General features: G+C 60.1%; 64 protein-coding genes and 4 pseudogenes (1 of these 68 cut by a window edge). 19 read left to right on the plus strand and 49 right to left on the minus strand.

Annotated elements, in window-relative coordinates; translation table 11 throughout:
* Positions 1–261, minus strand: a pseudogene (locus tag HX855_RS33025) (hypothetical protein); the annotation flags it as partial.
* Positions 262–628: 367 nt separating this feature from the next.
* On the opposite strand from HX855_RS33025, the gene HX855_RS01965 reads away from it, so the two are divergent.
* From HX855_RS01965 to HX855_RS01985, 5 genes are all read left to right on the plus strand, one after another.
* Positions 629–922 carry a hypothetical protein gene (locus HX855_RS01965; protein WP_177085102.1) on the plus strand — a complete coding sequence of 98 codons (294 nt, stop codon included), beginning with the start codon at positions 629–631 and terminating at the stop codon, positions 920–922.
* Positions 923–1,168: 246 nt separating this feature from the next.
* Positions 1,169–3,883 (plus strand): magnesium-translocating P-type ATPase, encoded by a 2,715-nt coding sequence (mgtA, locus tag HX855_RS01970; RefSeq protein WP_177085104.1) that lies wholly within the window; start codon positions 1,169–1,171, stop codon positions 3,881–3,883.
* 229 nt (positions 3,884–4,112) lie between these two features.
* A complete protein-coding gene (locus HX855_RS33750) occupies positions 4,113–4,187 on the plus strand; it encodes a hypothetical protein (protein ID WP_375140054.1) in 75 nt (24 codons plus the stop codon).
* Positions 4,188–4,256: 69 nt separating this feature from the next.
* Positions 4,257–4,604 carry a DUF2493 domain-containing protein gene (locus tag HX855_RS01980; RefSeq protein WP_010171459.1) on the plus strand — a complete coding sequence of 116 codons (348 nt, stop codon included), beginning with the start codon at positions 4,257–4,259 and terminating at the stop codon, positions 4,602–4,604.
* 144 nt (positions 4,605–4,748) lie between these two features.
* Entirely contained in the window at positions 4,749–5,552 is an 804-nt protein-coding gene (locus HX855_RS01985; RefSeq protein ID WP_177085107.1) for a hypothetical protein, read from the plus strand.
* 178 nt (positions 5,553–5,730) lie between these two features.
* On the opposite strand, the gene HX855_RS01990 is transcribed toward HX855_RS01985, so the two are convergent.
* Positions 5,731–6,450, minus strand: coding sequence for a tellurite resistance TerB family protein (locus HX855_RS01990; RefSeq protein ID WP_177085109.1), 720 nt, complete (start codon positions 6,448–6,450; stop codon positions 5,731–5,733).
* A 123-nt stretch (positions 6,451–6,573) separates the two neighbouring features.
* Here HX855_RS01990 and HX855_RS01995 point away from each other — a divergent pair, with 123 nt between their 5' ends.
* Positions 6,574–7,101: a DinB family protein gene (locus HX855_RS01995; protein WP_177085111.1), complete on the plus strand. Its 528-nt coding sequence runs from the start codon at positions 6,574–6,576 to the stop codon at positions 7,099–7,101.
* Position 7,102: 1 nt separating this feature from the next.
* Here HX855_RS01995 and HX855_RS02000 read toward each other — a convergent pair whose 3' ends face one another.
* Complete coding sequence (locus HX855_RS02000) at positions 7,103–7,558, minus strand: GFA family protein (protein WP_177085113.1); 456 nt, start codon at positions 7,556–7,558, stop codon at positions 7,103–7,105.
* A 77-nt stretch (positions 7,559–7,635) separates the two neighbouring features.
* On the minus strand, positions 7,636–8,475 hold the full coding sequence (locus HX855_RS02005) for an SDR family oxidoreductase (protein ID WP_177085115.1): 840 nt from the start codon (positions 8,473–8,475) through the stop codon (positions 7,636–7,638).
* 100 nt (positions 8,476–8,575) lie between these two features.
* On the opposite strand from HX855_RS02005, the gene HX855_RS02010 reads away from it, so the two are divergent.
* On the plus strand, positions 8,576–9,541 hold the full coding sequence (locus HX855_RS02010; protein WP_177085117.1) for an AraC family transcriptional regulator: 966 nt from the start codon (positions 8,576–8,578) through the stop codon (positions 9,539–9,541).
* Positions 9,542–9,640: 99 nt separating this feature from the next.
* Entirely contained in the window at positions 9,641–9,925 is a 285-nt protein-coding gene (locus HX855_RS02015) for a hypothetical protein (RefSeq protein WP_177085118.1), read from the plus strand.
* Between the two features lie 1,354 nt (positions 9,926–11,279).
* On the opposite strand, the gene HX855_RS02020 is transcribed toward HX855_RS02015, so the two are convergent.
* The 9 genes from HX855_RS02020 to deoR all read right to left on the minus strand — a co-directional run bounded on the left by HX855_RS02020 (position 11,280) and on the right by deoR (position 20,379).
* Positions 11,280–11,471, minus strand: a complete 192-nt coding sequence (locus HX855_RS02020; protein WP_177085119.1) for a DUF2188 domain-containing protein — start codon at positions 11,469–11,471, stop codon at positions 11,280–11,282.
* Positions 11,472–11,558: 87 nt separating this feature from the next.
* Entirely contained in the window at positions 11,559–12,242 is a 684-nt protein-coding gene (locus HX855_RS02025; protein WP_177085120.1) for an HAD-IA family hydrolase, read from the minus strand.
* Between the two features lie 10 nt (positions 12,243–12,252).
* The gene (locus HX855_RS02030; protein WP_177085121.1) at positions 12,253–13,281 is read right to left on the minus strand and encodes an ABC transporter permease; all 1,029 of its coding nucleotides are present in this window, start codon (positions 13,279–13,281) and stop codon (positions 12,253–12,255) included.
* The gene (locus HX855_RS02035) at positions 13,278–14,774 is read right to left on the minus strand and encodes a sugar ABC transporter ATP-binding protein (protein WP_177085122.1); all 1,497 of its coding nucleotides are present in this window, start codon (positions 14,772–14,774) and stop codon (positions 13,278–13,280) included. Before HX855_RS02035 ends, HX855_RS02030 begins: the two co-directional genes overlap by 4 nt.
* Positions 14,767–15,753, minus strand: coding sequence for a sugar-binding transcriptional regulator (locus HX855_RS02040; RefSeq protein WP_177085123.1), 987 nt, complete (start codon positions 15,751–15,753; stop codon positions 14,767–14,769). Before HX855_RS02040 ends, HX855_RS02035 begins: the two co-directional genes overlap by 8 nt.
* Positions 15,750–17,270 carry a ribulokinase gene (locus HX855_RS02045; RefSeq protein WP_177085125.1) on the minus strand — a complete coding sequence of 507 codons (1,521 nt, stop codon included), beginning with the start codon at positions 17,268–17,270 and terminating at the stop codon, positions 15,750–15,752. The genes HX855_RS02040 and HX855_RS02045 overlap by 4 nt, the downstream gene beginning before the upstream one ends.
* Before the next feature lie 99 nt (positions 17,271–17,369).
* Positions 17,370–18,386 (minus strand): galactitol-1-phosphate 5-dehydrogenase, encoded by a 1,017-nt coding sequence (locus HX855_RS02050; protein WP_309139797.1) that lies wholly within the window; start codon positions 18,384–18,386, stop codon positions 17,370–17,372.
* 93 nt (positions 18,387–18,479) lie between these two features.
* Positions 18,480–19,454, minus strand: coding sequence for a substrate-binding domain-containing protein (locus HX855_RS02055; RefSeq protein ID WP_177085127.1), 975 nt, complete (start codon positions 19,452–19,454; stop codon positions 18,480–18,482).
* 166 nt (positions 19,455–19,620) lie between these two features.
* Complete coding sequence (gene deoR, locus HX855_RS02060) at positions 19,621–20,379, minus strand: DNA-binding transcriptional repressor DeoR (protein WP_177085129.1); 759 nt, start codon at positions 20,377–20,379, stop codon at positions 19,621–19,623.
* 143 nt (positions 20,380–20,522) lie between these two features.
* On the opposite strand from deoR, the gene deoC reads away from it, so the two are divergent.
* Positions 20,523–21,203 carry a deoxyribose-phosphate aldolase gene (gene deoC / locus HX855_RS02065; RefSeq protein ID WP_177085130.1) on the plus strand — a complete coding sequence of 227 codons (681 nt, stop codon included), beginning with the start codon at positions 20,523–20,525 and terminating at the stop codon, positions 21,201–21,203.
* 147 nt (positions 21,204–21,350) lie between these two features.
* On the opposite strand, the gene HX855_RS02070 is transcribed toward deoC, so the two are convergent.
* The 12 genes from HX855_RS02070 to arr form a co-directional block, all read right to left on the minus strand.
* Positions 21,351–21,773, minus strand: a complete 423-nt coding sequence (locus HX855_RS02070; protein WP_177085132.1) for a hypothetical protein — start codon at positions 21,771–21,773, stop codon at positions 21,351–21,353.
* 126 nt (positions 21,774–21,899) lie between these two features.
* Positions 21,900–22,310, minus strand: coding sequence for a RidA family protein (locus tag HX855_RS02075; protein WP_177085134.1), 411 nt, complete (start codon positions 22,308–22,310; stop codon positions 21,900–21,902).
* A 71-nt stretch (positions 22,311–22,381) separates the two neighbouring features.
* Positions 22,382–23,347, minus strand: a complete 966-nt coding sequence (locus tag HX855_RS02080) for an agmatinase (protein WP_177085136.1) — start codon at positions 23,345–23,347, stop codon at positions 22,382–22,384.
* Between the two features lie 62 nt (positions 23,348–23,409).
* Entirely contained in the window at positions 23,410–24,177 is a 768-nt protein-coding gene (locus HX855_RS02085; RefSeq protein ID WP_305729403.1) for an amino acid ABC transporter ATP-binding protein, read from the minus strand.
* A 12-nt stretch (positions 24,178–24,189) separates the two neighbouring features.
* Positions 24,190–24,834 (minus strand): amino acid ABC transporter permease, encoded by a 645-nt coding sequence (locus tag HX855_RS02090; protein WP_177085138.1) that lies wholly within the window; start codon positions 24,832–24,834, stop codon positions 24,190–24,192.
* Between the two features lie 10 nt (positions 24,835–24,844).
* Positions 24,845–25,501: an amino acid ABC transporter permease gene (locus HX855_RS02095; RefSeq protein ID WP_177085141.1), complete on the minus strand. Its 657-nt coding sequence runs from the start codon at positions 25,499–25,501 to the stop codon at positions 24,845–24,847.
* Positions 25,498–26,883, minus strand: a complete 1,386-nt coding sequence (locus HX855_RS02100; RefSeq protein ID WP_177085143.1) for an MmgE/PrpD family protein — start codon at positions 26,881–26,883, stop codon at positions 25,498–25,500. The genes HX855_RS02095 and HX855_RS02100 overlap by 4 nt, the downstream gene beginning before the upstream one ends.
* A 2-nt stretch (positions 26,884–26,885) precedes the next feature.
* Complete coding sequence (locus HX855_RS02105; protein ID WP_177085145.1) at positions 26,886–27,686, minus strand: transporter substrate-binding domain-containing protein; 801 nt, start codon at positions 27,684–27,686, stop codon at positions 26,886–26,888.
* Between the two features lie 66 nt (positions 27,687–27,752).
* Entirely contained in the window at positions 27,753–28,628 is an 876-nt protein-coding gene (locus HX855_RS02110) for a MurR/RpiR family transcriptional regulator (protein WP_177085147.1), read from the minus strand.
* Positions 28,629–28,918: 290 nt separating this feature from the next.
* Entirely contained in the window at positions 28,919–29,107 is a 189-nt protein-coding gene (locus tag HX855_RS02115) for a DUF1737 domain-containing protein (protein ID WP_177085149.1), read from the minus strand.
* A 126-nt stretch (positions 29,108–29,233) separates the two neighbouring features.
* On the minus strand, positions 29,234–30,145 hold the full coding sequence (locus HX855_RS02120; RefSeq protein ID WP_177085151.1) for a crotonase/enoyl-CoA hydratase family protein: 912 nt from the start codon (positions 30,143–30,145) through the stop codon (positions 29,234–29,236).
* A gap of 183 nt (positions 30,146–30,328) precedes the next feature.
* Entirely contained in the window at positions 30,329–30,745 is a 417-nt protein-coding gene (gene arr / locus HX855_RS02125) for an NAD(+)--rifampin ADP-ribosyltransferase (protein ID WP_177085153.1), read from the minus strand.
* An 89-nt stretch (positions 30,746–30,834) separates the two neighbouring features.
* On the opposite strand from arr, the gene HX855_RS02130 reads away from it, so the two are divergent.
* Entirely contained in the window at positions 30,835–31,293 is a 459-nt protein-coding gene (locus HX855_RS02130) for a GNAT family N-acetyltransferase (RefSeq protein ID WP_177085155.1), read from the plus strand.
* A gap of 78 nt (positions 31,294–31,371) precedes the next feature.
* Positions 31,372–31,665, plus strand: coding sequence for a DUF2388 domain-containing protein (locus tag HX855_RS02135; protein WP_177085157.1), 294 nt, complete (start codon positions 31,372–31,374; stop codon positions 31,663–31,665).
* A gap of 48 nt (positions 31,666–31,713) precedes the next feature.
* On the opposite strand, the gene HX855_RS02140 is transcribed toward HX855_RS02135, so the two are convergent.
* Positions 31,714–32,607, minus strand: coding sequence for a LysR family transcriptional regulator (locus HX855_RS02140; RefSeq protein ID WP_177085667.1), 894 nt, complete (start codon positions 32,605–32,607; stop codon positions 31,714–31,716).
* Between the two features lie 262 nt (positions 32,608–32,869).
* Here HX855_RS02140 and HX855_RS02145 point away from each other — a divergent pair, with 262 nt between their 5' ends.
* A complete protein-coding gene (locus HX855_RS02145) occupies positions 32,870–33,259 on the plus strand; it encodes a hypothetical protein (protein WP_177085159.1) in 390 nt (129 codons plus the stop codon).
* A gap of 209 nt (positions 33,260–33,468) precedes the next feature.
* Here the strand turns inward: HX855_RS02145 and HX855_RS33130 are convergent.
* The 5 genes and pseudogenes from HX855_RS33130 to HX855_RS02165 all read right to left on the minus strand — a co-directional run.
* Positions 33,469–33,570, minus strand: a pseudogene (locus tag HX855_RS33130) (tail assembly protein); the annotation flags it as partial.
* 63 nt (positions 33,571–33,633) lie between these two features.
* Positions 33,634–33,891 carry a hypothetical protein gene (locus HX855_RS02150; protein ID WP_256352979.1) on the minus strand — a complete coding sequence of 86 codons (258 nt, stop codon included), beginning with the start codon at positions 33,889–33,891 and terminating at the stop codon, positions 33,634–33,636.
* Positions 33,892–34,001: 110 nt separating this feature from the next.
* Entirely contained in the window at positions 34,002–34,430 is a 429-nt protein-coding gene (locus HX855_RS02155; RefSeq protein ID WP_178947989.1) for a hypothetical protein, read from the minus strand.
* Positions 34,431–34,531: 101 nt separating this feature from the next.
* Complete coding sequence (locus HX855_RS02160; RefSeq protein WP_177085163.1) at positions 34,532–35,020, minus strand: hypothetical protein; 489 nt, start codon at positions 35,018–35,020, stop codon at positions 34,532–34,534.
* A 69-nt stretch (positions 35,021–35,089) separates the two neighbouring features.
* Complete coding sequence (locus HX855_RS02165; protein ID WP_256352980.1) at positions 35,090–35,338, minus strand: hypothetical protein; 249 nt, start codon at positions 35,336–35,338, stop codon at positions 35,090–35,092.
* Positions 35,339–35,672: 334 nt separating this feature from the next.
* Between HX855_RS02165 and HX855_RS02170 the strand changes: the two genes are divergently transcribed.
* From HX855_RS02170 to HX855_RS02185, 4 genes and pseudogenes are all read left to right on the plus strand, one after another.
* Positions 35,673–36,083 carry an Imm70 family immunity protein gene (locus HX855_RS02170; RefSeq protein WP_177085165.1) on the plus strand — a complete coding sequence of 137 codons (411 nt, stop codon included), beginning with the start codon at positions 35,673–35,675 and terminating at the stop codon, positions 36,081–36,083.
* 552 nt (positions 36,084–36,635) lie between these two features.
* Positions 36,636–37,340, plus strand: a pseudogene (locus HX855_RS02175) (tyrosine-type recombinase/integrase); the annotation flags it as partial.
* 312 nt (positions 37,341–37,652) lie between these two features.
* Positions 37,653–37,862, plus strand: a complete 210-nt coding sequence (locus HX855_RS02180; RefSeq protein ID WP_177044645.1) for a hypothetical protein — start codon at positions 37,653–37,655, stop codon at positions 37,860–37,862.
* Between the two features lie 96 nt (positions 37,863–37,958).
* Entirely contained in the window at positions 37,959–38,183 is a 225-nt protein-coding gene (locus HX855_RS02185; RefSeq protein ID WP_177085167.1) for a hypothetical protein, read from the plus strand.
* Positions 38,184–38,690: 507 nt separating this feature from the next.
* Here the strand turns inward: HX855_RS02185 and HX855_RS02190 are convergent.
* The gene (locus HX855_RS02190; protein ID WP_177085169.1) at positions 38,691–40,886 is read right to left on the minus strand and encodes an autotransporter domain-containing protein; all 2,196 of its coding nucleotides are present in this window, start codon (positions 40,884–40,886) and stop codon (positions 38,691–38,693) included.
* A gap of 39 nt (positions 40,887–40,925) precedes the next feature.
* On the opposite strand from HX855_RS02190, the gene HX855_RS02195 reads away from it, so the two are divergent.
* The gene (locus tag HX855_RS02195; RefSeq protein WP_177085171.1) at positions 40,926–41,135 is read left to right on the plus strand and encodes a hypothetical protein; all 210 of its coding nucleotides are present in this window, start codon (positions 40,926–40,928) and stop codon (positions 41,133–41,135) included.
* Positions 41,136–41,551: 416 nt separating this feature from the next.
* Here the strand turns inward: HX855_RS02195 and HX855_RS02200 are convergent, their stop codons facing one another.
* From HX855_RS02200 to HX855_RS02245, 10 genes are all read right to left on the minus strand, one after another.
* Positions 41,552–41,734, minus strand: a complete 183-nt coding sequence (locus HX855_RS02200) for a hypothetical protein (protein ID WP_177085173.1) — start codon at positions 41,732–41,734, stop codon at positions 41,552–41,554.
* A 1,250-nt stretch (positions 41,735–42,984) separates the two neighbouring features.
* Positions 42,985–43,503 (minus strand): lysis system i-spanin subunit Rz, encoded by a 519-nt coding sequence (locus HX855_RS02205; RefSeq protein ID WP_177085175.1) that lies wholly within the window; start codon positions 43,501–43,503, stop codon positions 42,985–42,987.
* Positions 43,500–43,928 carry a structural protein gene (locus HX855_RS02210; protein ID WP_177085177.1) on the minus strand — a complete coding sequence of 143 codons (429 nt, stop codon included), beginning with the start codon at positions 43,926–43,928 and terminating at the stop codon, positions 43,500–43,502. The genes HX855_RS02205 and HX855_RS02210 overlap by 4 nt, the downstream gene beginning before the upstream one ends.
* Before the next feature lie 167 nt (positions 43,929–44,095).
* Positions 44,096–44,578, minus strand: coding sequence for a phage tail assembly chaperone (locus tag HX855_RS02215; RefSeq protein WP_177085179.1), 483 nt, complete (start codon positions 44,576–44,578; stop codon positions 44,096–44,098).
* On the minus strand, positions 44,578–45,558 hold the full coding sequence (locus HX855_RS02220) for a hypothetical protein (protein WP_177085181.1): 981 nt from the start codon (positions 45,556–45,558) through the stop codon (positions 44,578–44,580). The genes HX855_RS02215 and HX855_RS02220 overlap by 1 nt, the downstream gene beginning before the upstream one ends.
* 8 nt (positions 45,559–45,566) lie before the next feature.
* A complete protein-coding gene (locus HX855_RS02225) occupies positions 45,567–46,163 on the minus strand; it encodes a YmfQ family protein (protein ID WP_177085183.1) in 597 nt (198 codons plus the stop codon).
* A gap of 5 nt (positions 46,164–46,168) precedes the next feature.
* Entirely contained in the window at positions 46,169–47,296 is a 1,128-nt protein-coding gene (locus tag HX855_RS02230; RefSeq protein WP_177085185.1) for a baseplate J/gp47 family protein, read from the minus strand.
* Positions 47,297–47,356: 60 nt separating this feature from the next.
* Positions 47,357–47,800 carry a phage GP46 family protein gene (locus HX855_RS02235; RefSeq protein WP_177085187.1) on the minus strand — a complete coding sequence of 148 codons (444 nt, stop codon included), beginning with the start codon at positions 47,798–47,800 and terminating at the stop codon, positions 47,357–47,359.
* Entirely contained in the window at positions 47,797–48,381 is a 585-nt protein-coding gene (locus HX855_RS02240; RefSeq protein ID WP_177085195.1) for a phage baseplate assembly protein V, read from the minus strand. Before HX855_RS02240 ends, HX855_RS02235 begins: the two co-directional genes overlap by 4 nt.
* Complete coding sequence (locus HX855_RS02245) at positions 48,374–49,477, minus strand: phage baseplate assembly protein (RefSeq protein ID WP_256352981.1); 1,104 nt, start codon at positions 49,475–49,477, stop codon at positions 48,374–48,376. The genes HX855_RS02240 and HX855_RS02245 overlap by 8 nt, the downstream gene beginning before the upstream one ends.
* 39 nt (positions 49,478–49,516) lie before the next feature.
* Here HX855_RS02245 and HX855_RS02250 point away from each other — a divergent pair, with 39 nt between their 5' ends.
* Positions 49,517–50,044 carry a hypothetical protein gene (locus HX855_RS02250; protein ID WP_177085199.1) on the plus strand — a complete coding sequence of 176 codons (528 nt, stop codon included), beginning with the start codon at positions 49,517–49,519 and terminating at the stop codon, positions 50,042–50,044.
* A gap of 12 nt (positions 50,045–50,056) precedes the next feature.
* On the opposite strand, the gene HX855_RS02255 is transcribed toward HX855_RS02250, so the two are convergent.
* From HX855_RS02255 to HX855_RS02265, 3 genes are read right to left on the minus strand one after another with little or no spacing between them, the layout of a single operon-like run.
* The gene (locus HX855_RS02255) at positions 50,057–50,776 is read right to left on the minus strand and encodes a phage antirepressor N-terminal domain-containing protein (RefSeq protein WP_177085201.1); all 720 of its coding nucleotides are present in this window, start codon (positions 50,774–50,776) and stop codon (positions 50,057–50,059) included.
* On the minus strand, positions 50,773–51,804 hold the full coding sequence (locus tag HX855_RS02260; protein WP_256352982.1) for a BRO family protein: 1,032 nt from the start codon (positions 51,802–51,804) through the stop codon (positions 50,773–50,775). Before HX855_RS02260 ends, HX855_RS02255 begins: the two co-directional genes overlap by 4 nt.
* The gene (locus HX855_RS02265; RefSeq protein WP_177085203.1) at positions 51,779–51,955 is read right to left on the minus strand and encodes a hypothetical protein; all 177 of its coding nucleotides are present in this window, start codon (positions 51,953–51,955) and stop codon (positions 51,779–51,781) included. Before HX855_RS02265 ends, HX855_RS02260 begins: the two co-directional genes overlap by 26 nt.
* Before the next feature lie 146 nt (positions 51,956–52,101).
* Between HX855_RS02265 and HX855_RS02270 the strand changes: the two genes are divergently transcribed.
* The gene (locus tag HX855_RS02270; RefSeq protein WP_177085205.1) at positions 52,102–52,560 is read left to right on the plus strand and encodes a helix-turn-helix domain-containing protein; all 459 of its coding nucleotides are present in this window, start codon (positions 52,102–52,104) and stop codon (positions 52,558–52,560) included.
* Positions 52,561–52,685: 125 nt separating this feature from the next.
* Here HX855_RS02270 and HX855_RS02275 read toward each other — a convergent pair whose 3' ends face one another.
* The 4 genes and pseudogenes from HX855_RS02275 to HX855_RS02285 form a co-directional block, all read right to left on the minus strand.
* On the minus strand, positions 52,686–53,774 hold the full coding sequence (locus HX855_RS02275) for a hypothetical protein (protein WP_309139798.1): 1,089 nt from the start codon (positions 53,772–53,774) through the stop codon (positions 52,686–52,688).
* A gap of 9 nt (positions 53,775–53,783) precedes the next feature.
* A pseudogene (locus HX855_RS33715) lies at positions 53,784–53,906 on the minus strand (DNA circularization N-terminal domain-containing protein); the annotation flags it as partial.
* A complete protein-coding gene (locus HX855_RS02280; RefSeq protein WP_177085207.1) occupies positions 53,863–54,096 on the minus strand; it encodes a DUF2635 domain-containing protein in 234 nt (77 codons plus the stop codon). The pseudogene HX855_RS33715 and the gene HX855_RS02280, both read right to left, overlap by 44 nt.
* Positions 54,097–54,098: 2 nt before the next feature.
* A protein-coding gene (locus HX855_RS02285) for a phage tail protein (RefSeq protein ID WP_177085209.1) crosses the window boundary here: on the minus strand, positions 54,099–54,723 show its 3' portion. The gene runs 62 nt beyond the window's last position; the window shows 625 of its 687 coding nt (coding positions 63–687); the start codon falls outside the window, past its right edge; it ends in the stop codon at positions 54,099–54,101.

Raw genomic sequence — 54,723 nt, forward strand, 5'->3', positions numbered from 1 at the left:
GGCTCTTTTCAAAAGTGACCCGCTGTAAGAGCGGAACCAATAGCGGCCGTTACCGCAACAACGGATATGTACACAACCCACCCCGGCGCAGGCACCGGCCAGGTCAAACGCCAACAATCCCAGCACGACCGTGTTCACCCCCCCGCTACCGATCAGCGCAATAATCCGCGCCAGAAACACATGCCGGTAGTTTCTGCTGCCGAGAACGCCGAACATGGGAAGTTGCCCCGTGCGCAAACACATCCGGAGTTGTTGCAGCATTGTTACTCCACGTTATCCACCGGGCACAGATCATTTATCAATAACGGCATGGGACACTAGAACTTCCCCGCGCTTCTGTCTGAACAAACTCTGAACCAGTAACAAATTAAGTCATTAAATGTTGACAGGCCGCAACTGCCTGAGTAGATTGCCCGTGCCTGCAACTCCGGGCCATTTTTTAACCTCACAAAAGAAGCCAATGGACACAGTATCTAGTCGCTGTCCGATCACCGTGAATGCGGCGAATCGGGCGCCAAACCCAGAGAAACATGACGGGACTCGCCTTTCCGGCCGAGTAAGCTGCGCTAGAGCCTGACGCTCCAACGTAACTGCCTCACCGGATGCCAGTCCGGTCCCGAGGTGTGTTATGACCTTTCAACTGATTGCTTTGCCTGATCTGCGTACGCTGGCTACGGCCCTGCGTGCCAAATTGTGCCGCGAGCCCGTAGGCTTTTCGCCTACCCGCAGCGCCTTTGTGACCTCCTCCCCCCGCGTGTGCCCGGCTCCCCTGGCCCACTGGCGTATCTGCCCCACCACCGGCCACCTGGTCCAGCAATGGGACCACGCCGACCCTCAAGACCCACAGAGACGGGACGTTTCCAGCCTGGTCGCGCAAGCGAGCCTGATGCTGAGCCTCTACGTGGACGCTCGCGCGGCGTAAGCCGGCTGGAAACAGCAACTTCCTGATTATTCGTTACTTGATTCGCTGGAGTTCTCTATGGACGAAGCCAGTAGTAGCCCGCTGCGCGCTAGTTAACTAACGCGCTGTTAGCGGGCCCTTGGAAAGTTACTCAACACTTTATTTAAACCGATCGCGAAGTCAGCGACTCGGCATGCTTTCGCTCGCCTGTCATCAGGTAAGTACCGGGTATGTTTTGTCGAAAAATTGGCGACAGGAGTACACACAATGAGCGCAGTAAAAAACCCGAAACTGCACAAGAAAAACGGCACCGACACCGACACCAAGCTGTCGATGCGTGCTGCCCGCGAAGCCCAGAACGGCCTCTCGGCAACCCTCGCCAATGTCCGGGCAACCAAGGATGGCCTGACCGAGCTGGACGCCTCTGCCCGCCTGCAACGTGAAGGCTACAACGAGGTGGCGCACGACAAGCCGCCTCACGCCATCGTGCAATTCCTCCAGGCCCTGAACAACCCGTTCATCTATGTGCTGCTGACCCTGGGTGGCATCAGCTTCGTCACTGATTACTGGCTGCCGCTGCAGGCCGGTGAAGAGGCCGACCTGACCAAGGTCATCATTATCATGACCATGGTCATGCTCAGCAGCCTGCTGCGGTTCTGGCAGGAACACCGCTCGGCCAAGTCCGCCGAAGCCTTGAAGGCCATGGTGCGTACCACCGCCACGGTGCTGCGCCGTGAGCAAGTGGGTTCCAAGCCGACCCTGCGGGAAGTGCCGATGCGCGACCTGGTGGCCGGCGACATCGTGCAGCTGTCTGCCGGCGACATGATCCCGGCCGATATCCGCCTGATCGAGTCCCGCGACCTGTTCATCAGCCAGGCCGTGCTGACCGGCGAAGCCTTGCCGGTGGAGAAGTACGACACCCTCGGCGATGTCACGCAAAAATCCGCCACCTCCACCGCGGCCGACCAGGGCAACCTCCTGGACTTGCCGAACATCTGCTTTATGGGCACCAACGTGGTGAGCGGCCGCGCACAAGCCGTGGTGGTTGCCACCGGCCCGCGCACTTACTTTGGCTCCCTGGCCAAGGCGATTGTCGGCTCCCGGGTGCAAACCGCGTTTGACCGTGGGGTGAACAGTGTCAGCTGGCTGTTGATCCGCTTCATGCTGGTGATGACGCCGATCGTGTTCTTCCTCAACGGTTTCTCCAAAGGTGACTGGAGCGATGCCTTGCTGTTCGCCCTGGCGGTGGCGGTGGGCCTGACCCCGGAAATGCTGCCGATGATCGTCAGCGCCAACCTGGCCAAGGGCGCTACCGCCATGGCCAAGCGCAAAGTGGTGGTCAAACGCCTCAACGCGATCCAGAACTTCGGGTCGATGGACGTGCTGTGCACCGACAAGACCGGCACCCTGACCCAGGACAAGATCATCCTCGAACACCACGTCAACGCCTTTGGCAACCGTGATGACGCGGTGCTGACCCTGGCCTGGCTCAACAGCCATCACCAAAGCGGCATGAAGAACCTGATGGACCAGGCGGTCGTACAGTTCTCGGAACAGAACCCGAAGTTCCAGGTGCCGTTCGCCTACAGCAAGGTCGATGAATTGCCGTTCGACTTTATTCGCCGTCGCCTGTCGATCGTGGTCAAGGATGCGCAAAACGATCACCTGCTGGTGTGCAAGGGCGCGGTCGAGGAGATGCTGAGCATTTCCACCCATGTGATGGAAGGTGACGTGGCCATCGAACTGGATGATCGTCGTCGCAACGAGCTGCTGAGCATTGCCCAGGATTACAACGAAGACGGCTTCCGGGTGCTGGTGCTGGCCACCCGCAACATTCCCCAGGCGCTTGCACGCAAGCAGTACACCACGGCGGATGAACGCAACCTGGTGATCCGCGGCTTCCTGACCTTCCTTGATCCACCCAAGGAAACCGCCGGCCCGGCGATCGCCGCCCTGCGCGAGATTGGTGTGGCGGTCAAAGTGCTCACCGGCGACAACGCCATCGTCACCAGCAAGATCTGCCGTCAGGTTGGCCTGGAGCCCGGCGTGCCGCTGCTGGGCGTGGAAATCGAAGCGATGGACGACGCCACCCTCAAGCTGCAGGTTGAGGAACGCACGGTGTTTGCCAAGCTGACGCCGCTGCAGAAGTCCCGGGTGCTCAAGACCTTGCAGTCCAACGGTCACACCGTGGGGTTCCTCGGCGACGGCATCAACGATGCCCCGGCCCTGCGGGATGCCGACGTGGGTATCTCGGTGGACAGCGCGACGGACATCGCCAAGGAATCCGCCGACATCATCCTGCTGGAAAAGAGCCTGATGGTGCTGGAAGAAGGCGTGCTGAAAGGCCGCGAGACCTTCGGCAATATCATGAAGTACCTGAACATGACCGCCAGTTCCAACTTCGGCAACGTGTTCTCGGTGCTGGTGGCCAGTGCGTTCATCCCGTTCCTGCCGATGCTGTCGATCCACCTGCTGCTGCAAAACCTGATGTACGACATCTCCCAGCTGGCGTTGCCGTGGGACAAGATGGACAAGGAATACCTGGCCAAGCCACGCAAGTGGGACGCGAAAAACATTGGCCGCTTCATGATCTGGATCGGGCCGACCTCGTCGATCTTCGACATGACCACCTTTGCCCTGATGTGGTACGTGTTCTCGGCCAACAGCGTGGAAATGCAGACCCTGTTCCAGTCCGGCTGGTTCATCGAGGGGCTGCTCTCGCAAACCCTGGTGGTGCATATGCTGCGCACCCGCAAGATCCCGTTCTTCCAGAGCAACGCCGCATGGCCGGTGATGATGATGACCTGCATCGTGATCGGGCTGGGCATCTACGTGCCGTTCTCGCCGCTGGGCGCGATGGTGGGCCTGGAGCCGCTGCCACTGGCGTACTTCCCATGGCTGGTGGGCACCCTGGTCGCCTACTGCTGCGTCGCACAACTGATGAAGACAATCTACATCCGCCGCTTCAAGCAGTGGTACTGACCCGCTCTCTGTAGGCGCGAGCTTGCTCGCGAAGGTCGTTAACGATAACGCGGGCATCCTGGCTGAGCGCAGTGCTCTCGGGTTTTTCGCGAGCAAGCTCGCTCCTACAGTAGCTGCAGCCTTTGATGGAGAGAGGCGATGAAAACACTCATGAGCTACCTCGACAACGCCGCACGCGCAGCGCTGGTGTTCGGCCTCGCCCACGCGGCCAAGGCGGTGATGCTGCTGGGTGTGCGGCTATACGCACGCAACGTCCTCAGCGCCGTGGAAATGCGCTTCATGCTGGGCTTTTCCAGCACCTTGAGCAGCACGTGCATCCGCTTACTGCGCCCGCGTCGATAACTGGCAATACGCAATACAAGGAAACATCACCATGCGCGTCTTGATCTGTGCAGGTCGTCATTACGCCGATACAAAAATGTCCCGCCAGGTGCTGGACGCCTACCACCGCCTGCGCCCGGTGCAGGTGTTGATCCATGGCGGCAGCCAGTTCCTGGGCAGCGACGTGGAGGACTGGGCCCGGGAAACCGGGGTGGATGTGGTGCGTTACCCACCCAACTGGCAACGCCATGGCAAGCAGGCCGAGCGTCACCGCAACCAGTTCATGCTCACCGACAGCCGCCCCGACGTGATCATCGCACTGCCCGGTGGCGACGACACCTCGGAACTGGTGAGCCAGGCCAAGGCCTGCGGCATCCATGTGCTGACGGTAGACAGCTGAATCAACCCTTATTGGAGTATCCCGACATGCAAGAAGAACCCAGTTGTAGCGGTACCCCGCTGCACATCATTTTCTATTTGAATCACGGCGCGTCCCTGCCAAATCCGGGCAGGGCACGCCGTTGGCTGTTGATCGAGGTTCACCATGTACAAGAAACACACCCCTGACGGTTTCGCCAAATACCGCAACCGCACCACCCACTTCACCTTCCATCCCCTGCCCGCCTCCAAGCGACGTGCGGTGAGACGCAACCTGATCTTCGTCGGTGTGACGGCGGGTATCGTGCTGGTGCTGAGCCTGATGTCGAATGCCTATGCGGCCGGCGGTTCCTATGTGGTCGACGATGGCGCGATCAACGCCCCGGGCGAATGCAACGTCGACGCCTGGTTCACCGCCAATCGGCACGACGGCGCAACCCACAGTGAAACCCTGGCGCCGGCCTGCACCTCCACCGCCGTTCCCTGGTTGCAGTGGACCGCCGCCGTGTCCCGGGCCAACCATGACGGCGATGGGGAAACCCAGGTGAATCCGCAACTCAAGGCGCAGTTATGGACCCGGGAAGACCTGGGCCTGGAGCTGGCCGCATCGGCTGGCGTGCATTACGCGCTGAACCGCCAGCATTCGTTTGAGGGTGCGGACTTGAATGTGCCGTTTACCTGGCAGCCCATGGAGGCCTTGCGGCTGAATTTCAATGCGGGTTGGAGCCACGCGTATAACGACGGCGACCAAACCCATCGACCGACCTGGGGCACAGGTTTTGAATACAGCGTGATGGACTCCCTGACGCTGATCGCCGAGCGTTACGGCCAGCAAGGTGGCGACCAGGCCTGGCAGGCGGGGCCGAGGGTGCATATCGGCAAGAATGTGGATGTGGACCTGGTGGTGGGGCGCAGTTTGATCGGGGACCGGCATCAATGGCTGACAACCGGGGCAACCTTGCGATTCTAACCCTGCGAAGATGATCAACCTGTGGCGAGGGAGCTTGCTCCCGCTGGGCTGCGAAGCAGCCCTAAAGCCGGCAACCGGTGTCTAGCTGAGACACACTGTCGATTGTTTTGGGTCTGCTGCGCAGCCCAGCGGGAGCAAGCTCCCTCGCCACAGGTTTGATATGGCCGTAAATAACGATTTAAACCTGTCCCTTGGCCTGCTGCTCCAGATGCACCTGCAACGCCGGATCAATCTTCAACTGCCCCGCCAGTTCATCCAGGTAGTCGCGCTCCCCGTCCTGCTGGTCATCCACCAGCATCACACTGACCAGGTACACCTCGGCTGCCACCGCCGGGTCCCCGGAAAACTCGGCGAAATCCGCTGCATTCAGCGGCTTGGCCACCTCGGCATCCAGCCACGCCTGCAATTGCGGGTCATCGGTGTGCTTGCCGATCTCGGTCGAGATCATCTGCTGTTCCCGCTGATCAATCTCGCCATCCGCCTTGGCCGCCGCGATCAATGCGCGCAGCACGGCATGGCTGTGCGCTTCGACTTGCGCACCGGACAACTGGTCAACCGTCTGCAACGCCTGCTGCGGCGCCGAGGCCTGCTGCCGCTGCCAGGCCTGATACGCCTGGAACGCCATCATCCCCAGGGACGCCAGCGCCGCGAAGTTGGTGCCGCCCGTGCGCCCTTGAGGCGCCGCACGGGTTCCACCCAACATGCCGCCCAGGCCACCGAGCAAACCACCCAGGCCGCCACCGCCGGAAGCCGAAGCACCGCCACCGCCTAGCAACCCGCCAAGCAGGCCGCCCAAGCCTCCGAGCCCGCCCTGAGACGCCGGTGCCGCGCCACCCTGCTGCCCCGCCGAGGCCTGGCCAGCTCGCAGTAATTGTTCCAGTAGATCGCCGGTATTCATGGTGTCACCCTCCCAGGGCGCAGAGTTCCAGATCAACAACAATAGCCCCGCTGTGCCAGAACACCATGACCGCCCGGCAGTCACGCTTTATCATGGCCACAAGCCCCCATCGAGGAATCCCCCGTGACCCGCACCGAGCACATAGCCTTGATGGCGACCTATAACCAGTGGATGAACCGCAAGGTGTACGAGGCTGCCGGCGGTTTGAGCGACGAGGAACTGATGGCCGACCGGGGTGCGTTCTTCAGTTCGATCCTGGGCACGCTGAACCACCTCGCCCTGGGAGACCGCGCCTGGCTCAAGCGTTTCGCCGAGCACCCAGCGGGGTTTACCGCGCTGGCGCCGCTAAGCGCATTGGAGCTGCCGCCACGCCTGGACCGGCTGGCCTTCGCCAACCTGCGCGAACTGTCGGCCCACCGCGCCTTGCTCGACCAGCTCATCATCGAGTGGGTGCACGCCATCCGTGAGCCGGACCTGGACCAGCCACTGGCGTACCGCAACATGGCAGGCACGGCCAAGAACAAGAATTTTTATGCGCTGCTGGTGCACTTCTTCAATCACCAGACCCATCACCGCGGCCAGGTGACGACGCTGCTGACCCAGGCCGGGCGCGACGTGGGCGATACCGACCTGCTGGCGCTGATCGACTAATTCAACGGGCGCTGAAGTCGGCGTATGCCTGAATCAGCGCGGGGAAATCCTCCCGCTCCGGAAGCTGCGCAAAGCTGTGCTGCGCCGGGGTCGTCGCCCACGGCAGCTTTTCGCTGGTCCAGGTTTCAATGAACGGCACGTAATCACTGACATCATCCAGCATCGTCGGCCGCAGGTTGATCAAGTCCTCCACGCCATTGGGCCGGGAAAACATCCAGCTCATGCAGTGGGGGCAGCAGTAATGGCGGTCTACGCCGTGCAGCCCGCCGATCACCGGGTTGCCCTGGGTGATGGTAAAGCCGCTGCTGGGGATCAGCGCGCTCAGGGAGAACGCGCTGGACGACATCTTCTGGCAGCCGGTGCAGTGACACGCCATGGTGATCAGCGGTTTTTCGGTCACGGTAAAACGCACCCGATCACAACGGCAGCCGCCTTCCTGGGACTCTTGATGACTCATCTTCCACTCCATTCACATTGTGTGTGTGCCCAGAGAGTAAACGAGCGGGTGCGTCACGAACAGGGATGCCGGATGGGTTAAGGCGCAGAAAAGTCCGTGGAGAAGGCCAGGTCTTTTTGCGCTTCCAATACCGCCAGGCGGTCGCTTAGCTGTTTGTGCATCACGGTGTAGGCGTCCGGCCCCAAGGCAATGCGCTTGGGTGCGGGGTGCTGGTCGACGCTGGCGATCATGATTGCGACCATCTTGGCCGGGTCACCCGAGGAGATCCGGGTACGGTCTTCGATCATCCGCCGGGCGTGGCTTGAGGGAGAGCGGTCGTAGTCTTCCAGGCGGGTCGCCAGTTGGGCGCTGCGGTAGCGAAAATCCGTGCGTGCGCTGCCCGGTTCGATCAGGGTGCAGCCGATGTTGAAACAGGCCACCTCTTCGCCCAGGGCGTCGACAAAGCCTTCAATCCCCCATTTGCTCGCGTGGTACAACGAGCCACCCGGGAACACTGCCTGCCCGCCCATGGTGGAGAGCTGGAGAATGCGCCCGCCGCCTTGGGCCCTCAGGTGCGGCAGCGCGGCGCGCAGCAGCTGGATGGAGCCCAGCAGGTTGGTATCCAGTTGATGATCGATCTGTTCGTCGGTCATCTCTTCTGCGGCGCCGAACAGGCCATAACCGGCGTTGCTGACCACCACGTCAATCGTCCCCAGCGCCTTGAATGCCTGAGCCACCACCGCGCGGATGGCGGGGGTATCGGTGACGTCCAACTGGGCCAGCCACAACGCTGCGCCATGACGGGCCTGCAAATCGGCCATGCTCGCCAAGTCCCGAACCGTGCCCGCAACGCGCTCACCCCGGGCCAATAACTGCTCGGTCATCTCGCGGCCAAAGCCGCTGTTGGCGCCGGTAATCAACCAGGTACGTGCTGTCATGATTTAAGCCTCTGTGGTTTCGTTAGAGTCCCCAGCTTATTCATCACGACTGGACGATGAATGCGCTAGACTCCAAATTTCATCAGCCAGCGTCTAAATCATGTCCGATCCGTTCTCCGAGCTGCTCACCTTTATGCAAGCCCGTTCCGTGATGTCCGGCGGCCTGGTCGCGGGCGGACGCTGGGCCATTGCCTTTCCACCGGCTACCCAGTTGAAGTTCTGGGGCGTATTGCGGGGTACGTGCTGGCTGAAGATGGAGGGCGACAGCACGCCCATTGCGGTCAACGAAGGCGATGTGTTTCTGCTGTCGGCCGAACGGCCTCATGTCATGGCCAGCGACCTGAGTGAAACCCCGGTAGACCTGCAGCAGATTCTCGACAAGCGCGTGGGTGCCCTGGCTTACCACGGCGATGGGGATGAGTTCTTCATGATTGGCGGCAAGGTGGAACTCAGCACCGACTCCGAACACCTGCTGCGTGCCGCCCTTGCGCCGTTTATCCACCTGAGCGCCAAGACCCACGCGTTGGACACGCTGCACTGGTTACTCAACCAACTGGTGCGTGAACGGGACCATGACCGGCCCGGTGCGGCGGTGGCTTCTTCCCAACTGGCGCACCTGATGTTCATTGAAATCCTGCGTTTGCATTTCGAAACCGCGCCGCCGCTGTCGGGCAGTTGGTTGCGCGCCATGACCGACAAACGCCTGGAGCCGGCGCTGCGCCTGATCCATGGCGAGCCTGGCGAAACCAGGCCGCTGGCGGTGCTGGCCAACGCCTGTGCGATGTCACGGGCCAGCTTTGCGGCGTACTTCAAGGACGTTGCGGGCATCTCGCCCATGGCTTACCTCACCCAGTGGCGCATGCGCCTGGCGGCCCGGGCACTGGCTGAGGGCAACAGCTCGCTGATCGAACTCGCACTCTCGCTGGGTTACAACTCCCAGAGCGCGTTCAGCCATGCGTTCAAGCGCGAGATCGGCAGGTCGCCGTTGCATTACCAGCAGGCGCTGAGGGGGGCGACGGGGGCGCAATACCCTCAAACGAACGCCTGGGGCAGCGAACTGTCATAAAAAAGACAGAGCGGTGAAACCAGCCAATGGCTGCCCGCGCTGCCCGCGCGCATCAATAGATTACCGGTGCGACGCATCCCCCAAGAAGGAGACGCCTACATGGTCATTCACTTCAAGGTCGCCGGGCATCTTGCCTGCGGTCATCACGGCAATAACCTCCCTTCCAGCACCGAGCTGAAGCGGGTCAAATGCCGTACCTGCCGTAATACCGAAGCCTACAAGGAAGCCCGCCGCACCCAGCGCAATGCCGCCCGGCGTGCCGCGCGCAGAGCCAAATCCGCACATACCGCCGGTGACTGGCGCAGCGCCTGGACCCAACGCCTGACCGACCTGCCCGGCCGCCAGCGCCTGCCACGCGGATTCAGCGGCCAGCCCTTCGTCTAGATCATACCGTGCTGCCAGTGTGCGGGCGCAGGCGACTCAGCGGGCGCCCGCACACGGCATAGAGAAGTGTGGGAGCCAGTCGACATTGATGGTGCCTGACACACCGCTATCGCGGCCTCGCTGAAGCTGGACGGCTCCCACATTTGGTCTTGGTCGGCTGTCGAATGCAGAGTGCCCGTGGCCAGATTGCCCCAGGCACAAGGCCAACCCGATTGCTGGACGCGCGCGATCTGAAGCCATAGCAGATTCCCTGTGGGAGCTGTCGAGCTTTAGCGAGGCTGCGATGGCGTCGGCACAGTCGACAGTGAGGGTGCCTGACCCACCGCTATCGCGGCCTCGCTAAAGCTCGACGGCTCCCACATTTGGTACTTGTCAGCCGCCAGATTGCAGGGTGCCCGTGGCCAACGGGGTGCTGGCCAGAACGCCAACCCGATTGCCGGAAGAGCGCGGTTTGAAGACATAGCAGATTCCCTGTGGGAGCTGTCGAGCTTTAGCGAGGCTGCGATGGCGTCGGCGCAATCAACATTGGTGTTGCCTGACCCACCGCTATCGCGGCCTCGCTAAAGCTCGACGGCTCCCACATTTGGTCTTGGTCGGCCGTCGAATTGCAGGGTGCCCGTGGCCAGTTGGCCACCAGGCACAAGGCCAAACCGGTTGCTGGACGCGCGCGGTCTGAAGGCATAGTAGGTTTCCTGTGGGAGCTGTCGAGCTTTAGCGAGGCTGCGATGGCGTCGGCACAGTCGACATTGATGTTGCCTGACACACCGNNTGGTCGGCTGTCGAATTGCAGAGTGCCCGTGGCCAGATTGCCCCAGCCACAAGGCCAAACCGGTTGCTGGACGCGCTCGGTCTGAAGGCATAGCAGATTCCCTGTGGGAGCTGTCGAGCTTTAGCGAGGCTGCGATGGCGTCGGCACAGTCGACATTGATGTTGCCTGACCCACCGCTATCGCGGCCTCGCTAAAGCTCGACGGCTCCCACATTTGGTCTTGGTCGGCCGTCGAATTGCAGGGTGCCCATGGCCAGTTTGGCCGCCAGCCACAAGGCCAAACCGATTGCTGGAAGCGCGCGGTCTGAAGGCATAGCAGATTCCCTGTGGGAGCTGTCGAGCTTTAGCGAGGCTGCGATGGCGTCGGCACAATCAACATCGGTGTTGCCTGACCCACCGCTTTCGCGGCCTCGCTAAAGCTCGACGGCTCCCACATTTGGTCTTGGTCGGCCGTCGAATTGCAGGGTGCCTGCGGCCAGATTGCCCCAGCCACAAGGCCAAACCGATTGCCGGAAGCGCGCGGTCCGAAGCCATAGCAGCTCCCACCTTTGTTTTTCATCGGAGGATCGACCGGGGCTGTCAGGGTTCACGCTTCATTGGCTACCGGCCTCGACCGAGCCTTGTATCCCGGCAGTGCAGCGGCGTACGCCAGTGCCTGCTCACGGGAGCCGAAGGAGGCCAGCCGATCAGCCTTGGTGCAGACCCGCCACGGGCCGCTGTTGACTTGCACGATGTCATAGCCGTTCAGATGCAGCTTGTTCAGCATGGGAGTGCTCATAGTCACCTCTCTCTCCAGAGATAATCCAGGTGTTTACCCGCTCTACCATACACCCGCAGCCAGTGAGGTAACCTACCGAACGTCGAGTCAGCGGTAGGCCGGCAGCCCCCATCCCGCCAGGTCAAACGCCTCCAGGCTGAGCAGTCGACCGTCTGCATGCCGAAACTTCTCCCGGGGCATCGCCGGGTCCGGGATGGCCAGGGCGTGCATCCCCGCCGCCTTCGCTGCCGTGATGCCGAACGGCGAATCCTCGAACACCAGGCAGTCGGCAGGCGCCACCCCCAGCCGCTCGGCGGCCACCAGGAAGATGTCGGGCGCCGGCTTGGCAGCGCCCACCTGCGGGTCATCCGCGGTGACGATGGCGTCGAACAGGGCGAACCAGTCCCGGTGCAAGGTGGTTTTGAGCTCGAAATAGTGCCGCGACGAACTGGTACCCACCGCAATCGGAATCCCATGGGCCGACAAATGCCGCACCAGCACCTGGGCCCCGGCCATGGCCGCCGCTTGGGGAAAGCGCGCATTCATCAGCGGCGTGCGTTCCTGCAAGAACGCCTCCGGGCTCATCGGCAAGCCCACGGCCTGCACGATGTAGCTGGCCAGCTCATAAGCCCCCAGGCCGATGGTGTTCTGCTTCATGCTCCAGTCAAACGTGAGGCCGTAGCGGTCGGCGATCAACTGGGTGACTTCGGTATAGATGCCCTCGGTGTCGAGCAGCAGGCCGTCCATGTCGAAGATCACCGCCTTGATCGGCGCGGGTAGCTTCCCATTCATCAAGACCTCCTCAAGTACGCCCGGCGTAATGGTCGATCAACCGGTTGAGCAAAATCGCCAGCACGATGATCACCCCGGTGATCGCCATCTGATAGAACGAGCCCAGCCCCAGCAGGTTGAAGATATTGCGCAGCACCTGCAGCAGCATCACCGCCACCGCCGTCCCCACCACACTGCCGCGCCCGCCAAACAGGCTGGTGCCGCCCAGCACCACGGCGGCAATCGCATCCAGTTCCAGGCCTTGGGCAGCGGTGGGTTGGCCGACGTGCAGGCGTGAGGTCATCAATAACCCGGCGAACGCCGCCAGGCCGCCGCAGATGGCGAACACCGCAATCGTTACCGCACGCACCGGCACCCCCGACAGCCGCGCCGCCTCCAGGTTGCCGCCGGTGGCCAGCACGTACTCGCCAAACACCGTGTAGCGCAGCACCAGCCAGGCAATAACGGTGATCACGATAAAGATCAGCCCGAGCACCGGAAACGCAATGCCGGCGCTGGGCAGGATGTCGATCATGGCCGAACCGAACGACGTGAACCCGGCCGGCAGCCCGCCAATCGGCGCACCGTCGGAGGCCAGAAACGTCGCACCGCGCAATGAGACCAGCCCGGCCAGGGTGATGATAAAACTCGGCACCTTGCCAAACACCGTCAGGCTGCCCATCACCGTGCCAATCGCCAGGCCCACCAGCAAGGTAGCCGGCACCGCCAGCCAACCACTGACCTGCTGTTGCAGCAGCACCGCCACCAGAATCCCGCCGAAGGCACACACACTGCCCACCGACAGGTCGATATTCGCCGTGAGGATGACGAAGGTCATGCCGATGGCGACGATCCCGACAATAGCGCCCTGCTGGAACAGGTTGGCGATGTTGCCGAAGGTCAGGAAGTCGTCCGACAGGAACGTCGCCACCCCCACGGCAAACAGGAAAATGAACACGAAGTTGTAGCGCATCACCCATTCCAGCACCGCACTGCGGCGACGGCTGGCGAGGGCGACGGGCTTATCGAAAACCGGGTTTGGATTGCTCGCAATAGTCATGGTTCTACACTCGTTTTACCGATAAGGATGGCCTGGTCGATCTGGTCGCGGCTGGCAATCAAGGGGTCGAAACACAGCGCATTGCGCCCCTCGTGCATCACCCAGATACGGTCGCAATTGACATACAACTCATCCAGCTCGCTGCTGGCCACCAGCACCGCCGCGCCTTCCTGCGCGAGGCTGCGGGCCAGGGCGTAGAGGTCGGCCTTGGCGCCCACATCCAGGCCGCGGCTGGGTTCGTCCAGCAACAACAGGCGCGCGCCGTCGATCACCCACTTGGCCATGACCACTTTCTGTTGATTGCCACCGGAGAGCTGGCGCACCGGTTGCTCCAGGTTGTCGAGCTTGGTCTGCAAGCGTTGCAGCACCGGGCCGGCGCGGTCCTTGGCCTGGCGATGGGAAAACCAGCTCAAGTGCCGGGTGTGTACCAGGCAGGCGTTGCGGTAGATCGGCGCGTCCAGCAGCAGGCCTTCGGTCTTGCGGTTTTCCGGCACCAACCCGACGCCTTGGCGAATGGCCTGGCGCGAGGTCTGCGGGTGATAAGGCTGGCCGAACAGCTCGACATCGCTGTCGTTGCGGCCCACGCCAAACAAGGCTTTCAGTAATGTGCTGCGCCCGGCTCCGTTAAGCCCGGCAAGCCCGACAATTTCGCCCTGACGCACCTCCAGCCCTTGCACGTCCAGGCCCTGCTCACCCTGCAAGCGGCGAATGTTCAGCGCCAGGTTGTCCCGGGGCGCCTGGCGCGGGCTGCGTTCCAGCAGGTCGCGGTGTTCGCCGACCACAGCGGCGATCAGCGCCTGGTCATCAATCTGCGCCAGGTCATGGGTTTGCAGGGTTCGCCCGGCCCGCAGCACCGTGACCCGGTCGCCGATCTCGCGGATTTCATTCAGCCGGTGGCTGACATACAGCACCGCCACCCCGTCCGCCGTGATCTCGCGAATCACCTGGAACACCCGCTTGAGCTCAGTCTCGTTCAGCGCCGCCGACGGCTCATCCATCACCACCAGCCGGGCTTCGCAGGTCAGTGCCCGGGCAATGGCCGCCAATTGCTGGTTGGCAATCGACAGGCTGCCCACCCGGTCGGTACTCGAAAAATTCGCCCCCACCCGCAGCAGCGCGGCCTTGGCCAACGCACTGCGCTTGCCTCGGGAAATAATCCCGAAGCGCTGGGGCGTGTAGCCGAGCATCAGGTTCTCTTCGACGGTCATCTGCGGGATCAGGTCGAGTTCCTGATAGATCATCGCGATCCCGGCCTGACGCGCCTGTTGCGGGTTCTTCAACTCCACGCGCTGCCCGGCCACCGACATCTCGCCGCCGTCCGGGCGATGGGCGCCGGCGACGATTTTCAGCAAGGTACTTTTGCCCGCACCGTTGGCCCCCAGCAGGCAATGCACCTCACCGGGGCGAACGTCGAGGGACGCGTCGGTCAGCGCCACCACATTGGGTGGGAAACGCTTGCTGACATGACGGATATCCAGGGCCAATTCACTCATGATCCTGCTCCAGCAAATAGCGGGCGGTGGCCGCGTCGGTGGCCAGCACATTGACGTAGCCGGCCTTGACGCTGGCGTGGACGATGCGGTGCTTCTGCGGGCCGACGCACACGGCGATGGACCAGGCCTTGTCCCGCAACGCGGCCAACGGCAGGCCCAGGGTGCGGGCGTCGAGTTCGGGCATCACCGGTTCGCCGTCCATGCCGATAAAACGGCCCATGATGTCGCCGACAGCACCCAGGCGTTCCAGCGCTTCCAGCAATGGACGGTCGATGTAGCCCGACTCCATCAACACCGAATGATCGGACAACTCCCCCAGGCTGAAACACGCCACCGGCGCCTGTTGCCCGAGGTGCAATACCTGGGCAATCACCGGGTCTTGCTCCAGCGCTTCGCGAGTGTGGGCATGCCCGAGAATCGCCGGCACCGGCAACAACGTGGCCTGGCCACGGGCGGCCTGGGCGAAGCGTTCCGCCACGTTATGGCTGGGCTCGCCCATGGAGCGGGTATTGATCGCGCCGTTCAGCAGCACCACGTTGACGCCCTCGTTCCAGCGCGGCACCAGCCACTGGGCCATTTTGGTCAGGGTGCGGCCCCACGACACGCCGATCAGCGCCGGCATCGGCTGCAAATTGCACAGGTAGCGAGCAGCGGCCTGGGTCACCACGTTCAACGCAGTGTCGGCATCCTCCACATCCAGCACCAGCGCTTCACGCAGGCCGAAGCGCCGTTGCAACGCCACTTCGAGCTGCGGCAGGCGGGCCGAGCGGGCGACGATATCGATGCGCACCACCCCGCAATCCCGCGCTTCGCGCAGCAGGCGGCTGACTTGCCAGCGGGTCAGGCCGGTTTCCCGGGAGATATCGCTTTGGGTCTTTTCCAGGTCGTAATACAGCTTGGCCACCTGGACCATCAGGTCATCGCGCTGGGAATCCGCCGTCAACCGCGTGGCAAACGCTTCTTCTGAATGGGCACTCATGCGGCCGGCCTTACGCCGAGCGTGCGGTTCGCCGGCGGTTTGCAACTGATAGGGGCGACGCTGTCGGTGGCGGCGCGGTAACGGCCCAGCAGCTCGATGTATTGCTCGTGGGCGTAAGGGTCGGGTTCGATCAGCCGGCCGATGGTGGTGAAGTCGGTGGCCGCTTCCTGCAAGGTGCCGAATTCGCCCAGGGCGCAGGCGGCAGCGGCGGCGGTGCCGATCAGGGTGAGGTTGTCGTGGGGCACCATTTCGAACGGCACGCCGGTGGCATCCACCGTGGCCTGCAGCCACAACGGGTTCTTCTGAAAGCCGCCGGCGGCGACCACGCGAGTGATCTCGATGCCTTCGGAGCGCCAGGTATGAAAGATGTTTGCCGAGCCCAGGGCTATCGCTTCCACCGAGGCGCGGTACAGGTCATGCCGGTCATGGTTCAGCGACAGGCCCATGATCGCCCCGCGCATGTCCGGCGAGCGGTACGGCGTGCGGTTGCCCATCCAGTAGTCGAGCACCAGCAAGCCGGTGGAGCCTGGTTTCAGTTCCGCAGCCTGGCGGATCAGGCGCTGATGCCCGGCATCGTCGAGGCCGAACATCTTTTGCGCCAGCCAGTTGAGGATCGAACCGGCGGAGACTTGCCCGCCTTCCATCAACCATTGACCGTCGAGCAAAGCACCGGGGTACGGCCCCCAGATGCCCGGCACGTCAATGCGCTGCGGGGTGTGCATCAGTTGCACCACCGACGTACCGCCGATGAATAACAGCTCGCCGGCGCCGGTGGTACCGGCACTGAGCATTGCCATGTGGGCATCGATGCCCCCCTGGGCCACCAGGGTGTCGCGGTTCAGGCCCAAATGGCTGGCGGCATCGGCGCTCAACGGGCCGATCCGCCCGCCCACCTTGATCACGTCCTGAGGAAGTTTTTGCGCCAGTTCCGGCACCCCCAGCTCCGCATACAGCTCCACCGGGAAACGCTGCTGCAGGGTGTCGTAGTTCCACTTGCAGCTGGCATTCAATTGAGAGGCCACCCAGCGCCCGGTCAGCTGAAAATTGATCCAGTCCACCGCTTCGCAGATGCGCTCGGCACGCTGGTACACCTGGGGCTCGTGCTCGGCCAGCCACATGGCCTTGGGCACCAGCCATTCCACCGCGTCACCGCCCTGGTTCATCATCGGGTGGCTGATATGCGCCGTGCGCGCCGACTCGGCAGCGGCGCGGCAATCCATCCATAACAGTGCCGGGGCCAGGGGTTGGCCGTCTGCCTGGGCGACCACCACCGTGGAGGCCGTGGTGGCGACGCACACTGCCGCCACCTGCGGGTGCCCGGCCTGGGCCATCAACTGCCGGCAGGCCTTGCCCAATGCCGACCACCAGTCCGCCGGCGCCTGCTCGGCCCAGCCCAATTGCGGGTATTGCGTGGCATACGACGCCTCGGCGACGTGCACCAGTTTGTGGCTGTGCAGGTCATACAGCCCGGCCCGCACCCCACCTGTTCCGAAATCCAGTCCCAACAACAAGGTCATCGGTAGTCCTCCTGCGTCTTGTCACGACGACGCTTTTTGTTTTAAGCCCGGCAACGCTCGGCGCTGTCGGGCTTGGCGACACACAGCAAACAGCCTGGCTCAGGGACGGAAAATCACCTTGGCCGCCACTTCGCTGCGATCGGCATAGCGCTTGAACATCGCCGGCAATTCATCCAGCGGCAAATCGTGGGTAATCATGAACTGCCACTGCAGTTCACCGGAAGCCAGCTTGTCGATGGAAGCCGTCCATTCGTCACCCGGGAAAGGTGCCGAGAACGAGTTCCAGGCGCCGTGCAGGGAAACTTCCTGGCGCAGGAAGTGCGAAAACGTCGCGGTGGTCAGGGCCACTTCACTGGTGGGAATACCGATAAACACCACGTGGCCGCCGGCCTTGGTCAGTTGCACGGCCTGGTTGATGGAGCTGGGGTGGCCTGCGGCTTCAATCACCAGTTGGCAACGCGGCAGCTCGGCATCTGCCGCACCGCTGAGCAGGGTGTGGGTGGCGCCGGCTTCCCGGGCCATGGCGAGTTTTTCTTCGGCGATGTCGATGGCGACGATGTCCTTGGCGCCCATGATCCGCAGCCATTGAATCGCAAACAGGCCAATCGGCCCGCAACCCACCACCGCCCCGCTCTGCCCGGCCTTGAAGTCGGCTTTCCAGATCGCATGCAGGGCAATCGCCGCCGGGTCCACCAGGGACGCGGCAATCGGGTCCATGCCTTGGGGCACCTTGATCAGGTTGCTCAGGGGCACATTGACGTACTCGGCATACGCGCCATCGCGGCGGCTGCCGAAGTAATCGTAGCGCTCCGAACGGGACGGAAAGCCACGGGCGTATTGGTCGCTGGTGACATCGGGAATCATCGGCGGCACGGTCACCAGTTCGCCAATGGCATAGCCTTCGACACCGCTGCCGATCTCTTCGATAAACCCGGCAAATTCATGGCCGCAAATCAGCGGCATCACATGGGCGCCCTTGCTCAGCATCCGCGGGATATCCGAGCCGCACACGCCGCAGGCCGCAACCCGGACCAGCGCATGGCCGGCCTTGACCGCCGGTTTTGGAACCTCTTCGACCCGGATATCGCCCGGTTGGTACATGACGGCAGCTTTCACAGTGAATTCCTCTGTTGAGTGACGAGTGCGTTCGAACAGGCACCTCCCACAAGAGGTGCCAGTAAAAATCCATAGGGTGACGGCGCAGAACCGTTAGAGCGCGCCGGGGCGGTATTCGCCGAAGGTCGCGTCATGCTTGACCTCGGCCACATTGGCCTTGGTCACCACCTGGGTGCCGGCGTCGATAAAGTTCGGCACCGATTTGCCGGCGGCCAGGGCCCGGGCCGCCTCAATGGCAACCTCGCCCAGATAGCGCGGGTCGTTGAGGGCGGTGGCCACGTATTGATCACCGCTCTGGATGGCATTCAAGGCTTCGGACAAACCGTCGATCCCGGCCACCAGCACGTCTTTCTTACCGCTTTCGGTGAGCACTTGCAGCGCGCCCATGGCCATGTCGTCGTTATGCGCGATCACCGCCTTGAGGTCGGGGTGGGCTTGCAGCAGATCCTGCATCGCGGTCACTGCGTTGGCGCGCATGTATTCGCTGTAGGGGCCGTCGATGATCTTGAAGTCGGTACCGGCCAGGGCGGTGTGGAAGCCCTTGCGGCGTTCTTTCATCACGGTGCCGCCGGCGTCGCCCTGGATCTCGATGATCTTGCCCTGGGTCACGCCGCGCTGCTTGAGGGCGGCGAGCAAGGCTTTGCCGGACAGCTCGCCCATCTCGGCGTTGTTGCGGCCGATGGTGGTGGCCACCGGCGCGTTGATGGCGCGGTCAACGGCAATCACCGGCACCTTGGCGCGCTTGGCGGCTTCGAGGGCGGCGCCCACGGCGTCGGGGTTCACGGCATTGATGATGAGGATGTCGACCTTGCGGGTCAGCAGGTCCTGGATGTCGTTGTTCTGTTTGCTGATATCACCGTTGGCGTCGAGGAAGATCAACTCGTCGCCGCCTTTGGCCGCTGCGGCCTTGGCGCCATCGCGCAGTTGTACATAGAAGGGAGATTGCAGGGTGACCTGGCTGAAACCGATCTTCAGATCCTTGGCCTGGGCGTTCAGCGCCAGCGCCGAGGCCGCGACAGCCAGTGCAAGGGCCAGCACATGAACAGGTTTACGGGCTATCTGGAGCATGGTGATTCCTATTTTTATTGTTGTCAGGACTCGGGCATGGCCTTCAGGGAGGCCACACACACAAATGTGAACCGCGATCACATTTGAAAAACTATGCCTTGCACCGGAGGGTGTCAAGGCTAATTTGTTAAATTCCAAACAAATGAAATAAAAATCACATCAGTGCTCAGATCAGCAGAATCGCCCCGCTGTCCTGGATCACCTGCTGCTGTGCCGCCTCCAGGCCAGGATCGCTGATCACCCGCTGGAAGTCCGACAGCTCGGCGAAGTGCGCGGCACGCACCTCGTCGAATTTGCTGTGGTCGGCCACCAGCACACAGGTTTGTGCCCGCGCCATGACCCGGCGTTTGACCTCTACCTCGTTGAGGTTGTAGCAGGTCACACCGTGGGCCGCGCTGACCCCGGCCGCGGAAATAAACGCCCACGCCACGCGGATGCCATCAAGGATGCCCGCCTCGGCATGGCTTTCGAAAACCATGTTGCGCCGGTGAAAGGTGCCGCCGCAAAGGATGATGGTGCAGTGGGGCTTTTGCTGGAGCTTGAGCAATACGTTGAGGGAATTGCACAGCGCGGTGAACTCCAGGTCATCCGGCAACGCCTCGATAATGAACGGCGTGGTGGTGCCGCAATCGATAAACACCGTGTCACCCGGCCGCACCAGGCTCGCGGCCAGCGCGCCAATCTGGCGCTTCTCGGCGACGTGGCGCTGGTCCTGTTCGGCCACCTGGTAATCAGGCTCCGGCGGCCCGCTGCGGGTGACGTGGCCGCCCAGCAAGCGCAGGCCCTGGGGGCTGTCTGCCAGGTCCCGGCGCAGGGTCATTTCCGATACGCCAAGCAACGCGGCCATGTCCCGCAAGTGAATCGCCGACTCGCCCTGCAAGGCCTTGTGCATGGCCCGAAATCTTTCGCTTTTCTTTGAATCCACTGCGTTCCAACCCTCGTTGACTGCGCGCCCTTGATCAGGGCGGTCACAAATTCCATTTACAATGTTATTTATTTCACATTTAATGCATCCAACTTAACACAAACCGGCTTTTCCCAGCACCTCATCCTGACAGGACACTTGCCATGCCGACTGACCCGTTGCCGCTCGCGGCCTATATCGATCACACCCTGCTGGCCGCCGATGCTTCCCGGGCGAGCATTCGCCAACTGTGCGCCGAGGCGCGCGAGCATGGCTTCAAGTCCGTGTGCGTCAACAGTGCCAACGTGCCCCTGGCCGCCGAGTGCCTGCGCGACGCCACCCCGCTGGTGTGTGCCGTGGTGGGTTTCCCCCTGGGTGCGGGCTTGAGTGCAGCCAAGGCGTATGAAGCAAAGCTGGCGATCGAGGCCGGTGCCGGCGAGATCGACATGGTGCTGAACATCGGCTGGCTGAAGGACGGCCTGCTGGATCAGGTTCGCGACGATATTGCCCAGGTACTGGCGGCCTGCGGCGCGGTGCCGCTGAAAGTCATCCTCGAAACCGGCTTGCTGGATGATCAACAGAAAACCGACGCCTGCACCGTCTGCCGCGAGCTGAACGTGGCATTCGTCAAGACCTCCACCGGCTTTGGCCATGGCGGCGCGACGTTGGCGGATGTGCGCCTGATGCGTGGCGTGGTGGGTGGGCAGATCGGCGTGAAGGCTTCAGGCGGCGTGCGCGACCTGGCGACAGCCCAGGCCATGATCGAAGCCGGCGCCACCCGGTTGGGCAGCAGTTCCGGGATCGCCATCGTCAGCGGTGCAAAGGCGGCTGCGGGCGCTTACTGAAATGAGTGCAGTGGGCGCCCTTTCACGACTCTTTCACAGTCGGGCGCTTATGGTCACCTCAGCTCCTGGTGAAAACCTTTAAGCCCGCGCTCCCCATCGCGGGCTTTTCTTTGCCTGGGATTTGCCCCTGGCGAGCGATGCTGCGTCTCAGGCGGTGGTGCTGACCATTGAGCCGCTACTGCTTCCACCCTCGGACGTGAGGGCCTGCAACAACGCGGCGGTAGCCGACTGCAAGGCCGCCGCCGTCGACGCGATCTGCGCCTGTGCCGCTGTCACCGCGGCTGCCTTGGCATCCGCGCTTTGGTGGCTGGCCTGGGCTTTTTGCATGTTTTGCTGCTGCTCTTGAAGCTGCTTTTGCAACTCCGCAATTTGCTTCTTCAGTGCCTTGACGGCATCGGAGTCCTGGGAAGTCGAGGTCGCCTGGCCCGCCCCTGCGGCAGGTGAACTTTTAGCATCGGTGCCCGGGCTGACACTGGCGGTTCCAGAGGCTTCAGTCTTGGTGCTATCAGCCGCAGGGGTGGTGCTTGGGCTGACGGGGACTGAAGCGGCACTGCTCACGTTAGTTATCATGCTGAATGTCCAATTCCGGTATTGATCTGAATACATCGGCGCTTGCGCGAATTACTTTAACGCGTTAACCGCAGTAATGCCCGGGCTGGCGGTGATCATCCCGAAAGTGGTTGGCCATGTCCCTGCTCAGCCGGGAATCACCGCAATCACGTCGATTTCCATCAACCATTGCGGCTGGCCCAACGCAGACACCACCAACCCGGTGGAGATCGGGAACACGCCCTTGAGCCATTGACCGACGACCTGGTACACCTCTTCCCGGTAGCGCGGGTCGATCAGGTAAATGGTGATTTTCACAATGTCCTGCAACTGGCTGCCCGCTTCCTCCAGCAGTTGCTTGACGTTTTTCATCGCCTGTTCGGCCTGCGCCCGGGCATCGCCCAGGCCGATCAGGTTGCCGTCGAAGTCGGTGCCCAACTGGCCCCTGACGTACACCGTATTGCCGGCGCGAACGGCCTGGCAGAGGTCGTTGTCCAGCGACTGATTGGGGTAAGTGTCCTTGGTGTTGAACATCCGGATACGCGTATGAGTGGGCATGAATGACCTGGCTTTATCGACACGAAAAATGATTGAGAGACGCCGTTTCCGGACCCGGAAACGGCTCGGTATCACAGCGGCGGCGCGTCGAAATAATCCGCGCGCACGGCGGCGCCGATCAGGTTGACGATCAACCGGCCGGCCGTGATGCAACTGATGTTATTGACGTCTGTCGTCGGGGTGATCTCGACGATGTCCATGCCCACCACCTTGCCTTTGTTGACCAATCCATGAATCAGCTTGCGCATTTGCACGTAGGTGATGCCCCCCAGTGCAGGGCCGGCGACCCCCGGCATGATCGACGGGTCGAGGCCATCGGCATCAATGGTCAGGTAGTAGTTGCCGTTGTCGGGAATGCGGTCGAGCACCGATTGCATGCCGTTGTCATGCACCTCATAAGCGGTGATCAGGTGCGCGCCGTAGTCCACCGCGGCCTGGAAATCTGTCTGCCGGCCACTGCCCTGGGCCCGCAGGCCAATCTGGAAGATTTCGCTGATGTGTTCCATCTCGGAGGCACGGCGGATCGGGCTCGACAGGCCGTCGCGCACGCCGTTGATTTCATCCCGCCAATCCAGGTGCGCGTCGATGTGGATAAGGGTGATCGGCCCCCGCCCTTCATAGGCCCGCAGGATCGGGATCGGGATGCTGTGATCGCCCCCCAGCACAATCGGCATGGCGCCCGCGCCGAGGATCTTGCGTACCGCCTGCTCGGCCCGCAGGCCATGGCTGCTGAGGTCGCTGGGGTCGGCGGGCACGTTGCCGCAGTCGACGACTTTCAACGCACGGTTGTCGTAGATCGGGCCGCCCACGTCGAAGTCGTAATGGTGCAACGCGCGGCAGATACGGTCGCTCATGGCGCGGATGGCATCCGGCGCCCGGCTTTGGTCATTGGTGATGTGCTCGGCCACGTAGGCCTTGCCGAAGGGCATGCCGATAATCGCGACGTGAGCATCAAGCTGGTCGAGGTCGGTACAGATCGGCGACCACAGGAAGCTCTGGTGTTTTTTCGAGGGCGGTACAGTCAATGGGAAATCCATGGGTGTCTCCTGAACGGGCAGTGGGAAGGCAGGACAAACGCGTGAAATCTCGGGCCGGGTGATCAACCTTCCATGGACAGGAAGCGTCGCAACTCAGCGGTTTTCGGGGCGGTGAACAGGGTCTCGGGGTCGCCGGCTTCATGAACCAGGCCTTGATGCATAAAAATCACCCGGTCGCTGACCCGCCGCGCAAAGGCCATTTCGTGGGTGACCATGATCAGCGTCATGCCCTCCCCGGCCAGCCCTTCGACGACGTTCAGCACCTCGCCCACCAGCTCAGGGTCGAGGGCCGAGGTGATCTCGTCGCAGAGCAATACGTGGGGGTTCATCGCCAGGGAACGGGCGATCGCCACGCGCTGTTGCTGGCCACCGGAAAGCTGGTCGGGGAAGGCTTCAAAACGGTCCCCCAGCCCCACCCGATCGAGCAATTTGCGCGCCTGCTGTTCGGCCCCGGCACGGGAGGCTTTCTGCACCAGGCGCGGGGCGAGCATCACGTTCTGCCCGGCAGTCAGGTGCGGGAACAGATTGAACCCCTGGAAGATCATCCCGACGTTCTGGCGCAGCTCGCGCATGGCTTGGCGGTCGTCGTGGCGGATCGGTTGGCCATCGACCACCACGCTGCCTTCCTGGAAGGCTTCAAGGCCGTTCAGGCAACGCAGCAGCGTGCTTTTGCCCGAGCCGCTCTTGCCGATGATGCAAACCACTTCCTTGCGGGCGATCTGCAGGTCGACGCCCTTGAGCACTTCGTTGCTGCCAAAGCGTTTGCGCAGGCCGCGGATATCCACCAAGGCAAACTCGGCCCTGGGGTCATGGGTGTGGGACGGATTCATATCGGCAAGCCCCTATCGGCGAAGTTTCTGTTCAAGTACGCGGCTGTACCACGACAGCGGAAAGCACAGCGCGAAGTACATCAGCGCGACCGAGCCATAGATAAGAAAGGGTTGGAACGTGGCATTGGTGATGATCTGGCCGGCGCGGGTCATTTCGACAAACCCGATGACCGAGGTCAGCGCCGTCGCCTTGACCACCTGCACCATGAAGCCGACGGTGGGCGCAATGCCGGCGCGCATCGCCTGGGGCAGAATCACGTAGCGCATCTGCTCGCTGAAGCTCAGCGCCAGGCTGGCGGAGGCTTCCCATTGGCCGAGGTGCACGGACTCGACGCTGCCCCGCCAGATCTCGGTGAGGTAGGCGCTGGCGTACAGGGTCAGGCACACCGACGCGGCCACCAACGGCGTGGTTCTGACACCGAACATGGCCAGGCCGAAATACACCAGGAACAATTGCAACAGCAGCGGCGTGCCCTGGAACAACTGCACGTACAGCATCACCAGCCCGCGCACCAGGCGGTTGCCGGTCAGGCGCATGACCACCAGCAGCGCCCCAACCAAGCCCCCGCCGATAAACGCGATCAGCGACAGGCCAATGGTCCAGCGCATGGCCAATAACAGGTTGCGGGCGATATCCCAGGCGGTGAATTCGAACATGGGTTTTCCCTCAGCGACCGAAGATAAAACGCGGGCCGACCCAGTTCAGCAGGCGGCGCAAGGCGATGGCCAGCAGCAGGTACAAGCCCGCCACCACGATGTAGGTTTCGAAATTACGGAACGAGTTGCTGGCGATCTGGTTGGCGGCGTAGGTCAGCTCTTCGGTGGAGATCTGGCTGCACACGGCCGAGCCGAGCATGATGATGACCATTTGGCCCACCAGTGCCGGCCACACCCGCTTGAGCGCCGGTGGCAGGATCACCCTGGAAAAAATCTGCCAGCGGTCCAGCGCCAGGCTTTGCGCCGCTTCGATTTGCCCATCGGGCGTGGCCTCGATGCCCGAGCGGGCAATTTCGCTGACATAGGCCGCCAGGTTGATCACGTTGGCCAGGATCGCGGCGGCCAGTGCCGTCATTTTCAGCCCCAGGGCCGGCAGCCCGAAGAAGATGAAGAACAACTGAATGATGAACGGGGTATTGCGGATCAGCTCGACGTACAGCCCCACGGTCCAGCGCGCCCAGCCGGGGCCTTTGCTGCGCACCACGCCGCAGGCGATACCCAGGGCCGTGCCGAACACCGCGGACAACAGCGTGAGGCACACCGTCAACAGCAACCCGTTGAGCAACAGCGGCCATTGGGTCAGTACCACAGAAAAATCCAGTGTCATGAGTCGCTCTGCTCCAGCGCATGTGAGTCAGGCAGAAGGTGGCGTACCCGGGGGATACGCTCCAGCTGTTCCAGGTGTTCAAGCAGTGCCTGGGCTTGCGCGGCGGGCATTGCCAGGGTGGCGCAGGCCATGAACTTGTCCCGCAGTTGCGCCTGGGACAGCGGGTTGGCCGCCGAGCCGAGGGGCCTTGCGCAGAACCGTTCGACGCAGCTGCCGTCAGTGCGCACCACCTTGACCCATGCGCCTTCAGGGGCTTGTTCCATCAGTGCGGTGTTCCAGCGTTCGCTACTGTGCATGCGCACCCGCTGCATCAGGCGCTGCATGTCCGGGCGGTTGATGGTTTGCGGCGTCAGCGCGGCGAGGGTGATGTCTCCCAGCAGGCACGTGCCGGCCATGGCGAAGGGCATGCTGAATTGCGCTTGCTGGCGCTGGGTGGGCAAGGCGTGGGTCAGGTTCTGGATCACGATGGGCGGGACGTCGCAGAGGATGTCGGCAATCTCCGTGACCGCGACCGCGCCGCTCTCGAGCATGTCCTTTAACGCATCCACCGCGGCATGGGATGACAGGCACAGCGGGAGGCGTTTTATGTCGACGCCCGGGTCCAGCAGGCTCCAGTGAACACCGGGCAGTGGCAGCGCCTTGAGCACGCCCGCGTTGAACATCGCCGCCAGGCCATTGGCATGTTCGACGAGGTCCACCGGCCCGCGACTGCCCTGCTCCGCCAGCAACGCGGCCATTACGCCGGCCTCGCTGGTACGCCCGGCCATCAGGGCCTTGGCGTCGGTGCCGAAACCGGCTTTCATGGCGGCCGTGGTGCACAGGGCAATCCCCAGCGCCGAGGCGGTACGTTCGGCATCGAGCCCGAGGGCGTGGCACGCCGCGGCGCAGGCGCCCACCACACCGAGCAACCCGGTGGTCCACCAGCGGCGCTCATAGAGCTGCCCCGTCAACGCCTTGGCCAGCGCGTATTCACACTCCGCCCCCACCACAAACGCCGTCAACAGCGCCGCGCCATCCAGGTCGCGCATCTGCGCCACGGCCAGGGCCGCCGGCAGGATCACCACCGAACCATGGACCACGCCCGGGTAGCAGTTGTCGTCAAAATCCAGCGCGTGCCCGGCCGTCGCGTTGACGAAGGCCGCTGCCGGCGCGCTGAGGCGTTGGACATGCCCCGGCAACCCTGAATGACCGGCGGCGCTGACGGCGAGGCTGATGGTTCGCGCCTGGGTCGCCACATCACTGTGACTGCCCGCCAGCGTGACCCCCAGGGTATCGATCAGGCAGCGCTTGGCCGCGTGCCGCACCGCAGGCGGCACTTGCGCAAGGCGCACGGTCGAGCTCCAGCGCGAGAGCGCAACGAGGGTTGGGGTAAGGTCGCTCATGGTTACTCTGGAAGCTCACCGGCCGGGGCGCCCAGCCATTTTTGTGAAATCGCGTCCAGCGTCCCGTCCGCCTTGGCCGCCCGAATGATCTCGTTGACCTTGGCCCGCAGCTCAGGCTGATCCTTGTTCATGCCGATGTAGTTCGGCGAGTTGGACAGCACCACCTTGAGGGCGATATCCAGGTTCGGGTTTTTCTGCTTGAGGGAGGCCGCGACGGTGGTGCCGATGGCAACCATTTGGGTCTGGCCCGACATGAACGCGGAAATGGTGCTGTTGTTGTCCTCGAAACGCTTGGCCACGGCCAGTGGCGCGGTGTCGGTCAGCTCACGGTCCTGCATCGAGCCGCGGGTCACCGACACTGACTTGCCGGCCATGTCGGCCAGGGATTTGACCGGTAACCCCGTGGCCCCAAACACCGCGTCGAAGAACGGCGAATAGGCGATGCTGTAGTCGATTACCTTCTCGCGCTCGGGGGTCTTGCCGAGGGACGAGATCGTGAAGTCGGCCTTGCCTGACTGGATGTAGGCCACCCGGTTCGGCGCCGTCACCGGCACCAGCTCAAGCTTCACCCCCAGCTTGTTCGCCATCAGGTTGGCCACGTCGATGTCCAGGCCCTGGGGCATCATGTCGGGGCCCACGTAACCGTACGGCGGGTAGTCCACCGGCACGGCCACCCGCAGCTCTTTGCTGTCAAGAATGTGCTTGAGCGCATCCCCGGCCTGCACAAACGGGCTGGAAAACACAGCGCAGAGGGCGGTCACGAGGAGGGTTGTCTTAAACGGCTGGCGCGGGTTCAGGTTCATGCGGGTGCTCCAAGGATTAAACGGCTCAGGATTCGAAAACAGCGGCAGGTTAAGGCGATCGACCGTTCACCCAAGGTCCCACCACTCGCCGAGGCTCAGCAGCTGTTCTTCGGTGTGGGTGACCGAGGCTTCGGTGTTCTGGCTGGAGCTGGCCGACATCAACGCCACCAGGATTTCGCTGACCAACATGGCCGGGACGATGGTGTCGTAGAAGGACGGGGTCTGGTTTTTCACAATGATGGTTGCCGCCGCCAACCGCGCGGTGGGCGACGTGACGCTGTCGGTGATGGCGATGACGCGCACACCCTGCTGGTGCAGGTAATTGGTCAAGGTGATCAGGCGCCGGGAATAGCGCGGCAGGCTGCACACCAGTGCGACATCCTTCGGGCTGGTCTGGTTGATGATCGACATCACGCCGCTCTCGCCGGCGCCTTCCACCAGGCGCACGTTCTTTGCGAAATACGAGGCCACGTGGGAGAACTGAAACGCCACGCCGAACGACGAGCGCATGCCCAGACAATAGACCTGGCGGGCCCCCGCCAGCAGCGCCACCGCGCGGGAAATCGATTCGAGGTTGTCCTGGCTGCACATCAGCTGGATCTGTTCGATGGCGTTGTTGGCCATGTCCTCAATCACCCGGTGCGCGCCGACGCGTTGCTTGAGTTCCACCAGGTCGTGGGCCCGGGAACCATAAGCACTGTTATGCCCGCGCAATGAATCGATGAACACTTCCCGCAGCTCGTCATAGCCGGCCATGCCCACGCGCTTGGCCAGGCGGGTCATGGTCGAAGGCGGCACATTGGCCAGGCGTGCCAGATCACGCATGGACATCACCGCGACTTCGTGCGGGTTATCCAGGATGAAACTGGCTGCCGCACGTTCCTGCCGGGGGAACGTATCGAACTGCTGTTTCAGGTGGGCGCAAAGACGGTCACGGTCCATCGGCATAACCACGAATGAAGGCGGAAGATGCAGGTGAATTTGCAACAGCTGTGCCATAAAAAAATCGACTGATTCAAATGAACCAGTATTCGCCGGGCGTGTTTCGGCACAGATGGCACGGGCTCAGTCGGCTGCCACCCGAATTCGATTGGGCTGATTCATTCTTTGATTCGCTTGGATCAGCGGGCGGCGGATGGAGGGGCTGTGACGACCGTGCAATTGACGGCAGGTGCGGGGGTTTACGCGTTCAGATGGTGCGGCGCACCGGCGTGGTGCGGTGCGCCGGCGGGTTATTTGCCAGGGTTCCAAAGCACTGCCTGCGCCACCACCACGTATTCGCCGTTGAAGGTGGCCGCTGGCGAACCGTAAAGTTCGTAACCCAACGCAAGGGCTTCAGATACCCGGTGACAGAAGGACGCGTCGTCCTTGCCGGTGAGAATGCGATAGCGGGGCAAGCCTTCGGGAGGGGAGTTTTGCATGGGAGTACCTGCTGGAAAGGTTTCAGTCGATGATGACATGAGTACCCCGCGCCTTCCTATGGGCGCGGTTGTCCTTCATCTGCTGCAGCCGTTCAGGCGACCTTACCGGGCGCTGCCGATGCCGGTCTAATTGCCTTGATAGACCGCTGGGCGCCCTTCAGCTTCGGCCTTGCGCCCTTCCTGAAAGTCCTTTGATTTATAGAGCGTGGCCCGTTGTGCATCCAACCCGGACAGCGCATCGGTTTGCACCGGGTCGATAACCCGATGGGCAGATACCAGCGTTGCCTTGATCCCTAAAGGTCCATTGGCGGCGATTTTGTTCGCCAGTTCGATCGCTTTGTCGAGGGCTGACTGTGGATCGGGAATCTCCTGGACCGTGCCCATGCGATAGGCCTCACGGGCGGTCCAATGATCCCCCGTCAGCATGTAGCGCATTGCGTTGCCCCAACCGGCTTCTCGCACGAATCGTACGGTCGAGCCACCGCCCGGGAAACGGCCATGGGTATTTTCGTCCTGGCCGAAGTTGGTGTTGTTCGCTGCGACGCGGATGTCGGCGACCAGAAACAGCTCATGCGCCATATTCCACGTGTCGCCGTGGACCGCGACGATCAGCGGTTTGCTGAGGCCCGGCATTTTCTTGCCGAGGGGGTCAATCAGCCCGTCACCGAGGGTAGCTCCGCCGGAAGCGGCAACGGCCTTGAAGCCCTCAACGTCCAGGCCTTGGGAGAAGTTGTCGCCGTGTCCGAACAACACAGCGGCACGCAGGGACGGATCATGGTCGTAATCGTAATAGGCCTTGGCGAGGGCCAGGTACGCTTCCGGATCAAGCCGGTTCTGAATATAGGGCCGGTTGATACCAATCAATACAATCTGGCCGCGACGCTCGACAGTGATCTTGTGGGCTGAACTTGTCGGAATATCGACCATGGTGACTTCGTTCGGGCGTGATGCGGTTTTGTCGTCAGATTGCGCAAGCACCGCCCCTGCGAACAGGGAAAGTGCTGAGAACAGGATGACCTTCCGGAATACTCTGTGCATCGATATGTCCTTCTGTAAATCTGGCTGTGCGAACTGGTTGGCGTCGAAGCAGGCAGATTAAAGAAGGCGGTGAGCCACCTGTAGGCGGCAGCCTGGACTAACTTTTATTCTGGATTGGAATACGGGGCGCCCCACTGTTCTTGCCCCTATACGCAAAAGGCGGTTGCCCGCCCTTCGGTTCCCTCAGTCGATGATCACATCGAGGCCCTGCGCCTTCATACGGGCGAGGTTGTCTTTCATCTGTTGCAAGCGCTCAGGCGAATGCCCTTCCCACTTCGTCACTTCGGCCACGACCCGCAACGGATCGGTGGAACGGTAAGACAGCGTGGGGTTGCCGGGAAACTTCTTATCCGTCACGTTGGGGTCATCCATGATGGGGCCCGTGGGTTCCACGACATAAATCCGTTCCCGCTCACTGCCCAGCGCCAGCTCAGCCCCCCAGATGGCGGCATCCAGCGTCCCCGTGAAATACACCCAGGACAGCGGTGTACCGGCGGTGAAGTTGGACGGGTAGCCGACGCGGATCATCTCGCCCGGCTCCAGCTGGGCGCGGGTACCGTGAAAGTACTGACGGGTAAACATGCCAGCCGTGTTTGACATGGGTTCGCTGCTCCGTGGATAAAGGTGATGTTGAATGGGCACGTCGTTGCCCGAGTGACTCTTTTACCACGACACCCAAGGAAAACGTTGTGACGAACCTGACCCTGCGACGTGCCACTGTCGACGACTTGCCTTCCATTGTTTCGCTGCTGGCAAATGACGCCTTAGGTGCGACTCGAGAGGATAGTCGCCTTCCATTGCAGAGCGCCTACCTACGAGCGTTCGAGGCCATCGACGCAGACCCCAACCAGTTTCTGGTTGTCGCCGTGGCAGATGAAGAGGTGGTTGGCACACTGCAACTGTCTTTCATACCCAATATCTCTCACCTGGGCTCATGGAGAGCTCAAATCGAGGCCGTACGCATGCACGAGCGCATGCGTGGAAGCGGATTGGGTCGGCGTCTCTTCGAATGGTCGTTTGAACAAGCACGCCGGCGCGACTGCGTGCTGATCCAGCTGACCTGTGATCGTACCCGGCCGGATGCGCACCGGTTTTATGAGTCGTTGGGATTCTTGCCGAGCCATACCGGCTTCAAGATGAAACTGTGACCCCCCTACTCTGCCAGAGTGGCGCCCCCTGATCGCAATGGAAGCATCGACTGATGGAAGACGCTGGCAATCGCCTTTATGGCGTTGATTGGCACTCAGGCCATTGCAGCCGAAAACAACAACCCGTTCCAGGGGGCACTGATGATCACCACCATCGTTCCGGCGGTGATTATCTCGGGGGCCACTGCGGCCACCTCAAGCATTCCTGACCTTTTCAAGTCAGCCAAGCGCGATGCCTTGGCCTTCATCGGTTCTGACGGGGAGATCCGCGGTGCAGAGTTTGAGCAAGCCTCGCGGCACTACCGATCGGCCTATGGCTCGCCGCTCATGTCTGACATGCAGCTCGCCCAGGTGATCGCAGCAACCGACTAGTCGAGCGCCTGGGGTCATCGAATAGAGAGCATCGCCGGCCTCTGTCGGTTAATTGCTCTCGTTTTCCAGCAACCGCTCAACATAGTCGACAAACGCGCGGGCCTTGGCGCTCGCCATGCGTCCGTTCGGGAAAATCGCCCATAGGTCCATTGGCGGCAACTCCCAATCTTGCAGCACCGCCACCACCTCGCCGCTCGCCAATTCAGGTCCGAAGACCCAGTGCGATGAGACCGTCAGGCTGCGGTTTGACAATACCGTTGCGCGCACGCCTTCGGCAGCATTCACCCGAACCCGACCGTTCAGGGTAACGGGCTGCTCAGTGGTGCCTTTCTTGAATACCCATGAAGCCCCACCTTCGCCGATCACATAAATCACCGCCTCGTGATTGACCAGGTCTGCGGGCGACTCGGGTATGCCGTACCGTTCGAAATAAGCCGGCGTCGCGACAACCCGTCGCTGGCACTTGGCGATCTTTCTGGCCGTGAAGCCCGAATCACTGAGGGTGCCCATCCGCAACGCGACATCGGTGCCTTCTTCAATGAGGTTCATTGACCGGTCATCGAGCCGCACATCCACATCAAGCAAAGGGTGCATGTCCAGGAAGCCACCCAAGTGGGGAAGAATGTACAGCCTGGCAAACGTCACCGTCGTAGAGACGCGCAAGGTTCCCGCCAACCCGGCCGCCGCTCCGCGCGTGGCGAGCTCGGCATTGTTTGAACTCTCGATGATCTTTTTGGCGTGCTCAAAGAACAGAGCGCCCGCCTCGGTGGCCGACAACCCGCGCGTCGAGCGGCTGAGCAGGCGAACACCCAGGTGTTCTTCAAGCTGAGAGATGTGCTTTGAAACAGCAGGCTGCCCGACGCTCAAACGCCTGGCCGCTGCCGAAAAAGAACCTGTCTCCAACACAGAGACAAAGGTTTCCATCGCCGCCAGCCGATCCATATTATTCCTCTTCGGAATGGTGCAAATGATTTCGATCAGTCTGCCGGTAATGGTGGGGGCGTGCAAAAAATTTCTGTTGGTTACCTGCTCGTCAAATTCATCATCTGGGCCTGTCACCAATGCCTGGCGAACACCTTTAAGCCTGCCCCCCGTCGCGGGCTTTTCTTTGCCTGGGAATTGAGCGTGTGAGGCCAGTCCGAAAGTAGTGTCAATACGCCATAATTGGTAAAGTTCGCTCTCAACTCCAGGGGGAAGCCGGTAAGTGGACATCGAGAAGTGGAAAAAAACTGCACGACTGATTGCAATCCTGTGTTGGGGTGTTTTTTTCAGTGCTATCGCACAGGCATCCAACGAGGAGGACATCCATTGTGCCGCCTACTACGAGGTGCTTTCGATATCTGGCAGCCAGCCAGATGTAAGCGAACAACAATCCTCGCTAGCCTCCTATGCCTTTGTGAGGCATATCGGAGATACGCCAGAAAACAGGCGTGTGATTTGGGAAAAAGTGGATGAGTTTCGAGCCGAAATATCAGGAGAAATGACCCCAGAGAAAATTGCGAAATTCAGAACAAAATATGACGCTCAATGCCGTGAGTCGCTGAAGATAGTCTGGTGTGAAGCCTATAAAACTGCGGGCGCTTGTGTGTTGTAGCGCTGGTCTTCTGGTTTCTGCGCTTTCGCGAACTGCTCACCGACAGGGAACCAGATGGAGGTCAGAGTGTTGACGAATACAGGTGACCCAACGAATGGAGAGAGTCATGAAAACGAAGCACTGGGGATGATGAGTTTGATCCGACTGCCTTTGACTGCGATTGGACTAATCAATGGTTGAAGAAGCAGGTGAAGGGCTGATCAGCAATTAGGGGCCCGGCGGACGCTTACGAAAGACCGGCCAAACTGCCGGAGCTGGCCATAGAGCAGAATCGTTGTCATAGGTTGATAATTGTTAGCAAGTGCCGCCATATGCTTTTTCTCCGGGCAATAAAAAGGCCCGCCGAAGCGAGCCTTAAACAGTTTGGTGCGCCGCTACAGGCAGCCTTGCAGCGCGGTAAGCCTTTTATTGGCGATCCAGTTACCGACCACCACATAGTATTTCGCCTCGGAGCCTGAGCCCTTAGGCTGGATATCAACGAAGTACTGGGAGCCCTCGGTGAACACCGTATATCCGGTGTCGCGCCCTGGCTGAAGGGTGGCCCCCGGCGTGCCGCCGAAGATTGGCTGGTTCTGCCATTCGTAATGAACGCATTTGGCCAGCGCGGCGTCGGACTTCTGCGAAGTCAGCACTCTGTACGGTCCTTCCTGGCGAGCCTTATTCATCGTCGGCGCCATGCACCCCGCCAGCGGAGCCAACAAAGAGGTAAAGACCGCAATCAGGCTTGATCTTCGTAATAAAATTAGAGCTGTCTTTTATTTCTTACCTTCACGCATAACGAAAACCACTTTTCTTTAAATTCGCTTACTGCGATTTTTTGGTCTTCTGCGGTACGGAATGCCGATGTGCTGTACGCATCTTTGGTGATCACTGCCCCTAGCTCAGCAAGGTCGGGTTCTCCTCCTGCGATGACCTTCATCATTTCGGCCATGGGCATTTCGTCCTGACGATTCTTCATGATTGATCCGGCCATTTCAGAAAGAGTTTTACAGTAGCTGAGAGTCTCATCGGATGGCGTCGCCGCCAAAGCCACATGAGTGGACAGTGTCAGCACAGCCAATGTCATCCCTGCCATCAAAATCCGCATATCGTTTCCTCTCCATTTTGGCGGGACTTTAGCATCTGGAAAAAGACGCACAAAGCCAAACGCCGACCGGGGTTCCAAGGCCATGCTGTGCTGAGGGCTCATTGGCTGAACGAACACCCAGGTTCTTGCAAAGCAACTCATCTGCCCCATTAGACGGATCGTCTCGTATGGCACCTGGGAAGTAACTATGTTGTGGGTTGTAGCCACCAATCATTTGGTAATTGCCTGATGACTGACAGGTTGGAGATTACGACCCAGACGCAACCGCTCGATAGCACGCGAACGCGGTGATCGTTGTATTCAAAGATGTTGTTATCGTGCGCAACTCTCGCTTCCCCGAGTTCCTGTCTGAAAAGAGCGGAGTATTCCCATGCGAGCTGAGCGATCTTTCCGCGATCCTCTTGGTAGAGTATTTCGGTGAGGTCTTTCGGTTCACGTCCGATGAACAGCCGTATCTCCTCAATGAAATCACCGACGATAATGGCGTTTCCAGTCATATGCTTCTTCCCGGAAAAGCTGAAGTAGCCTTGCCGAGAGGCAACCTTACGAAGGCCAACCTTGGCCGCCGCGTCCTTGAACTCTCCGGCCCTCCAGAGTTCCGGGGACTGGATAATCTGGCTGTAGAGTTGCCAGATATCCTCTGGGGTTGGGACGTCCCGTCCAAAAATCTGCATGTCGTTCCCTCTTTGGTTTGGCGGGACTGTAGCCCAGCCTAAGCTGCTGGACCAAACAGACCTAGCTGATCAGCGCTGATCGATTTCAATCTTTTGTGTGGGATCCGGGCTGTATTTTTGGCGTTTCAATTGCGGATCATCCTTGACCAGGCAAAAGAAATAAATCTCTGCCTCACCGCAGCCGCCGTGGAATGCGCACTCACTTGCCTGCATGTGATCAAGCAGGATTTCTCGGCCTTGGGATTCGCAGAATATGTTCGCTTCTTTGAGCGCCTGTGTTTCGGTGCCGTCGGTTTTGCTGAACTGCAGCATCGCCATTCGAAACCTCGACTGAACAACTAACGCCACGACAGCCTGTCATTAACTGCCCGGTTACCTGCGTGCCGAATCGCAGGCCGCATCGGGGTGTGAACTGAGTACCGCCAGCCAGTGCAAGAGCAAAGGCAGACAAAGGTCATGCAGTTCACACTCCGATGCGGACGAGACCACGATCTCTGAAAGCCTCTGATACGCCAAATCCCTGGATTCAAATCCAGAGGAACCCGCTATTCTCAGTTTCCGGCGGCTTAATGCAGCCACGAGCAGTAATTTCAGGGGAAATTCGCTCGATACTAATCACATAGGCGGCAACGCCACTTTGGGAAGAGTGCAAATGACAGTCGAAGTAACGGTAGGGTCAATCACGGAAGAGTTTGGTGCTCCGTCGTTCGTGCATTCTTTTTTCTCAACGATCAGCGTGCATTGTGAACCTAACGGTTGGGGCTCCCGTCTGCCACATCTGATGAATGAACTCTACCAGGGGCGCCTTCCTCATATGAATGCCTTGCCTGCACTGGCCGAACTAAGGCTGGCGAAAGCCACGCTGGACGACTTACCCCCCTCTTCTGTCGTCTGGGACATCGAGAATCGTCAGTCCATACCACCCTGGGGCAATGACATCTCTGCGCACATCACGAGCCTTGGCAACTACTTTGTGTCGAGCATCGGACTCGATGTCTTCCAGGTACTCGAATGTGTGCTAGCCGCCTCCGCCGAAGAGCATCAGGATGTCGTTCTACAATGACGGGTACATTCGGGTACTCGCCGAGAATGTCTCTCCAAGGCTTCACTGTCGATAGGCACAGACTACAGTTTTCGCTGCATCTGAAACCAACGGAAGCATCGAACAAATTCCCCAGCAATTAGCCTCATCGCACCCCGTATCAAAGCAAGGCAGTGCCTCAGACACAAATATCTTCATAGCCCACTACCTCAGAACTCTATCGTGCGTTTTGAACAAGCGTCATCGGCCGCTCGGTTCAGAGCCAGTCCTTTGAACTGTCCGCCCTGTCTATTAGCCCACCCCCACCTCTACCCGTCAGCACTCCTCCCCGGCGCCCATCGGTAACCAGCGGGAGGAATGAGTGTTGACGAATACAGGTGAATTACCCAAAGGCAAAGCCGGGGCGAACTAAATGCGCCGCATAGCCCGCACCCAGCAACGCAAACGACAAACCTGGCTCGCACTGCCGGCCAGCGGAGTAAAAGAGGTAGGCCATGGCTGCCGAACAGAAGGAACGCGCAGCCAAGCTTGCCGAGAAGCGGCAGGAACTGGGCGAGCAGGAAATGCGGCACACCGTCTGCCCCGCTGGAAGCTATTGAGCCCCAGCACGTTGCCCAATACTTGAGACATCTAGGAAAGACCGCACCTGTTCGTGCAAATCGCGAGAAAGCGTTGCTCAGCTCGATCTGGAACCAGCGGCTACACGTCCTTGGCCAATCCCTGCGCCGGTGTCAAAGGCAATAAGGAAAGCGGACGTGACATCTACGTCGAAGATGAAATGCTCGCGATGGTGTATTTGCACGCAGACCAGCCGCTAAACGACGCGCTTGATCTGTTCTACCTGACAGGTCAGCGTATCGCTGAAACCCTCAAAATGGATGAGCGCGATATCAGGGAAGATCGCCTGGCTGTGCAGCAAGGACAAACCAAAGCCAGCGACGAATTGAGATCGCTGGGGAGTTGAAGGTTGTTATCGACCGAATACTGGCCAGGAAAGACAGTCATAAAATCCGGTCCAGCAAACTCATCGTTATGGACAACGGGCAGCCCATGACCAGCAGTATGTTACGGGGGAGATTTGATGCTGCGAGAGAAGCTGCCGGCGTTAAAAAGACAGACTTTCAAATGAGGGACCTGCGCGCAAAGGCTGGTACCGATAAGGCGGAATCAAGCGGGGATATTCTGCAAGCCAGAAATCAGCTTGGGCACACAACCGTGGTGATGACAGAGAACTACATCCGCAAATGCATCGGCAAAAAAGTTACGCCGACGAAGTGAATTGCGGAAAGGAGAAGAATATTGCTGAAAAAAAACAAAGAGCCAGCCAAGTCCTAAAACCCCGCAAACTCTTGAATATGATGGTGCCCGAAGCCGGAATCTAATTAAGGTAAAAAATGCCAGCTTTTATTGGTCGTTTATCCGAATCGTCCGACCAAATGTACTACTCGCTGTACTATTTTCTCGCCGCTGGGGTTATCTGCTCTAGACCGCAACCGGTATTTTACCACCTCCCCGGCGTCCTGCCGACCGAACACAAGCTACCTAAAGAACATCGACTGCTAAGCTGTTCACTCCACCAGAGGAACGCCGATGCCCAACTCAGACCTGCTCCCTTCCCTGCTCTCCAAGCTGTACGAAAACCAGTTGGCCCTTGAGGCTTCCATCATGGAGCTATCGAATTGGGTCGAGCAGCGTGGCTCCGCTGATGTGGCTGAAAACGTGCGCGGTGCGCTGCACACCATCGACGAAAACGAAGAGTTCATCAAGCTGACCCTGGCCGTGCTCATGGCGCCCGACTGACCTTAGGGGGAACCCCGCAGTGCACCGCAATATTGAGCTCTTCTCTATTTTCCGACCATACTCACTATTCGACGGGCAAATACCTAAGGCATCTCCATGTCCCTCACCAAACCCAACCAGCAGCTGCGCCGTGACCTCAAGGCGATCGCCTCAAACCTTGACCAGTCCTGTGTCGACCTCGGAAAACTTGCGGAAAAGCTCAGCAATGCCGACGCCATTGCGTTGATGGGATTGGTGGGAACGCTATATGAGGAAGCGGACAGGCTGGTGGGTTACGCGGATGAGGTGAAGATCGGTCGAATAAAGCGGGCTGCGGAATAACACGGATGGCTGAGTGGCGATCGCGACTTCATTTCGAGATCGGCCTTCAACCTGCCCGCAGCGTCGGGCTTCTTGCTTCTTCCAGCGCTTAATGCACTGCCTTCAGTTTCGCCCGCGATCGGACTCGATTCTTTCTCTCCGGATTTACCAATGAAGCATCGAGACTGCCATCTTCCCCGTGCGCCGTCGGAACAAGCGTAAGCCCTGAGACCGCGACCGTTAGACCTGGCAGCGCAGCACCGTCCGCCTGCTTAACGTTGGCGCCGCTTGCCAGGAAATGAATATTCAGCCCCCAAGAGCCGGTGTGGATATTCTGATCACGCAATAGCGCTGTGATCAGATCCTTAATCGAAAATGACCGCTCCTTCGTTGGCATAAACCCCTCTCATCTACAATGCTGTTATCTGAATATGGGTAGTCGAGTTGGTAACCAGCCCGTGATGCTGCAAATCCAAAGACCCGCACGGCAGCACTGCCACCGCGCGGTAGAACATAAAGCTACCAGCCTCAAAATCGCCAATTGGTGTTGACGTTGCCCGAGTTCTGCCGGTAGCCCGCACCAAACTGGCCGCTGTAGCTGATGCCCACCGTGGTGTTTTTGCTCACGGTGACATCCGCACCCAGTTCCGTGACGCCCGCATTGCGTGCGATGGGGGCGCCCGCGACGGTAAACGGCTGGCTGCCCTCGAACGCCATCGTCGTCTCGGGCGTTACATCACCGAAGGCATGGCGCACGCCCACAGTGCCGTGCAGGTGGGCTTGCAGTTGCAGGGCGGTGAAGGCCATCTGTGCGTGCAGGCCCAGCGTGGTGGTGGTCACATCGTTGGTGTTGCGTTCGCCGTCCAGTGCAGCAAAACCACCCGATTCCGAGAAGCCGCGCAGGCGTTGGTCGCTGAACGCAGCGCCGGCAAACGGTTCGATCGTGGCGCGGGCGTTCAACGGCAATGCGTAGCCCAACTCGGTAAACACTTGGCCGGTGCTGGCGCCGGAGGTCGACTTCAACGTCTGGTCCAGCCCGGCCCCGCTGACGTCACGCCGACTGCGGATATCGCTCCAGGTATAGGCCGCGCCGGCCGTCACCTTGATCTTGCCGGGACCGGCGTCAAACGCCTTGCCGCCGTAAGCGGTGGCGCTGTAGCTATCAATATCGAATTTGGATGCGCGATCACTGACCGTGCTGTGGCTGTCGGTATAACCCAGCGCACCACCCAACTGCCAACCGTTGGCGATTGGCCGGTCCGCGCCGACGAACACGCCTCCGTCCGACTGCTCGACCTTGGCCGCGTTGCTGTTGCCGCCCAACGTATGCCAGTTGCCGAATAACTGGGCCCAGACCGGTTCCGCATTGGGCGCCTCGTTCGCCTCCAGATGGGCCCGCAGATGAGCCATGGGCAGGCTGATGACATTGTCCGTGACGCCCTGCAGCACGGAGGCCGTGCTGGCGTGCGACTCGCCCGACAAGGCGTTGAACGCCGCCTGCGGTGCACCGTTGGGCAGGTTCAGGATGTGGTTATAAAGCGCACTGTCCACCGGCAGGCTTTGCAGCGCGTTGGCCACGGCGCGCTGGTTGCGGGTGACGGCGGCGTCGGCAAAGTTTTCCTTCATTTGCAGGCGCAGCATCACGTCATGGGCGTCATAGAACAACGCAGGCGTGAGGAAGGCCAGGTTGCTCGATACCGAATCAAAAGTGCCGTTCAACTGGTCGGCTGTCAGGATGGTGTAGGTGCTGGACCCGGCGTAATTGCCGTTCTCGCCGATATGCACCACCGAGCCTGCCAGGTTGGCCGTACCGGTGACGTTTACCAGGCTGCTGGTGGTGCTGCCGGGCGGGATCTGCACCTGATAGGTCGAGCCGGGCGCGAAGGTCAGGTTGCCATTTACGTTCAGGGTGCCCACAGGCGTGGCGCTGTTGCCGGGCGCCAGAATCGCGCCGCTGGCCAGGGTGGTCGTACCGACCGTGCCGGTGCCGGCCAGGGTCGCGCCGTTTTCCACCGTCAAGCTGCCGCCCAGCTTGCCGTCGACCTCCAGGGTGCCGTTGGCCACATCGCTCGTGCCCGTGAATGCGCTGCTGTCGCCGGTCAGGCTCAGCGTACCGCTACCGATCTGGCTCAGTGCGCCAGCGCCCGAGATCACGCCGCCGAATGCGTAGGGGTTGCTGCGATCAAACGCCAGTGTGGTGCCGGCGCTGGTTTGAACGTCGCCCAGGAGGCTGCCGGTCGTTTCACCATCACCTATTTGCACAGTGCCCTGGGTAATGGAAGTGCCACCGGTGTAGGTGTTCTCGCCGGTCAAAATGAGGCTGCCGTCTCCCGCCTTGATCAATCCGCCCTGCCCCGACATCACACCCGATAGTGTCAGGTCGGCGCCGGCGGTTTCCAGGGTTCCGCCGTTGGAGGTCAGCGCGACATTTCGGGCGGTGGTGAACGTGGCGGTGTTCTGTAAAGTGCCGCCGTCCAGCGTCAATACGCCGGAGGCGTCACCCAACGCGCCGTCGCTTGAGACCGACAGCGTGCCGCCTGATACTGTCCAGGGCGTCACTGCGGTCGTGGTCCCCGCCAGCGTCCAGGTGCTGGCACCTGCTTTCTGGAAATTGCTGAATCCCGTATACGCGGTAGTGTTACTACCGAGCGCCGCCCCGATGCGGGACACGTCGAAGCTCGCCGTTGGACTGGAGTCGCCGCCCAGAACCAATTGGTTGGACAATCCAGTCGCTACCACATCCCCATTAAAGCTATAGCCTTGATGAAGTTCCAGGACATTGTTATTGCCACTAAAGTCGATTGCGTTGGCAAGACCGGTAAAGCCGTTTCCACCATTGATGGCACCGCTGCTGACGATGATATTGCCGCCGCCTGCGGCAACGATGCCAGAGCCGCCAACTCCTGCAGAAAGGCTAGCGTTCTGGTCCCCACCTGCAGCGCCCCCGCTGCCCGTGCCGCCCTTGCCCGCTAGGAACGCCCCCCCAGTGGTCGTTGTTACTGCTACCTGTCCTCCTGCGCCCCCGGAAATGAGCCCGCCGTTATCGACGGTCACCTGGACGCCGCCGGAAATGATGTTGACCCCAGCGCCCCCTGTACCACCACCGTTACTGTCAGCCGCGCCGCCGAGGACCTGTCCAGCGACCTCCAGTTGACCGTCGGCACGGCTGAAAACGACGCCAGCCCCACCTCCCCCATTGTACACGTCGGGGGTGCCGGGACTGCCGCCATTACCGCCTGTGACGACTCCAGTCGTTACGTTCACGATACCACTGGAGGTTACCCAAACACCGCTACCGCCGCCTCCGGTGCCTCCAACGACGCCTACGGCTTTAGCTATGCCCTCGCCGGCGACGCCGCCAGCGCCGCCAGTCACGGCACTCCCAATCGTCAAGGTTGAATTCGTTGGTGTATAGACAATGCCGGCGCCACCGCCACCGCCACCGGCGGTGCCGCTACCGAGTGCTCCACGACCGCTGCCACCAGCACCGCCGGTGACGGCGACGTTGACGGTGCCACTGCCTGACAGAACGGCACCGTCGCCACCGCCACCGCTACCACCAGTAGTGCCATCGCCCCCCTTGCCGCCAGTCACCGCACCTATCAGACTGGCTGGCGAGGTTGAGATAGTGCCTATACCGCCGCCGGCACCGCCAAAGATGGGGGAAGTTCCCCCGGCTCCGCCACCGGCTGTGCCACCGGCACCGTTACCGCCCGTGTAAGCGGGGATATTTGCGGCGCTGTTAGTGGTCGTGCCGGTGCTATCATCATAGCCGGCGCCTGCGGTGCCACCGGCGGTACTAAGAGCGGTTGAAGTGTTCCCTCCCGCAGCGCCACCGGCATAACTGCTACCGGGGAAGGCCAGCATCAGGCTCACCACAAGCAGAGAAAGAAGGATGCCGTGTGGCAAAACTGTTCGTATGGGCGATACGTCTGCCTGAAGTGCAGGAACGAAGGACAACGGACGGGCTCGCATGGACGATTCCTTTTTGTTGGCAAAAATAAACCTCGTCAGGCTTTCGGCAGACTGTTACAGCCGCCGGAGCACTGATCTGGGACACAACTTCTTTACTCGGGAAGAACGGAATTGCCTGTTCTAGAAGCCGCCCACGCACATTGAGATCACGACGTTGTTCACAACGTCAGATCCTCAAGCAGGAGAATTCGTAAAGGAATCATGAGTACAGGCCCCGCTTCCGTCGCCACGATGTTCCTGCTTTTATGGGGAAATTAGGAGGTCCACCTTCCTGCGTACGGCAGGGAAATTTCCGAAAATGCCGCGAAAGCCGTTCTTGGCCTGAGACGCTCCTCGATCTTCATGGGCGGCAGTCCGGCCGTATCGGCAGGAACACCCACCATGTTGACGAAGCCGTTACGGAAATCGATCACGTGGGGAGGGTCGGATCATTGAATTTAATTCTGATCAATAGCCCTGACGTGCCCGTGGCACTCCCGAAGCAAGATCACGGCACCGCCTGGAATAATTTTCGGATATTCTGCGTAGAATTTTCGTGACACATGCCGCCTTGCGATTTTGCGCAAGCTGAAAAATTAGGCGAGCTTCCACGAAGCAAGGTTGACAAAGCCCGGAATCCGCCCTGATCCACATTTCCCACATGAATTGAAGTCATGCTAATTTTTCTGATCTGAAATTAAGGATGGTGATGGGCATAGATATGGCGAATTCAGGGCATCCTTACTCAGCTATAGAGTAGATGACTATTGACACTGCAAAGACCCAGGCAGAAATAAACAACACTGCCAGCCCCAACTGGTAATAGTCCATCGCCCTCTCCTTGCGCCTCTCCAAACCCATTCAAAGCTTAGCGCAATATTTCCCTGACATATGCCTGGCACGCCCGCAGAGCGATCACGGCGTTATCCCCGTCGTCGGAGATGGCGATAATTCGTTGAGCATGCGCTGGGTCAAGTTGGGCTCTACGGGCTGCATGAACCACGCCGACGGCGCCGGGGGCGGAAGGCACGTCGCAGCCACTGGCTGAATCCGTGGCGTCGAGAAGGACTGACAGCCGCAGATCAGAAGTGGCAAGGCGATCACGCAGAGTTGCTTGGCTACGTTGAGCATTGGAAAGCTCCAGGGAGTGTTGTTGGTCGGAGGCGGCCAATTGCTGCTCGGTGGCCAGTCGTTTGTCCTGCTCGGCGCGGGCCTGGGCGGCGGCGGCATTGGTGATCGCAGTCAGGTCGTCCTGGTGCAGTTCGTCCTGCTTGGCGAGTTGCTTGCCGAAGCGCCAGTCCTGCACCTCCCAGGTCACGGCGGCGGCGCCGGCCATCAGCACGAGGGTCAGCAACACCAGCGCGGCCAGCTTATGGACGGCCGTCATACCCGAGCCCGCCGCAGGCCTTCTGCGAGCACGGCATCCGGGTAGGCGTAGTCGGCGTTCTCCTGCGCGATGATGCTGGTAATCAGAACGCCCAGCACAACAGGGTCGGTGATGCTCGGGATCTGATCATCCGGCCCCAGGCCACAGCGCTGGGCCACGGTGGCGATGTATGCAGCAGTATCATTCTCGTTCCCGGGCGCATACGGGGTGATGATGGCGCGCACCGTGGTCCGAGCGTACTTGTTGAAGTAGACCTGCAGCAGCTTGCCCAAGGCGCGAATACCATTCTCGGCGCAGTCGAAGCGACAGAAGCGCGACTCAATAGCAGGGTCGTACGGGAGCTGGCCCTGCCAGTTGTTGGCCTGGCTAAAGTCGATGTTGCCAGGATTGCAATTTCGGATACCGCGGGGAATTGGAACGGTCATTGGGCAAACTCCAGTCGTAAAAAAACCGGCACTGGGCCGGCGTTCGGGAGGATCGGCAGCAACTGCTGCTCAGTGATTGACATGGGTTTCTCCGGACATAAAAAAACCGCTCAAGGCGGCTACTGGATGAGGCACTGTTGTTGTCACTGCTAAGTAGGCGGTGCGGTTCACGCGGATGAGGTAGGAGCTTCCTCGGCGGCGGCCAGCCAGCCCGGAGCGGCCGGCTTGGTAGCGTCGGCAGGGAAATCAGTCACGGCTGGCCAGTCGCGCAAAGCCTGGCGATAAACCAATAGCGCCGAAAACTGGTCAGCGGTCAGCGTGGTGGCCGCGCCGGCCTCCACTTGGTCGCGATGTCGATCGACAAGCCACTGACTCACCGAAATTTCACCGTCTCGCCAGGCGCGCGCCGTGGCCGCTAGCTGCTCATCGCTGGGGACCGGGTCGGCATAGTCGGTGACGCTGGCCCCGGCCGCGATGTCGGCCAGGACCTGTTGATACACCTCAGGCGTGTCTTGCTCGGTGACATGGAACGGGTAGCCGTTGAGCGTGACGGTGTAGCTGTTGTCCTTCCGGCGCTGAATGTCCCCGACCTGGGCGGCTGGTGCCACCGGCTCGACGTATTCGGTTACCGCGTCTTCCTGCTTATCCATTACTGAATTCTCCAGGCAAAGCCTTGACTGTTGGAACTGCCCACCGCCATGCCTCCGGCAACAACACCCGCCGCGGCACCCAGGGCGGCGCCGCTCCCGTTGTAGTTCGTCACGTAGTACGCCCAAGTGCCGCCAGCGGGCACCACCGGACTACTGCCAGACAGCTGCACCCAGATACCGCTGGCAGGCTTGAGGAAGGTTGCCGCCGAGTGGCACAACGAACCGTTTGACGTGACGTCGCCCGCGTCGACTTTGGCGTAGTTGCCGCTAGCGTCGCGCACCGCTACGCCTGAAGTCCCCCCGACATGCACCAGGGAGGTCGCCGTGACCGTCGTTTCAAACTTGATGCCCGACACCGCGCCAGCCCCGACGGTAGGGTTGGTGATGCGCACCCCGGCCGTAGAAACGCTTTGCCCGGCGGTGTTGATCACCACAAATCCATCGATCTGGCCGCCGCTGGTGTCCAGTTTCGTCGCCAGGGCCGTATTGATTTGCGTCGCGGTGTAGGTGTCAGAAATACCGTAACCGGCGAGGGTCGTTGCCTCGTCCGCCTTCTTCTCGAGATAGGCGTCCACTTGTGAAGCTGTATAGGCATCTGTAATGCCATAACCGGCCAAAGTAGTTGCCTTGTCCGCCTTATTCTCGAGATAGGCGTCTACTTGTGAGTTTGTATAGGCATCTGTAATGCCATATCCGAAAATCGTTGTCGGCTTATTTCCAATACTCCCCCAGGATGAGTTCGACCCGGCGATTTTGGAGATTGCAAGAGCCAGTTGATTGTATTGCCCCTTCTCAGGCGTTATGCCGGCCGAGGACAAGACATTCAACGTCTCCATCATCAGCGTATTCATGAATTCGGCGGTCAAGATCGTCGCCGAAGCCCCGGTGGCCGGATTGCCGTCGGTGAAGTATCCAGGTGGCCCGGCTGGAGTAGGAGCCGGAATAGCCGACACGGCCGTTGAGTTATCGATCTGAAACATCTATGACCTCACGAATAATGGAACTGCAAAATGGTGTGCGCGGGCTTGGCCTGCGACAGCTCACACTCGAGCACTGCGTTACCCCACGAAGTGAGGGGTTCACCAGCGGCTGCCTGGCCGACCCGAAAGTGGTTGATGGTGTTGAGCTGGCTGTTGATGGCCCAGGCAAAGAACCAATCCTCACCACCCAATTGCTGCCCGCAGACGCTTTGCCCGCAACGAAACGGGGCGTATTGCGTAACGGTCACGGTGTAGCCAAGGCCCTGGGCGAACGACTGGAAGAACTGAGCGGACTGTCCACCGCTGCTGGAAAATCGCGCAACCACCTGGTTCCGGCGCCCCTGAAAGGTCGGAGACATCCCGGCACAAGGATCGGGAAGCCCAAGCGTGGCTTCCCACTCGGGTAAAAAGTTGATGGTCGATGCGGGGAACAGGTCTTCAAGCAAATTCAACGCTGAGTCGCTTATCCGTGTGAACGTCGGCGCAAAACATGACACGGCCTGCGCCTGGACACTGCTTAAGTCTTTCGGCCAAACGCGCCCGCGGGGCAACAGGCCAAGCAGCGCAGATGTGAAGTCGGCGTCGGTGAATGATGGTTTGGACATGGCAATCAGCCGTAAGTAATGGTGCCAAGCGTTGGCAGGTGGCCGAGGGTGTTGGGGATGTTTGCCACAGGGGACGTGATTACAAACCCTTGTGTCCCCGCGATCGCTGAAATGGCTGCGCCCACATCCGAGATGTCGACAGATGAGCCATCGGCCAGCGGTGCGCCTTGGTCGAACAGAACTCCCGAAACTGCGGCTGCTACAGCGGCCCGGATTGCTGTTGATGCGCCAGTGAGCCCGGTGATCGTAAAAGCGATCGGCGCAGCAATCGGCGCGCAGTGGTAGACCATGGCGGTCACCGGCTGCTGGATGTAGACGCTGTTCGCGATGATTAACTGATCGCCGGCGGCAAGATTTCCAGAAGTGGCTCGGTTGTCGCTCGAGGAGATGCCGTTTGTGCCTTGGGGAAAGCCACCATAAGCCGCGTTGGCGTCATCAAGCATCGAATACACCACCACGGTGCCGGCACCAAACCCGTTGGGCATGCACCATGCGCGAGTGACGCCTGAGACGCTCTCGGCCCAGGTCACATAGTCGCTGTGAGATCCGCCATTGGGAGTGCTCTGGTAAGCCGCCAGCATGCGCCCGAAGAATGCCTCGTCTTCCTCCTGATCTGCGCCGCCGGTGATAACGGCGGTAACCGCACCGGTGGATTGCACGCCGGTGACGGAAGTGCCCAAGGTCATCAGGCCGCCCACAGGGGTATTCCCTGCCTCTCCCGCCAAGTCCGCCACCACCGCCACCACCAGGGTTCCCCCAGGGCTGACAGTCGCTGACGCCTGCGTCGTGAACGTCTCAGAATCGCTTCGCACCACCTGAGTGCCTGCAGAAACTATAACCCCGGGCGTACCTGGGAACGTAACGGCACCCGCCGCAACCGTCGGCGGTTTCGGGTAGACATTTTTCATGGCTCCCCAGGCATAGAGGTACTCGCCAGAGGCTGTATAGGGCACGCCCTGTTTAGCAATCCAGTCGAGGTAGCCATAGTTGAGATAAGCCAGCCCGGCGACAGCCTTGCCGGTGATCTGCAGGTTGGAAAAACGCAGCAGCCCATCGGCCGTCGGCAGGCCTGAGGTGATATCGGCGGCAACATTAGCGCGCAGATCAGTGAGCGTGGGTCTGGTATACGGCATCGGCGGGAAACTCCAGGCAAAAAAATACCCGCTCAGGGCGGGTCGGCGGCCAGCAACAAATCAAACCTGGCTCCACGCCCAGTTGAATTGGAGTGGAACCACAGAACCGTCCTGACGCGTGATGGTGATAAGGCTGTTTAACTGGCTGCTACTCGCGATGGCGGTGGCCACGCTTACCCCCAGAGCCACTTGATCATCAATGAGCCACTTCAGTGCTTCCTCGATGTAAATCTTTGCGGTGTTGACCACGGCGGGAGTGAGTTTTGATCGATCCAGCAGCCACAGCCTGGAGCCAATCAGGACGTCCTCACCAGCATCCCCCCACCAGCCACGGAGGTCATTTCCGCCATCCGGAGGAACGTCGTCGTCATTGGCCTGGCGGTCGGTGAATAAACTGATCAACACAGCACTGGTCAGGTCATCACCGCTCGCCAGCGCGCCCCCACTGATCGACCAATCGCCATTGCCCGTACTCGAGATCCAGGTGGTGCTGATGTCGGTCATTGTTGAGGGCTCGGCGTGACGGTGCCAGGACCGTTGGTGTGCTGATTGAACAGCGCCCGATCGGCAGCCATGCTGCGCACGCCATCGCTGACCTGGCCGGCAACCTGAAGGTCGCCGCTGCACTTGACCAGCGGGGTCACAAAATTGATTTCATCCGCGGCGTTAATTGTGACCTGGGTGGCGTTGTTGATCGTGACCGGAGAGTTCTTGGCCTCGATGACAATCCCTCCATCCTGGGTCAGGTAAACCGACTTACCCGCCAGGTCGTAGAGCATGGACTCGCCAGCCAAAAGGTTGACCGGCCGACTCGCCTGGTGACCGGTGGCCACGACAACGCCCTTGGAACGGTCGCCGCCCAAAAACACCACGAGCACGTCGGAACCGTCGGGTGGCACGGAGGTAAAGCCAAACTCAGCGATACGCGGGGTATCGTCCCGCGTTTCTGAGTCGTTGAGCTTCACCTGCAGCAGCTGTGCCGTCTTGCCGTCATTGGCAAAGGACACCCTCGCCCACCCAGCCAGAAGCTGAATACGGCGCTGGAGCCCTTGAAGCACGCTCGGTGTATCAACTCTGCTACCCATAATGCCCCTGTGGAACGTCACCCCAGAGCGGGGTTAGGTTGAGTGGTTGCGGCGTAAAGGCGGCGGGCGCCATCAACGTGAGCTCGGCAGTTGTGCCGGAGTCGTCATTCCGCAGAAAGGTGACCTCGCTAATCAACAGCACTGCCGAAGGAAGCTTCAGCCGCGGAAGCGAAACCGGCACCAAAGTATTCGGCTCCCACAAAGAGCCCGATAAGTCTCGCCAACTATCTACAACCACCTTAACGACCCTAGATCTTCCAAATCTGCGGGCCGACTCCCACACCGCGCGTTTCTCGGCGATATCGAGTCCCATACTTCCGCTCTCGGCAATAATCACCATTCGTCGATGACGTTTGACGTTTATGTCTGCCGCAGAATACTTAAGATTCCCAGCGGCTCCGACATCCATAAACAAATCAGTAGACTGCAAATACACGTCATACGCTGAGTAGTTCAGGTCAGCTGAATAATCTATATAGGCTCGCTGAACATTCATTCCTTCAGCAATACCGCTATCCAGTTGGCGAGTTCCAACTTGGGATAAAAACAAGCTGCCATCAGGTAAATCATAGGCCAGCACTGCCGAAAATCTGGACATACGCTCGATGATATCGAACGGACTTTCTCCAAGCATAATGTTGGTCTGCGGGATGATAGGCAGCAAGAACGATGAAACGTTGGTTGCTACAGCTATCCCTTCCGGAGCTCCGTCAGGCCTTGTTGGCCCGTACACAGCAGCGAGCTTCTGTGCGACCTCCAGGACAGTCGCATTGCTAATTTGACCGCCAGCCCACTCCGCGGCGCAGTCAACGAGATCCGAGCATTTCGAGCGGCCGTTGATTTGGATGGAGTGATCACTTGGCCCGATAGAGGGCACGTAGTGGTCGATATAACCCGTGACCACAGGTTCATCGCCAAGGCTTACCAGACAAACACTGCCTGGTTCAAGGAGGATATTATCCAGCTCGCCCGGGTAGAACTCCGTCATACCAATACTGAAGTCACTAGGAAGCCTTTCAATGCCGCGCGTCACACGTACGTCGGTCCATCCGCTGATGGTCAAATCACCTGAGGTTATGGTTAGATCGTCAGACATCAACAAGCACCTCGAAGCATAAGTAAATGGAGCATTTTCTTGAAAACCTGCCTTTTAGCTGCACTCCTGATGTCCGCGTCATACTCAGGTTTTTCAGCTGCTGACGACCTTTATATGGAAAGAAAGGGCGCGCCAGCTGTGACTACCTGTAATAACGCTGATGCATTAGCTACCGTAGCAGAGATAAGACAAAACAATATGACCTCTAGGGTTGATGAACTTAGAGAAATAGAGCTCACATCTAAGTGCTACACCGGAATGATGGGTGATGCTTCGTACACAATCCTAGACATCCAAAAAATCACAAAAAACGGTAAAACCTACAATATTACACACATATCCAGAACCACCATGAAAAGTGACCGTTACATTCTCTCCGAAGACTTGACCCCTTACGTGGACCCAACAAAATTTACGCTCGATACAAGTTGCAACCCAAACTCAATCGGCGGCCAGGTCAATCGAATGGAGGCCGACAAAGACGGTCGGCTCTACCTTAAAAAGTATATGGTCACTTCCAAATGCGTTAATGGTAAGAACACAGCAGTCTGGAAACCCCTGAATTGATCCAGAGGTAACTCACAGCATCTTCCGCAATCGCTCAACTGCGGCCTGGTTGTAGTGGAACGTTTCCACCTGCTTGCTGCTGTACCGAGACTTGTCCAAGCGAAACTCGCCGTATTGCTCGGTCTTCATCTCATTCTGATTTGCCAGCTTTCCGATCCGGTTGGCCGAAACCCCAAGCAGAGCACCGACCTCTCCGGCCAGCATCAGGTGCTCTTCGACCTTTGGTAGCGGAATCAGGCGCTGACCGAAAGCGAGCTCGCTGATGTGACTCAGTAAGGCTTGCTTGCTGGTGTCCCCCAAATTTGGAAGGTGGGCCAGGGCAAGCTTGCCAAACTCTACCGCTGAATCATTGGCCGGCGGTGGCATGGCCCTCGGATTTACGGCGTGCCCGTCGTTCCAGTATTGCCAGAGGGCGTCGTCGCACTCGTCCTGGAACTCTTCAATCTTTTTCCGAGACTCGGGATTCTTCATTCTGGCCGGCTCTAAGGTGCCCAACCATCCAGGGAGCTTCCTCAGCGGGATGCAGATTGACTCCTGCTCACCTCCCGCTGAAGGGGTTGCTATGACAGCAACACCATATCGGCGTTTCGAGGCATTCAGCTTTCTGGACTGATAGGACCAGTCAATACCCATGCCCTCGACCATCGGCCGCATCGGCACATATGGCTGCCCTTCATGATCGACAAGCTGGAGGTTCACCCCATGAAACGGAACGGTCATCAGGGCGTTCATGCTGCACCTTCCATGCTCACCGAGTAACGATGAGGCTCTTCAGCAGCCCGAGTGATTCCATGGATTCTTGCCAACAGATCCCCCACCTTGTTGCGGAGCGTGCGCACCTCCCACCATGCGCCTTCAACCTCATATCCGGCACGAGACAGTTCAGAAAGAATCAATTCGCATGGAGAGCTGAAGGCTTCGCGCAGGTCGCTCAGGCTGACGTCCAGCCATGCATTACCACCACCTAGAGGCTTCAGCATGCCTTCCCTTCGGGCAGCCAACGACTCGACTGGGAAATGGATATTTAGGTGGCGATCCGGCTTCTGCTTCGGCAACCATTCGCCCTCCAAGGCGTATGCAGCGATGAAGTTGCAGGCCTGCTCGAACTGACCTGCCGGAATCAGCTCGGTGCGTGGAACATTGAAGCGCGTGTGCAGGCGGCTGTGCATGGTCAGTGCGAAGCTCTGATATTTGTCCAGCGGAATCACTTTCGCTTTATCGCGGATCAGCCCCTTGATGACGTTCAGCTCGCTCATGCCGATCAGCTCATCCATAAGAGTGGACATCTTGCCGAGGTCCTCATAGCGACCATGCTTGCGGATCGCTGGAAGGACTTCAGCGGTCACCCACTTTTTGAAACGCTTGGCTTCGGCCTTGCGGCTTTTGAAGATCAGCGCATAAAGCCCTGACTCATTCACGATCAGCATTTCCTGCGCGCCGTAGGGGGTATTGACAGTGGCAATACCCTTCTCGTCTTCGTCCAGGCCGTCAGTTTCACGGTCCGCACGACCGTTCACGGCGAGAGATACGTTGGCGATTGCGAGAGATGCGCAGAGGTCTGCGGCTACGAACCACGGCTGATCATCAATCAGCAACGTGCGCACCTGCTGTTTGCCGAAATTGAACGGGATGACATTCGAAACGGTTGTGCTAATATCGCTCATGGCGATTTCTTCTCCGAAGTTGATCTCGTTTCCAGAAGCCTCAGTGTTCCCGCACTGGGGTTTCTTCGTTTTAGGCGCTTGCCTTTTCTCCAGCATCCTCTATCTCCTTCAGCTTCTTCAGCTTATAAAGCACCTCGCCAGTGAACGAGCGCACTGCCTGCTGCGCACCAGACTCCAGCCACTCCAACACTTCTGTGGGAAATTTTATCCCTCGAACCTTACCTTCTTGCCCCTTTGGTCTAGCCATTTATACCGCTCCACGTGCCTGACTTTAAAAAAGCATACAACTCAATATAAATCATGTAAACGCATTTTTAAGCAATATTTGAAAATTACTGCTGCGCACCTCATTATTCTTTCGCAATTCCTCCAGCACATCCGTGAGTCGCACACATGAGCTTTGCCTCCAACCTCCAGTTCCATCGTATGAAATCGGGCATGAATCAAAATCAGCTCGCAGAAGCTGTGGGGATAACGGCATCTCAAATTTCACGTTATGAAAATGGACTCGCTCATCCAAGAGTCGCCATGGCTCACAAGATTTCCGAAGCGCTTGGAGTTCCATTTGAGTTACTAACAGCTCATATAGATCTCGGCGGAAAGCCGAAGAACAGAAAAAATACGGGCCGCACTAAGCTTGAAGTGAAAGTGAGGAACGACGGAGACGTATCCACCCATCTGTCGCTGATGGATGAGGCCAGTCTGAGTCAGGCGATACAGGAGTTTCTTGATGACTACGTCCAAGAGGTGCTCGAGGATGAACCCCGTCTGCAGGAAGCCATTCGTACCTACAGGCTTGCTGAGGTCAAACTCCTGTTTGTCGGCAACCCAGAGGATGGCCCCGACAACTGATCCCAGATAGGGCTCGTGCCCGATAATTTAGGGTCCTTTGAATTCCCGGCCCGCCAGGCTTTTTCGTGCCTGCGTAAATCCTCTTAATACCCACCCATATCAACTACTGGACGCTGTCAGTCCGGTCACTTCGCCAGCGCCTTCACCGTGGTCGGCATAAACGCTGGATGAATCGGGTCGGCCTGTTGGATCAACTCGTCGGCCCTGGTGGAGTCGCGATAGAGCCGATTGGCCATGCTCAAGGCATTCATCGGCGTCCGGAAGGAAAACGTCTCCAGTCGCGGCAGAGTCGCACCGGTGGTGGTTAGAGCTTTGACCACCGCCTGGCGCAGAGCGACCAGGGCGCTGTAGCTTTCGTCATCACCGTTGTCGCCAGCTACCAACAACTCCGCATCAATAAACCCCGTTACCACCCCCATCGTGGTCATAGCCTCGTCGTAGGAGGTGGGCACATAGGTCGCTACAACCTGGCCGATAGCTGCCAGGGCTGCACGGCGTAGCAAGGCGCTGGTGGCGGCCTGGGCGACCTGGCGGGCGGCGCCAATGGCACCGGGACCACCAAAGGTGGCCGGGGTGTAGCTGGCCAGCGGCCCGAGCAAGGAAATGGCGCTACCCGGGTCGGCAATGCTGGCTACCAGCGCGCCCATGACACCTTGAACCGCATCGGTGAATACCTGCCCACTGCTCGCGTCCAGGTTTGTCGAAGCGTCAACGAGCGCATCCATCGCCGCGTCAACCGCCGCACGATTGGCCGTGTTATTGGCGATCAGATCGGCCATGGTCGCACTGCTGTTTTTGGCTTTTTTGCTCGTGATGAGCACGCTGCTGACGTTGCCGTTGGCGTATCGCCCAAAGTCACCGGTCATCAGGCTGGCCAAGCTGGTGATGCTGCGCACGTCGTGGGTGATACTCCCTACCAGCACCTGAAAATCCGCAATCACCCCCACCACCATCCCGACAATGGCTTTTCCGAACTTGATGACGCCCTCGACCACGTTAATCACGGCCGTGACCCCGCCGATTATCTTGCGGATGAAATCCAGCGCCGATGACACGCCTAGGGCATCAGCGAGCTTATCCAGCAAGGACCCGCTCGAGGTGGTGATTGAGGGGAACACCCGATCACCGGACTCAATGAAGACAATGCTGATCTCAAAATAGCGCCCCATGTCCCAGCGCTCGGTGACACTCAGGCCCTCAGCCGGCACGCTCACCTTGAGCGCACCCAGGGTCGGGTGGATTAAAGCCCCCGGCCCCGCAGCTTCAACCGCGGCAACCAGCGCGTCACGCTGCGCCAGAACGCTAACTGTCGCTCCCTTTGGGTGGTTCAGGGGTGTCAGGCTTATCGCCTTTAACGGCCGGTGGCTTTACTTCCACTACCGGCACCGGTTTCGGTGGTGTGAGCGTCACGTCATTACAGCGGAGCCGGCGAAGCCAGTAGAGGTCGTTGTCTGCGACCTCTCGACCTTCTTCCGGCAGGGCGTCACGTTTGACCGGGTCACGGACCAACAACCCAGGAAATGGATAAATGCGCATGATTACTCCTGCGGAAATTCGAACGAAAGACCGCCCTCTGCCCGACCATCAGGGCCAACAGTGCGCGGAGCCGGTGTAACTGCGCCAGGGAACGGCGAATCAGGATAGGTACCCGTGGGGTCGACGACGTTAATCAGGTCGCCAGTGACGTTGAACCCGGTCAGCGGCCCGATAGCCTGAACACCGGAGGCCGCCACTGGATCAAACGGAGGTTCATCTGTAGCACCTTCCCGCGGATAAAAATCCTCGGGGCCCTGGTAGAACTCCATGCCGACATCCATGACCAACTCGCCAATGTTTTGCTCGCCCTCGCCGTCCTCGCGCATATGGGAACGAATAAAGGGGAACTGCTGCAGCCTGCTCATCAGCGGAGGAAAGTTGATCACCGCCATTTCAATCTGACGCTTCATGTCCTCCAGCGCCAAGATCATTGCAGCGGCCGAGGCATTATCAGGGAGCGCCTTCACCTGTAGTCGAGCGCTGATCCGGATTGTCGCCGTCACGGTGAATTGCGGCCCACCTTGACGACCCAACGAGTCCTTGTCCTCCTCGGGCGCGTGCAACCAGATAATGGGGTAGCTGCCGCTCCATGTTGGCCAGGTCCTGGCTGCAAAAACATTGTTGCCG

The organism is Pseudomonas sp. IPO3778, assembly GCF_013386825.1.
Lineage (GTDB): Bacteria > Pseudomonadota > Gammaproteobacteria > Pseudomonadales > Pseudomonadaceae > Aquipseudomonas.

Excerpts from the sequence above, each read along its gene's own strand:
- HX855_RS02015 (WP_177085118.1), top strand. The coding sequence starts at position 9,641 with ATGGTCATTCACTTCAAGGTCGCCGGGCATCTTGCCTGCGGTCATCAC.
- HX855_RS02045 (WP_177085125.1), bottom strand. The coding sequence starts at position 17,270 with ATGACCTTGTTGTTGGGACTGGATTTCGGAACAGGTGGGGTGCGGGCC.
- HX855_RS02225 (WP_177085183.1), bottom strand. The coding sequence starts at position 46,163 with ATGTCCAAACCATCATTCACCGACGCCGACTTCACATCTGCGCTGCTT.
- HX855_RS02205 (WP_177085175.1), bottom strand. The coding sequence starts at position 43,503 with ATGACGGCCGTCCATAAGCTGGCCGCGCTGGTGTTGCTGACCCTCGTG.
- HX855_RS02080 (WP_177085136.1), bottom strand. The coding sequence starts at position 23,347 with ATGGATTTCCCATTGACTGTACCGCCCTCGAAAAAACACCAGAGCTTC.
- HX855_RS02270 (WP_177085205.1), top strand. The coding sequence starts at position 52,102 with ATGAGCTTTGCCTCCAACCTCCAGTTCCATCGTATGAAATCGGGCATG.
- HX855_RS02095 (WP_177085141.1), bottom strand. The coding sequence starts at position 25,501 with ATGACACTGGATTTTTCTGTGGTACTGACCCAATGGCCGCTGTTGCTC.
- HX855_RS02085 (WP_305729403.1), bottom strand. The coding sequence starts at position 24,177 with ATGAATCCGTCCCACACCCATGACCCCAGGGCCGAGTTTGCCTTGGTG.
- HX855_RS02260 (WP_256352982.1), bottom strand. The coding sequence starts at position 51,804 with ATGCTGGAGAAAAGGCAAGCGCCTAAAACGAAGAAACCCCAGTGCGGG.
- HX855_RS02165 (WP_256352980.1), bottom strand. The coding sequence starts at position 35,338 with ATGGCGATGCTGCAGTTCAGCAAAACCGACGGCACCGAAACACAGGCG.
- HX855_RS02120 (WP_177085151.1), bottom strand. The coding sequence starts at position 30,145 with ATGCACAGAGTATTCCGGAAGGTCATCCTGTTCTCAGCACTTTCCCTG.
- HX855_RS02115 (WP_177085149.1), bottom strand. The coding sequence starts at position 29,107 with ATGCAAAACTCCCCTCCCGAAGGCTTGCCCCGCTATCGCATTCTCACC.
- HX855_RS02235 (WP_177085187.1), bottom strand. The coding sequence starts at position 47,800 with ATGACCGACATCAGCACCACCTGGATCTCGAGTACGGGCAATGGCGAT.
- HX855_RS02210 (WP_177085177.1), bottom strand. The coding sequence starts at position 43,928 with ATGACCGTTCCAATTCCCCGCGGTATCCGAAATTGCAATCCTGGCAAC.
- HX855_RS02100 (WP_177085143.1), bottom strand. The coding sequence starts at position 26,883 with ATGAGCGACCTTACCCCAACCCTCGTTGCGCTCTCGCGCTGGAGCTCG.
- deoC (WP_177085130.1), top strand. The coding sequence starts at position 20,523 with ATGCCGACTGACCCGTTGCCGCTCGCGGCCTATATCGATCACACCCTG.
- HX855_RS02110 (WP_177085147.1), bottom strand. The coding sequence starts at position 28,628 with ATGGACCGTGACCGTCTTTGCGCCCACCTGAAACAGCAGTTCGATACG.
- HX855_RS02010 (WP_177085117.1), top strand. The coding sequence starts at position 8,576 with ATGTCCGATCCGTTCTCCGAGCTGCTCACCTTTATGCAAGCCCGTTCC.
- HX855_RS01985 (WP_177085107.1), top strand. The coding sequence starts at position 4,749 with ATGTACAAGAAACACACCCCTGACGGTTTCGCCAAATACCGCAACCGC.
- HX855_RS02185 (WP_177085167.1), top strand. The coding sequence starts at position 37,959 with ATGTCCCTCACCAAACCCAACCAGCAGCTGCGCCGTGACCTCAAGGCG.
- HX855_RS02170 (WP_177085165.1), top strand. The coding sequence starts at position 35,673 with ATGACAGTCGAAGTAACGGTAGGGTCAATCACGGAAGAGTTTGGTGCT.
- HX855_RS02230 (WP_177085185.1), bottom strand. The coding sequence starts at position 47,296 with ATGCCGTATACCAGACCCACGCTCACTGATCTGCGCGCTAATGTTGCC.
- HX855_RS01965 (WP_177085102.1), top strand. The coding sequence starts at position 629 with ATGACCTTTCAACTGATTGCTTTGCCTGATCTGCGTACGCTGGCTACG.
- HX855_RS02090 (WP_177085138.1), bottom strand. The coding sequence starts at position 24,834 with ATGTTCGAATTCACCGCCTGGGATATCGCCCGCAACCTGTTATTGGCC.
- HX855_RS02000 (WP_177085113.1), bottom strand. The coding sequence starts at position 7,558 with ATGAGTCATCAAGAGTCCCAGGAAGGCGGCTGCCGTTGTGATCGGGTG.
- HX855_RS01990 (WP_177085109.1), bottom strand. The coding sequence starts at position 6,450 with ATGAATACCGGCGATCTACTGGAACAATTACTGCGAGCTGGCCAGGCC.
- HX855_RS02195 (WP_177085171.1), top strand. The coding sequence starts at position 40,926 with ATGAAGTTCCAGGACATTGTTATTGCCACTAAAGTCGATTGCGTTGGC.
- HX855_RS02040 (WP_177085123.1), bottom strand. The coding sequence starts at position 15,753 with ATGAGTGCCCATTCAGAAGAAGCGTTTGCCACGCGGTTGACGGCGGAT.
- HX855_RS02020 (WP_177085119.1), bottom strand. The coding sequence starts at position 11,471 with ATGAGCACTCCCATGCTGAACAAGCTGCATCTGAACGGCTATGACATC.
- HX855_RS01980 (WP_010171459.1), top strand. The coding sequence starts at position 4,257 with ATGCGCGTCTTGATCTGTGCAGGTCGTCATTACGCCGATACAAAAATG.
- arr (WP_177085153.1), bottom strand. The coding sequence starts at position 30,745 with ATGTCAAACACGGCTGGCATGTTTACCCGTCAGTACTTTCACGGTACC.
- HX855_RS02255 (WP_177085201.1), bottom strand. The coding sequence starts at position 50,776 with ATGAACGCCCTGATGACCGTTCCGTTTCATGGGGTGAACCTCCAGCTT.
- HX855_RS02030 (WP_177085121.1), bottom strand. The coding sequence starts at position 13,281 with ATGACTATTGCGAGCAATCCAAACCCGGTTTTCGATAAGCCCGTCGCC.
- HX855_RS02200 (WP_177085173.1), bottom strand. The coding sequence starts at position 41,734 with ATGGCACTACTGGTGGTAGCGGTGGCGGTGGCGACGGTGCCGTTCTGT.
- HX855_RS02240 (WP_177085195.1), bottom strand. The coding sequence starts at position 48,381 with ATGGGTAGCAGAGTTGATACACCGAGCGTGCTTCAAGGGCTCCAGCGC.
- HX855_RS02155 (WP_178947989.1), bottom strand. The coding sequence starts at position 34,430 with ATGGCCTTGGAACCCCGGTCGGCGTTTGGCTTTGTGCGTCTTTTTCCA.
- HX855_RS02280 (WP_177085207.1), bottom strand. The coding sequence starts at position 54,096 with ATGCGCATTTATCCATTTCCTGGGTTGTTGGTCCGTGACCCGGTCAAA.
- HX855_RS02035 (WP_177085122.1), bottom strand. The coding sequence starts at position 14,774 with ATGAGTGAATTGGCCCTGGATATCCGTCATGTCAGCAAGCGTTTCCCA.
- HX855_RS02105 (WP_177085145.1), bottom strand. The coding sequence starts at position 27,686 with ATGAACCTGAACCCGCGCCAGCCGTTTAAGACAACCCTCCTCGTGACC.
- mgtA (WP_177085104.1), top strand. The coding sequence starts at position 1,169 with ATGAGCGCAGTAAAAAACCCGAAACTGCACAAGAAAAACGGCACCGAC.
- HX855_RS02220 (WP_177085181.1), bottom strand. The coding sequence starts at position 45,558 with ATGTTTCAGATCGATAACTCAACGGCCGTGTCGGCTATTCCGGCTCCT.
- HX855_RS02075 (WP_177085134.1), bottom strand. The coding sequence starts at position 22,310 with ATGCCCACTCATACGCGTATCCGGATGTTCAACACCAAGGACACTTAC.
- HX855_RS02215 (WP_177085179.1), bottom strand. The coding sequence starts at position 44,578 with ATGGATAAGCAGGAAGACGCGGTAACCGAATACGTCGAGCCGGTGGCA.
- HX855_RS02025 (WP_177085120.1), bottom strand. The coding sequence starts at position 12,242 with ATGAATGGGAAGCTACCCGCGCCGATCAAGGCGGTGATCTTCGACATG.
- HX855_RS02265 (WP_177085203.1), bottom strand. The coding sequence starts at position 51,955 with ATGGCTAGACCAAAGGGGCAAGAAGGTAAGGTTCGAGGGATAAAATTT.
- HX855_RS02180 (WP_177044645.1), top strand. The coding sequence starts at position 37,653 with ATGCCCAACTCAGACCTGCTCCCTTCCCTGCTCTCCAAGCTGTACGAA.
- HX855_RS02055 (WP_177085127.1), bottom strand. The coding sequence starts at position 19,454 with ATGCTCCAGATAGCCCGTAAACCTGTTCATGTGCTGGCCCTTGCACTG.
- HX855_RS02135 (WP_177085157.1), top strand. The coding sequence starts at position 31,372 with ATGGCGTTGATTGGCACTCAGGCCATTGCAGCCGAAAACAACAACCCG.
- HX855_RS02005 (WP_177085115.1), bottom strand. The coding sequence starts at position 8,475 with ATGACAGCACGTACCTGGTTGATTACCGGCGCCAACAGCGGCTTTGGC.
- HX855_RS02245 (WP_256352981.1), bottom strand. The coding sequence starts at position 49,477 with ATGTCTGACGATCTAACCATAACCTCAGGTGATTTGACCATCAGCGGA.
- HX855_RS02140 (WP_177085667.1), bottom strand. The coding sequence starts at position 32,607 with ATGGATCGGCTGGCGGCGATGGAAACCTTTGTCTCTGTGTTGGAGACA.
- HX855_RS02070 (WP_177085132.1), bottom strand. The coding sequence starts at position 21,773 with ATGATAACTAACGTGAGCAGTGCCGCTTCAGTCCCCGTCAGCCCAAGC.
- HX855_RS02160 (WP_177085163.1), bottom strand. The coding sequence starts at position 35,020 with ATGCAGATTTTTGGACGGGACGTCCCAACCCCAGAGGATATCTGGCAA.